The organism is Pseudomonas sp. Marseille-Q5117, from assembly GCF_946901175.1.
Lineage (GTDB): Bacteria > Pseudomonadota > Gammaproteobacteria > Pseudomonadales > Pseudomonadaceae > Aquipseudomonas > Aquipseudomonas iranensis.
In genome coordinates this window covers 1-56,329 of sequence record NZ_CAMPPP010000024.1, presented here as the reverse complement: position 1 = coordinate 56,329, position 56,329 = coordinate 1, and the positions used below count along the sequence as shown (strand labels likewise).

Here is a 56,329-nt window from a genome sequence, read left to right as displayed (position 1 = left end):
AACCCTCGAACGCGCCATCGCCATTGCCGCCACGGCCCACACCGGGCAGGTGGACAAGGGCGGGGCGCCGTACATTCTGCATCCGCTGAAAGTCATGTTGCGCATGAATACGCTGGAAGAGCGCATCGTCGCTGTGCTGCACGACGTGGTCGAAGATTGCGGGGTGAGTCTGGATGATTTGCGCGGGGAAGGTTTCTGCGAGGAGGTGCTGGCGGCGATTGCAGCGGTGACCAAAGTGCCCGGCGAGTCCTACGAGGATTTTGTCGACCGCGCCGCGCAAAACCCGATCGGGCGAGTGGTGAAGCTGGCGGATCTGGAGGAGAACAGCGATATCTCGCGGATTGCCTCGCCGGGTTGGGAGGATCTGGAGCGGATCGAGAAATATCGGCGGGCGATTGCACGCTTGCGTATGTAAGACGTATTGGATTCTCGTGGGAGCGAGCCTGCTCGCGAAGGCGATAGATCAGTTATTCTGATCGTTCCCACGCTCTGCGTGGGAATGCAGCCGGGGACGCTCTGCGTCCCAAAAGATCGCAGCCTTCGGTAGCTCCTACCAGGGAATGGTGGTGTCTCACAAAATAGCCAGGAAGGCGAACTATGAAATCCATTGTGTGCTTGTTGATTGCGGCCGGTTTCGGCGCGTTATTGCAGTTTGAAGGCGTACCCCACGGCTTGCTGCTGGGCTCGATTGTCGTTACCGCGTTGTTTGCCAGTAAAACCGGCATCGCCCCGGCAACTCCTTATGGCTTGGGCTACATCCAGGTCACGCTGGGCATCGCCACCGGGCTGATGTTCGAAGCATGGGACAGCGAAACGGCCGCGACGATGTTGCCCAGCCTTGGCGTGTTGCTGATCTGCCTGACCGTACAAATCGCACTCGCCGGATGGTGGCTGACACGCGGTGCCGGCTGGAACCGCACCGATGCACTGCTGGCGGTGTATCCCGGCGCATTGGCCGCAGTGTTCGATTTGCTTGAGTCGGAAAAGGCTTCGAGCAAAGTCATCATCGTGCATCTGATGCGGCTGCTGTTGATCACCGTGCTGGTGAGTTTGCTTATCCCCGGGCAAACAGCGGTGGCTGAAGTCGTCAGCGATCCGTTGACCACCGGCATGGCACTGACCGCACTCGCTGTCATCGCGCTGAGCGTATTGCTCGGCCGCTTGCTGTTGCTGATCGGCGTCCCGGCGCCGTTCATGCTCACTGCGATCATCATCACCGCCGCGTTTGTGAAGTCGGGATGGCTGCACGGCTTTCACATGCCGGAGTGGAGTTTGGACCTGGCCGCACTGATTCTTGGCGTGCGCATCGGCTCACGCTTTCAGGGACTCGGCATTGCAGAGCTGGCGCGACATGGGCGCACCGCTTTGGTCTCGGTGGGTTTGATGATCGTCGTCGCAGCGGTGTTTGCCGAGGTGGTCGCGCGCTGGCTGGGCAGTGATCCGCTGTCGCTGTGGCTGGCGTACATGCCGGGCGCGATCGAGACGATTGCGATTGTCGCGTTTGGCGGCGGGCTGAATGTGGTGTTTATCCTGACGCATCATCTGAGCCGGATGGTGCTGCTGCATTTTGCACCGGCGTTGTTGGTGCAGGTCAGGCGGGTGCGCCAGGAAACCTGAAGCAAGCCAGTGGTGGCTGGCGATTGCTGCGTGTCAGTCAGATCCATCCCCCTCACCCCAGCCCTCTCCCCCAGGGCGGCTGCGGCGCATAAACGGCTTCGTGAGCAATTGCTGGCCTCGGTTTGAGGCGCTGTCAGGCGTGGCCCAAGGCAATCGCGAACGACACGACAATCATGCAGGCGAAGGCGAAGTTGAGATTCATGGGCTGTTCATCCTGAGCTTTTGAGAGTCGGGCCATTGTGAACAGGCGCAGCGCAAAGAAAAAATTCGCCGTGTTGATTCCAATGATCGAAAGCATTGATAGCCGCTGCGTTTGTATTTGCCTGAGACTTTCGCTAGTGTCGCTGAAACCTGCAACTACAAGCACAAACAGGCATAACCATGCACGACCACTCCATCGCCGAATTGCCGTCCCTGCGCCGGCAGAAAATCCTTTTGCTTCTCGAACGTGACGGCAAGGTCATGGCCTCCGAGCTTAGCCAGCATTTCGCAGTGTCCGAAGACACGATCCGCCGCGACCTCGCCGAGCTGGACAGCGCCGGGCTGGTGCAGCGGGTGCATGGCGGGGCGCTGCCGCGACCGAAGGACTCGGGCAAGGATTACTTCACCCGTCTGGATGAGACCGACGAGGTCAAGGTGCGCCTGGCGCAATTGGCGGCGCAGCACATCGAGGACGGGCAGATTGTGCTGTTCGATTCCGGCTCGACCACGTTGCAGGTGGCGCGCGCGTTACCGTCCGACACCCGCATCACCGCCGTGACCGCTTCACCGCTGACGGCGATTGCCTTGTCCGAATATAAAGGCGTGAAAGTGATTCTGGCGGGTGGTGAATTGAATGCTCATTCGATGTCGGCCAGTGGTCAGGAAGCGCTGCGACTGCTGGCGGGGATCAAGGCGGATCTGGCGATTACCGGGGTGTGTGCGATTCATCCCGAGGTCGGGATCACCTCGCTGCATTTCGATGAAGTGCCGATCAAACAGGCGATGCTCGACAGCGCAAAGCGGGTGATTGCAGTGACTACGGCGGACAAGCTGGGCGCGGTGGAGCCGTTTGTGGTGGCGCCGTGTACGCGCCTGCATAGGTTGATTACCGAGCGGCATCCGGGGTCGGGGAGTGTGGAGGATTATCGGCGGTTGGGGATTGTCGTGGAGCAGTTGGCGGATTGAGTTTGTGTGGGGTTTGAGGGCCTCTTCGCGAGTAGGCTCGCTCCCACAGAGTGTTGTGTCGTGCACAAATCCAATGTGGGAGCGAGCCTGCTCGCGATAGGGCCGGTCCAGTCAGCGCAACCGCTCAAGCATCTGGTAATACCACATCCCCGCCGCCAGCAACGGGTTGCCCAGCAGGTCGCCCATTGGCACGCGAATGTGCTGGCACGCGGCGAACGTGTCGAACTGTTCCATTTGCCCGGTGATCGCCCGGCTCATGATCTCGCCCATGATGTGCGTGGTTGCAATGCCGTGGCCAGAATAGCCCTGGCAATACCAGACGTTGTCCGAGAGCTTGCCCAGTTGCGGGATGCGGTTGATGACGATGCCCATCGCGCAGCTCCACTGGTAATCGATCGGCACGCCTTTTAGCGCCGGGAACGTGCGCTCGATACACGGGCGCAGTTCCGCAGCGATGTCGCGCGAATCCTTGCCGCTGTAGTTGGCACCGCCGCCGAACAGCAAACGGCCGTCGGCGGTGAGCCGGTAGTAATCGAGGACGAAGCGGCAGTCGTACACGGCGAGGTCTTCGGGGTTGATCTGTTGCGCCAGATCACCCAGCGGCGCGGTGGTGACGATGCCGCCCATGGCCGGGAAGATCTTGCCCTTGAGCTGACCCGGTTCGAGCTTGTGATAGACGTCACCGGCGAGCATCACCTGATTGGCGTCGATCTGGCCGTGGGCGGTGCGCACGCCAGGTGTGTCGCCGTGAATGATCTCCAGCACTTCACTGTTTTCGAAGATCTGCGCGCCCAGGCTTTCGGCTGCGCGTGCTTCGCCAATGCACAGGTTGAGCGGGTGCAGGTGCATGTTGCGGGTGTTCTTGATGGCGCCGTGGTAGAGCTCGCTTTGCAGCAGGTCGCGAACCTGGCTGCGGTCGAGCAGGCTCACTTCATCGCCTAATCCGCGACGCACGGCTTCGTCGTAATCCTTGCGCAGATCGACCATGTGGCTCGGCTTGTACGCCGCGTGCAAATGGCCGTGTTTGAGGTCGCATTCAATGCCATATTTCTTGACGCGTTGCTGGATGATTTCATGCCCGCGCCAGCGCAGATGCCAGATGAAATCGTCCACGTCATCGCCAAGTTTCGCGCGCATCTGTTTGCGCATCGCGCCGTCGCCGGAAAGGCTGCCGGTGACTTGCCCGCCATTGCGCCCGGTGGCGCCCCAGCCGATCTTGTGGCTTTCGACGATGGCGACCTTCAGGCCTTTTTCCGCCAGCTCGACGGCAGTGGCGACGCCAGTGAAACCGCCGCCGATGATCACCACATCGACCTTGTGCCGACCTTGCAGGGTCGGGTAGTCGGTGTCGTGGTTGAGGGTGGCGGTGTAGTAGGAATTGCAGCGAATGGTCATGTTGGGGTCCACAAAAAATCCAGGTTCGAAGTGCATTCCCTGTGGGAGCGAGCCTGCTCGCGAAAGCGGTGTGTCAGTCACCCAAAATGTTGAATGTGATGACGCCTTCGCGAGCAGGCTCGCTCCCACAGGTTCGGTGTCGGATCGTTAAGCCTCGGTCAGGTACCACCGCCAATCCTGCTCACCCACTTCAGCCATGAACTGGCGATACTCGGCACGCTTCACCGCCAGATACACCCCAAGGAATTCCTGGCCCAACGCCTCCCGTGCCCACGCGGAATTTTCCAGCGCCTGCAACGACGTCAGCCAATCGGTCGGCAACAATTCTGTTGCCTGAGCGTAACCATTGCCCTCGACCGGTGCCCCGGGATCCAGCTCTTCACGAATGCCCCGGTGAATGCCGGCGAGGATCGCTGCTGCTGCCAGATACGGGTTGGCGTCGGCGCCGCAGATGCGGTGTTCGATGTGTCGTGTCGGCGCCGGGCCGCCGGGTACGCGCAGGCTGACGGTGCGGTTATCGACACCCCAAGTCGGCGCCAGTGGCGCGTAACTGTTGGCCTGGAAACGCCGGTAAGAGTTCGCGTTGGGGCAGAACAGCAGCAGCGAATCAAGCAGCGAGGCGAGCATGCCGCCAATCGCCGTGCGCAACAGCGGCGTGCCGGCCGGGTCTTCAGAAGCGAACAAATTACGCCCCTCGGCATTGGCGAGGCTGACGTGCATGTGCATGCCGGTGCCGGCCAGATCATCGAACGGCTTGGCCATGAACGTCGCCTGCATGCCGTGCTTGTGCGCAACGCCTTTGACCAGACGCTTGTAGCGCACCGCCTGATCCATCGCCTCCAGCGCATCGCCGTGTTCCAGAGTGATTTCCACTTGCCCCGGCGCGTATTCGGAAATCGCCGTGCGCGCCGGAATGCCGTGCAGTTTGCAGGCGCTGTAGAGGTCGGCGAGGAATGGCTCGATCTGCTCCAGCTCGCGCAAACCGTAGACTTGCGTGTGTCGCGGTCGCCCGCCGTCGGCGTCCAGCGCCGGTTGTGGGCGGCCGTTGTGATCGCGTTTGGCGTCGAGCAGATAGAACTCCAGCTCGCAGGCCATGACCGGGTGATAGCCCTCGGCCTTGAGCCCGTCGATGACCTTGATCAGCAGGTGCCGAGGGTCAGCGATACTCGCCGGCATGCCCTCGCTCGGGTGCATGCTGACCTGCACCGCAGCGGTCGGAATCTGCCGCCACGGCAGGCGCACCAGACTGCCTTGCAGCGGATAGGCGCGGCAGTCGATGTCGCCGACGTCCCAGACCAGTCCGGAGTTCTCAACGTCTTCGCCCTGTACGGTCAGGCCGAGGATGGTGCTCGGCAGCGGTCGGCCGCTTTCGTACACGGCGAGCAGTTCTTCACGGTGCAACAGCTTGCCGCGCGGCACGCCGTTGGCGTCGAGGATGAACAGTTCGATCATGTCGATATCGGGGTTCTGTTCGAGGAACAGGCGTGCGTCTTCGATGGCTGCGAATTTCATGGCAAATCACTCACGGTGGCGCCGCACAGGCGCGCAGATTCGGCCGGACACGACGCGACAAAAACGCGTAAGTGTCCCGGCAGGGATATCAGGAAAATCGGGAAATTGACTGTCGCGGTTTCAGCTCACGCGATCAGGCAGGAACGGCGATATCCGGCGGGCGTGCGGAGTGACGCAGCTTGGAACGGCGCAGGGCCATGGGCAGATTGACGATGCGGTTCATACGCGGCCCCTGTTGCAGTGGGCGCGTACAGCAGAGACGTGCAACCTTTGCGGTTGTTGTGGTGACGTACTCATAACGCGTGTTTCCGTTGGCGGAAAGCGTCGGCGGCAGGGGAGGCCCGGCGACCGGTGTGCCCGGATAGTAAGGGGGAATTTGCGCGCGTGTAAATGGAAGAATCGTCGGTGGCGCTTTCCGGCGTTTGGGCTGCTTGACCGAGTTGCCTTTTTCGCGAGCAGGCTCGCTCCCACAGGAGAGTGCATTTCAACTGTGGGAGCGAGCCTGCTCGCGAATGGCCGCACCTCGGTCCCGAGCGGACGCGCCGGGCCATCTCGTTACTTGCCGTTGTGTCATCAGCGCAGCACGTAATCGTCCGGTTCCGGCGCGGGCGGCAAAGGCGAGACGCCGAGTTCGTACAGCACATCGCGCTCCAGGGTACGCACCAGCGCATCGGTCGGCAGATCGTTCTCATCGCGGCCGAACGGGTCTTCGAGTTCATCGGCAATCGCGTCGAAGCCGAAGAAGGTGTAGCTGACAATTGCCGTGAACAGCGGCGTCAACCATCCCAGCGATTGCGCCATGGCGAAGGGCAGCAACAGGCAGAACAGGTAAATGGTGCGGTGCAGCAGCAGGGTGTAAGGGAAGGGCAGTGGCGTGTTCTTGATGCGGTCGCACACGGCCTGTGCCTGGCTCAGGCAGGTCAGGTGATTGGCCAGCAATTGATAACGCCATGGCGACAGCACACCGGCCGTTTCCAGCTCGGAACACTGGCGCCCGACCTGATGAAGAATCTGTCCGCAGTGATCCGGCGCCGCACCACCGATCGGCGGGCTGACCCAGTCGGCACTGGCCTGCTCCTCACTGTCTCCACGCAACCGCGCATTCAACGCGTGGGCGAAACCGCACAGGTTGCGCAACAGTTGTCCACGCAGGCGCGAGTCATCGATGCCTTGGGTTTCGCGCATCACCGAGCGCACCCGCAGCAGCACCTCGCCCCAGGCCTTGCGGCCCTCGTACCAACGGTCGTAACAGGCGTTGTTGCGAAAGCTCAGGAAGATCGACAGCGACAGACCGAGCAGGGTGAACGGCGTCGAATTGATCTGGGCGAAGTAGCTCGGCACCAGAAGTTCGATCAGCACAATCGCTGCCGCCAGCAGTGTCAGCATCAAGGTGCGCACGGCGATGCGTTTGGCGATCGAGCCTCTGAGGGTGAACAGCACGGCGAACTGATTGGGTCTCGGTCTGACGATCATCTCGCGGTCCCGGTTGCGCGGCGAATCAGCCGCCGGTCATGTTCATGAAACGCACCACTTGCACGTCGTCGTTGACTTCGAAGTTGTGTCGATACGGCTTGAGTTTCATCGCCTCGATGATCGCGTTCTCCAGACGTTCCGGGTGGCCCGGGTGGGCGCGCAGCACCGCTTTGAGGTCCATCGAATGCTCGTTGCCCAGGCACAGCAGCAAGCGACCTTCGACGGTCAGGCGCACGCGGTTGCAGGTACCGCAGAAGTTATGGCTGTGCGGTGAAATGAAGCCCAGGCGAATGTTCGGCGCTTCGGCCACACGCCAGTAGCGCGACGGCCCTTGCGTCGATTCGGTCGAGTCGATCAGGGTAAAACGTTCGGCGATGCGTTCGCGTACTTGCGCGCTGGAGTAGAAGGATTCGGCGCGGCTGTGTTCGGCGATCGCGCCCAGCGGCATCTCTTCGATGAAGGAAATATCCAGATCACGCTCGATGGCGAAACTGACCAGATCGTTGATCTCGTGATCGTTGCGGCCCTGCATCACCACGCAATTGAGCTTGGTACGGGTGAAACCGGCGGCACGCGCGGCATCGATGCCGTCGATGACCTGCGCCAGATCGCCAGTGCGGGTCAGCTCTTTGAAGCGCTGCGGATCGAGACTGTCGAGGCTGATGTTGAGGCGCTTGACCCCGGCGTCGAACAGTGGCTGAGCCAGTCGGCCCAATTGCGAGCCGTTGGTGGTCAAGCACAGTTCGCGCAGGCCGGGCAGGGCGGCGATCTGTTCGCAAAGTTGCACGACACCAGGCCGGATCAGCGGCTCGCCACCGGTGAGGCGGATCTTGCGCGTGCCGAGGGCAACGAAGCTTTGCGCTACCTGGAACAGCTCTTCGAGGGTGAGGATCTGCTGGCGCGGCAGGAACTGCATGTCCTCGGCCATGCAATAGACGCAGCGAAAATCGCAGCGGTCGGTGACCGACAGGCGCAGATAATCCACGCGGCGGTTGTGACCATCGATCAATTCACGCTGTGTCATGGGCTCGCCTCGTGGATGTGGAACGCCGTCAGCGGGCGCAGATCGCGCAGGGTAGGCTGCGCTCGCCATGCCGTCCAATCACTCTGGCTGACCGAGTGATTGACGGCGTCGATGATGCCTTACGGTGCGCCAAACATTGCCGTCCAGTAAATGCCGGCGTTGCTTTTCGGATCGGTCGCGTACGCGGCGCCCAGTTCCTGATATTGCGGGTTCATCAGGTTGGCGCAATGCCCGGGGCTGGCGAGCCAGCCGTCAACGACCTTGCCGACGGTGTCTTGCCCGGCGGCGATGTTCTCGCCGACCAGTTGCCCACTGTAACCGGACAGCTCGGCGCGGTCGCCTGGCGTGCGGCCGTCGCGGTCCTTGTGGTCGAGGTAATTGTTGTTGGCCATGTCGCGGCTGTGATCCTGAGCGACAGTGCCCAGCGTGGCATTCCACGCCAGCGGTGCTGCCGCCGCGAAGGACTGCCCGCCGCACTGGCGCGCCTGGCCGCGCGCGGTATTGAGTTGCGCCAGCAGCTTTTGCCCTTCGCTTTGTGCATCGCCGAGTTTCGCCGTCAGCAACGGCCGCGCGAGAACGATGCGCCAGTCGCGGTCGACACGGTTGACGCCGATATCGACGAACTGCGGATCGAGCACCACCTGACAGAAGCTTTCCTTGATCGCCTGCATCGCCGCCGCTGCATCGCGCGGGCCGTTGAGGGTGATTGCCTGCACGTTGACCATCGGGTACTGCGCGCTGGTCATGGCCTGCTGCAGATCGACCGCGCCGCTGGCGGGCAGGCGCAGACGTGGATCGGCCGACAGCGGTGGCAACTCGTTCGATGCCTGCGTGCCGCAACGCTGCGGCTGGCTGCGATAGCTGTTGATCGACTCGATCAATTGCAGTTCATCGGCAGCCAGCGCCGAGGTGGCGAACACCACGCCCAGCGACAGTGCGGCACAACGCAAAACGGACGGCATGAAGCGCATGGAAATCTCCCTTGAGCTGAATGCGCCCATGATGCGCGAAAGGCCCCCGGTGAGTGAATGTGTTTTTCTTTGCGGCGGATTTTTTTCTGCGCTGGTGTGCCCGCGCATTTGCTCGCTACACTCTGCGAAGACCCCGCAAACCGGGCGTCTCACCTACGTAACATCTTGCCCCGGGCGGGCGCTGACGGAAGAACCGACATGGGATTGAAAGGCTTGGCGGGCGGTTTGTTGTGGATCTTTTTGACCGGCGCGGCATGGGCCGGGGCGCAGGCGCCGATCGAGGCCAAGGCCGAACAGAAAGCCGAGGTGCTGGAGGAAAAAGCGGCAGATAAAGTCAGCGCCGCGCCGGCGCCGAAATCCGAAGCCATCACCCCGACCGAAGCGCAGGCGGTGGACCCGGCCGGCGCCGCGCCGCTGGACGATCCGCTGACCTGTCTGGCGCGCAGTATTTACTGGGAAGCCAAGGGCAAGGACACCCCGGAAATGGAAGCCGTCGCCAGCGTGGTGATGAATCGCCTCGGCCACGACGGCTTTCCCGACACAGTGTGCGCGGTGGTCAAGCAAGGATCGGAAAGCGGCAACTGCCAGTTTTCCTGGTGGTGCGATGGCAAGCCCGATCAGGTCAAGGAGGATTCCGAATACGCATTGGCCAAGGAAATCGCTGGCAAGGCGTTGAACCGTCAGCTCAAGGACCGCACGCGCGGCGCCCTGTATTTTCACGATCGCGGCGTGCACCCGAGCTGGGCCAAGGCCTATCGCAACACCGCGCAGACCGGCAGGTTCCTGTTCTACAAACCCGCCGGCGGCGACGCGCGTTAACTGGCGTGGGTGTTGAGAATGCTCGCCACCTGCTGCGGCTGGCAGTTCAGATACGGTGACTTTTGCAGCCAGCGCTGATCCGGATACCAGGAAAACATGAACTGGCCGTTCTTCAGGCGATCGATCACCTGTTTGGCGATCTGCGGCCGCACGGCGGGGCAACCCTGACTGCGGCCGATACGCCCCTGACGCTTGCTCCACAGCGGGTTCACGTAACTGGCGGCATGAATCACGATCGCGCGATCACGGGCCAGATCATTGAAACCGGGTTCCAGACCATCCATGCGCAGCGAATAGCCGTGAGTACCTTCGTAGCTTTCCTGAGTGCGGAACAGGCCGAGGCTGGACTGATAGCTGCCTTCGCGATTGGAAAACTGCGTGGCGAAGTTTTCCCCGGAGTTGGAACCGTGGGCAACCAGATCACGCAGCACCAGTTTCTTTTTGCTCAGGTCGAAGATCCACAGGCGGCGTTCGGTGGACGGTTGCGAATAATCGATGATCGCCAGATGCCGTGAGGGTTTCGCGCCGTTGTTGACCGCGCATTGCATGGCGTTCAATGCACCTTTGAGCGCCTGGGGATTGAGTTCCGGCGCGGCGTGGGCGAGGCTGTTGTAGAGAACCGGCGATGGCTTGCCGGCGGCAAATACTGGGCTGGTCACGGCGATAAGGGTCGCGGTGCTCAACAGAAGTCGGCGCAAAAACGTCAACATTTTATAAAGTGTCCTCAACTTGCTACATAAACGGCACTTTGGCTCCTGACTCCCAGTCAATACCCGCAGGCTCGTGGTTCGAGCCTGACTGTTCAGCGCACCTGATGTAAGGTTGACCGTCATCTGGACGGCCATGGATTGGAGTAAAGCAGTTGTTCAAAAAGTACGCATGCTACTTGAGCATTTGTTTGCTCGCAGCGCCGTTTGTCGCTTGCGCCGATGAGCCGCTGCCCCCGCTCGAAACCCTGCCGACGCCGGAAACGCAATTGCCGGTCGAGCCGCGCAGCCCGTTGCAGGCGGTTTTGATCAGCCTGGCGCAGTCGTGCCCGGCCATTGCTCCGCGCCTCAATGGCCCGGCGTTGAGCCAATTGCAGGCGTTTTATGAACAGCAGGACTGGATGCCGGTGTGGGCGAGTGAGTCGGCACGCTTGCCGGCATTGCGCGCGCAATTGCAGCTGTTGGCTGATGATGGGTTGAATCCGAATCGCTACGCCGTGGCCACTACGCCGCCGCAGGACGGCGAGTTGTGCGCCGACATCGACATCAGCCGCAACTACCTGCAAGCCTTGCAGGATCTGCATTACGGCCGTCTGTTGCAATCGCATTTCGAACCGCTGTGGCGTGTCGACGGCCCGCCGACCGACCGTCAGGCGCAATTGCTCAGCATTGCCGTGCCGGGCATGCACGATATTGCTGCGGCGTTCGACCTGGCGCGTCCGCATCTGCCGCAATATCAAAGCCTGCGTCAGCTGTACGCCGCGCAACGCTTGCAAGCCTTGCCCCAATGGCAGCCGGTGGGCAACGGCCCGTTGCTGCGTCCGGCGATGGAAGACCCGCGCGTGCCGGAACTGGCCCGACGCTTGTACAGCGAAGGTTATCTGGCACACGCACTGGTGACACCGGACAACGCCTACGATGACGTGCTGGTGGAAGCCGTGAAGCACTTTCAGGCCAGCCATTCGTTGCAGGCTGACGGCGTGGTCGGGCCGGGCACCATTGCCGAGCTGAACATCAGCCCGCTGACCCGCCGCGATCAGTTGCGCGTCAATCTCGAACGTTTCCGCTGGATTGCCCAGGACATGGAGCCCAGTGGCCTGGTGGTCAACGTGGCCGCCGCTGAGCTGACGCTGTATCAGAGCGGTCAACCGGTGTGGCAGACCCGCACCCAGGTCGGCCGCGCCGAACGCCAGACGCCGCTGCTCAAATCCCGCGTCACCCGCCTGACGCTGAACCCGACCTGGACTGTTCCGCCGACTATCTGGAAGGAAGACAAACTGCCGGAAATTCGCAAGGACCAGACCTTCCTCAGGCGCCAGAACCTGCAAGTGCTCGACGCCAACGGCCAGCCTCTGGCAGCGGCGGATATCGACTGGGACAACCCCGGCAACATCCTCCTGCGTCAGGACGCCGGCCCGCGCAATCCGCTGGGGCAAATGGTCATCCGTTTCCCCAACCCGTTTTCGGTGTACCTGCACGACACGCCGAGCAAGGCGCTGTTCGACAAAGGCCCACGGGCGTTCAGCTCCGGTTGTGTGCGCGTCGAGCACCCGCTGCAACTGCGCGATCTGCTGCTGTCCCCGGCAGAAAAAGCTCGCACCGAAACTTTGCTGGCAACCGGCACCACCCATGAATTTCGCCTGTCGGCGCCGGTGCCGATCCTGATGACCTACTGGACGGCGCAAGTCGACAGCAGCGGCCAGGTGCGTTATGCGCCGGACATCTACAGCCACGACAGCGCATTGCTGGCGGGGCTGGATCGGGCGCATTGAGTCCGGCACCAGCACGGCAGTCAAAGATCTGAGTTCGATGAGTGATTTCAGGTCGACGAATCCCGTACAAACACCTCGGTCAGTCCCCTCTCCCTCGGGAGAGGGCTAGGGTGAGGGGCCGATTTCAAGCCGAACCCATTACTCAAAATCTCACCGCCTCAGCTCCTCCACCAACCAAGGCAAAAGCTCCTCACACGAGCCTTCAATCTTCAAATCGAGCAGATCATCCGCCCGGGTCTTGCCCAGATTGATCGCCATCAACGGCTTGCCATGCTCGGCAATCACCCGACACAAGCGAAACGCCGAATACGCCATCAACGACGATCCCACCACCAGTAAACCCGCCGCATTCTCGGCGGCGGCCAGCGCCCGTGCGGCTGTCGGTTGCGCCACGTTCTCGCCGAAAAACACCACATCCGGTTTCATCCGCTCACCCGCGCAATGCGGGCACTGCGGTACCTGAAAGCGCGCTTCAAATGCCGGGTCGAGCAAGGTATCGCCATCCGGCGCCTGCACCGCATCAACACCACTCAGGTAGGGATTGTGTGCCTCCATCTGCTGCTGGATCGCGTCGCGCTCGCTGCGCTGCCCGCAATCCAGGCACAGCACTCGATGCAGGCTGCCGTGCAGTTCGATCACATCGTGGCTGCCGGCCTGATCGTGCAAGGTATCGACGTTCTGCGTGATCAAGTCGCTGATCCGGCCACGCTGCTGCAATGTCGCCAGCGCCTCATGCGCGGCATTCGGTCTGGCCTGACGCACGCGCGGCCAGCCGAGCATCGCTCGCGCCCAGTAGCGCCGGCGTGATTCCGGGGCGGCGAGAAACTCCTGATACATCATCGGCTGCCGCCCGCGACGCACGCCGTCACTGTCGCGATAGTCCGGAATGCCCGATGGCGTGCTGATGCCAGCGCCGGTCAATATCAGGAAGTTATCGTCGGCCATGGCCTGCAACAGCGTATCGAGATGTTCGCGGATCGGGCTATCGAGCATGCTCAGCACTCCAGAATGGGCAGTGCCGGCAGGTTAGCACGCGATCCGCACGGGTTACTTGCGCGCCTCCAGAATCAGATTGAACGGCGTTTGCGTGGCGCGGCGGAACTGCTTGAACCCGGCCTCGACAAAGACTTTGCGCAGGCGCATTTCCCCGGCCTGCGCACCGAGCCCGAGGCCGACTTCCTGGGACAGCGAATTGGGTGTGCAGATAAACGTCGAGGCTGCGTAGAACAGGCGCCCGACCGCGTTGAGATTGTCGTCCAGTTTGTCGTTGGCGAACGGTTCGACCAACAACACCGTGCCGTCGTCTTTCAGCGACTCATAAGCGTGGCGAGCGGCGCCGACCGGGTCGCCCATGTCGTGCAGGCAGTCGAAAAAGCAGATCAGGTCGTAGTCGCCGCCGGGATAGTTTTTCGCCGTGCCCTCGAAAAATCTGGCGCGATTGCCCACGCCACCTTCTTCGGCCCGTTGCGTGGCGACGGTGACTGACGGCGCGTGGAAGTCGAAGCCGACAAACTGCGATTTCGGAAACGCCTGGGCCATGATCACCGTCGAGGCGCCGTGGCCGCAGCCGATGTCGGCAACCTTGGCGCCGCGTTCCAGCTTGGCCACCACGCCTTCCAGGGCCGGAAGCCATTCGGCAATCAGGTGACCTTTGTAGCCGGGGCGGAAGAAGCGTTCAGTGCCGCTGAACATGCACGGATGGTGATCGCCCCAAGACAAGGCGCCATTGCCGCGCATGGCCTTGACCAGTTTGTCCTTGTCATGGAAAAACGACGCCACCACGCCGAGACCGCCAGCGACGTACACGGGGGATTCCTCCACGGCCAGCGCCAGTGCCTGTTCTTCCGGCAAGCGAAACTGACCGTCAACGTGTTCCATATAGCCCGATGCGGCATGGGCGCTGAGCCATTCGCGCACCAGGCGCGGATTGCAGGTGGTTTTGGCTGCGAGGGCTTCGGGGCTGATCGGTTGGCTGTCGGCCATTGCCCGGTACAGACCGAGTTCTTCGCCGACAATGACATTGGCCAGCATCGCCGCGCCGCCCATGTCGTTGACCAGTTTGCCCATGAATTCGTTGAGCTTCGCCTCATTCATCACGTGTGCTCCTGAAACAGGATCACCGTCCGGCGGCGTTGAATGTCGAGGCAGGCGCCACCGGGCGGTGGTCACGGATAGGGGCAGGGCACAGCAGACGTCCTGCGGCCCCCTCGACTGGGTAATGAATGAGTCTAGTCGGTGTTTTTCCTCAGCGCGGCAGCGGCAACTTCAGTTCAGCGCACAGCCCGCCGCCTTCACGATTGCTCAACAGCAGCGAGCCACCCAGCGCCATCGCCAATTGCTGGGCGATCGCCAATCCGAGCCCGGTACCGCCGGTGTCGCGATTGCGCGAGTTTTCCACGCGATAGAACGGTTCCAGCACCTGCGCCAGTTCGGCCTCGGCGATGCCCGGGCCGCGATCAAGGACTTTCACCGACAGGCTGTTGCCCTGCGCTTCGACCTGCAATTGCGCGGCGCCGGCGAATTTCAGGGCGTTGTCGGTCAGGTTCACCAGCACCCGGCGCAGGGCCTGCGGACGGGTTTCGATTACCGCTTTGCTTTTGCCGCCGAGCTGCACGTCCTTGCCCATGTCCTGATAGTCGAAGACCAGGCTGTCGAGGAACGAGTCGAGATCAGTACGCCGGCTTTCTTCGGTGGCGCCGTGAACGCTGCGGGCGTAGGCCACGCCTTCGCGCACCAGATGCTCGATTTCGCCCAGGTCGCTGCTCAGTTTGTCTTTCTCGACCGAGTCGTCCATGAATTCTGCGCGCAGTTTCATCCGGGTGATCGGCGTTTGCAGGTCGTGGGAAATCGCCGCGAGCAGTTGCATGCGTTCTTTCAAGTAGGCGGCGATGCGCGTTTGCATGGCGTTGAACGCCCGCGCGGCGTGAACCACTTCGGTCGGCCCTTGCTCGTCGAGCTTGATCGGGTGAGCGTTGGGGTCGAGGGTTTCCACCGCGTTGGCGAGGCGGGTGAGTGGCCGGATGGCGATGCGCACGGCGAGCCAGGTGCAGAGGATCAGCAACGCCAGTTGGCCGAGCAGCACCACCGGCAACCACGGTGACAGCGGCACCATCGCCGGACGGATATCGATGGTCACCGGGCTGCCGTCGCTCAGGCGCAGGTGGCCCTGGAAGTGTTGTCTCGGACCGCCGGGAACTTCGGTAAACACGATGGGATAAGTGTCGCCGATGGCCGCTGTAATCGAGGCAATCGCGACGGACTTTTCAGCCGAGGTCACCGGCATGCCCGGTTCGCCCTCGTTGAGCAGGTAGCCGTAGTTGCGCCGGGCCAGACGCGGCAACCACGCTTCGCGTTCGGCGGCGGGCAGACGATCGAGGATTGCCATCGAGGTCGAGACGTCGGTTTCGAGGTTGCCGAGCATGGTGCTTTTCGCGCTCTGGTAACGCTCGTAATATTGCGCGCCGAATGACAGACCCTGCGCCAGGATCAGCCCGATCAGGAAAATCAGCGACAGGCGCGAGGCGAGGGTGCGCGGCCATTGCAGCTTGAGTTTCATGCTGACGCCCCGAGCAGTTCGACCGGCAGCGAAAACACATAACCTTCACTGCGCACGGTCTTGATATAGGCCGGCTCCCGAGCATCGTCCAGCAGGCGTTGACGCAGACGACTGACCAGCAGATCGATGGAGCGATCGAACAGATCGGCCTCGCGGCCTTGGGTCAGGTTGAGCAGTTGATCGCGGCTGAGCACCCGTTGCGGATGGTCGAGGAACACCCGCAACAAGCGGTATTCGGCGCCGCTGAGGGCAACCATGGTGCCGTCGCTGTCGAGCAGGTGGCGGGCCGAGGTGTCCAGCTGCCAACGACCGAACGCCAGCAGGCGTCCGGCTTCGGTGACCACCAGATTCGGCGGCAACATACGCGTGCGGCGCAACACGGCGTTGATCCGCGCCAGCAGTTCGCGGGCAGCGAAGGGTTTGGTCAGGTAATCGTCGGCGCCCATTTCCAGACCGATGATGCGGTCGGTTTCATCGTTGCGCGCGGTGAGCATCAGCACCGGCGTTGCCTTGTGTTTGCCCACGCGCAATTCGCGGCACAGCTGCAGGCCATCGTCGCCGGGCATCATGATGTCGAGCACGATCAGGTCGACGGTGTTGGCATCAAGGAAGCTGCGCATCTGCCGGCCATCGGCAACCACTGTTGTGCGCAGGCCGTTCTTCTTCAGGTAGTTGCCTACCAGTTCACGGATCTCGCGGTCGTCGTCGACGATGAGAATGTGATCGACATGTTCCATCGGTTCAAGCCTCTGTCAAAGGGGGAATGCCGTGCAGTCTATAGCGCCGTAGACCGCACGCCTGCCTGCCTTTGTATTGCAGTGTATCTGCCGCAGCGGCGGATACACACCGACGCAAAATCACGATTTTTTCGGGGTTTTGTATCGCTCTGTATCTACACGCTGCATGGATACACAACGAGTGATTCTCGTCCTTTCCTGACACAGACGCGATACCTCGAAGGCCTCAAATAGGCTCCATCGAGGCACACACAGACCGCCTCGGCTCAAACCCACTGAAGCCTTGAGGACTACACCATGAACAACAAATCCGTATTCGCCGCCTGCCTGTTCGCCGCTCTGAACATCTGCACCCTGTCGGCCCACGCCGAAGCTGACGTCAGCCGGCAAACCTACACCTACGGCACCCATCTGGATATCCAGAAAGTGCTGTCGATGACCGAAGACACCTCGGTGACCTGCGGCATCACCGAGGCGCGCATGACCTACCTCGATTCCGCCGGCAAAACCCGCGAGCTGGATTACAGCAAATTCGCTGACGGCTGCAACAACCAGAACTGAGTCATCCCTACTTTTTCTGCAAGGAGTTTTGCCATGAACAACGTCTCGCGCTTTCTGACCGCAGCAGCCTTCGCCTTCACCGGTGCCGCCGCCCACGCCAACAGTGCTGTGGAGCAGAGCAGTTGCGCCAGCAGCACCTGCTTCCAGCTGACCACCGTGGCGAAGGAGGGCAGCGATGCCTTGATCGCCGCTGACGGCTCCAGCCGCACACCGCAGGGGCAGATGGTTGCCGCTGATGGTTCCAGCCGCACACCGCAGGGGCAGTTGGTTGCCGCTGATGGTTCCAGCCGCACACCGCAGGGGCAGTTGGTTGCCGCTGATGGTTCCAGCCGTACACCGCAAGGCCAACTGGTCGCGGAAAACGGTGCCAGTCGTACGCCTCAAGGACGGTTGCTCGACGGTCCGACTGCATGAGCCACGGTGTAAATAAAGCGAGCTAGCGAGGGGACGTTTCCCTCGCTGCCCGGTTGCGTGCCCAGCCCCCACTTCAAGGTGACCCCTTATGTACCTCATCGCATTTCTCGGCGGTCTGCTGACCGTTCTCAGTCCGTGCATCCTGCCGGTGGTGCCGTTTCTGTTCGCTGGCGCCAACCGTACCCGTTCCTCGATCTTCCTGACTCTCGCCGGCATGGCGCTGACCTTTGCGCTGATCTCCAGCCTTGCCGTGGTCAGCAGCGAGGGGGTGATTCAGGCGAGCAACACCGGCCGCCACGTTGCCTTGCTGGTCATGGCGCTGTTCGCTCTGTCGCTGATCTCGGCCCGCGTCGGTGACTGGCTGACCAGGCCGTTTGTCGCGCTGGGCAATCGTCTCGATCAGGACACGCGTAAACGTGCAGGACCGATGGGCTCGATCATGCTCGGTGTCGCCACCGGCCTGTTGTGGGCGCCGTGTGCCGGGCCGATCCTTGGGGTGATTCTGACCGGCGCGATGTTGCAAGGCGCCAATGCGCAGACCAGCCTGTTGCTGCTGGCTTACGGCGTCGGCAGTGCCTTGTCGCTGGGCACGTTGATCTTCGCCGGGCGCGGTCTGGTCAATCGGCTGAAACCGTCGATTCCGTTCAGCGGCTGGTTGCGCCGTGGTGCCGGGGTTGCGGTACTTGCTACGGTCGCGGTGATCTCGACGGGCGCCGACAAAACCCTGCTCGCCAATACCTCTTCCGAGGGCGTGGCCAGCGTCGAGAAAAACGTCCTGGAAAACGTGCCGAAAGTGGTCGACTACTTCGTCAGCAAGGTCCGCGCCGATTCGATGATGGACGAGGCCCGGGGCGCGATGCCGTCGCTGTCGGGCGCTGTGCAGTGGCTCAATTCACCAGAGCTCAGTGCCGAATCCCTGCGCGGCAAAGTCGTGCTGGTGGACTTCTGGACTTACGACTGCATCAACTGCCAGCACACCCTGCCGTACGTCAAAGACTGGGCGAAGAAATACGAGAAGGACGGCCTGGTAGTGATCGGCGTGCACACCCCCGAATACGGCTACGAACGCATCATCAACAACGTCAAGGATCAGGTGAAAAAACTCGGTATCACCTACCCGGTAGCGATCGACAACGACTATGCGATCTGGCGCAACTTCGACAATCAATACTGGCCGGCGCATTACCTGATCGACGCCAAGGGCCAGATGCGTTACAGCCACTTCGGTGAAGGTCGTTATGCCGAGCAGGAGCAGATGATCAAGCAGTTGCTGGAGGAGGCCAAGGCACCGGCTGCCTGATCAAGACAACGCAATGGCTCAGAGGTCGCGGACCATGAGCCATTGCGTTTTGCCCCACGCTTGAAACTGCTGCAGAACCTGCCAGCCGCGTTTGCCGTAGTAGTCGTGTTTGTCCTGCGTGTGCAGATACAGGCGCGCCACCCCTCGTTTTTTCGCCTCTTCGCATATTCCTTCAATCAACCGCTCGGCCAGGCCTTGACCCCGCGCTTCGGGATCCACGAAGACACAGGCCAGCCAGGGTCCGAGATCGGATCGATCAGTGAGGTCATCGCGCGCCAGTGCCGCACCGCCGAGCAGCCGCTCACCGTCCATGGCAATCAGGCATGACCAATCGCCATTGCTTTGGCCTTCGGCAAATTCTCGCTGCCATCGAGCCAAAGGTTGATCGGCGTATTCGTAATGAAATTGTTGGTGAATCCACCCCGCGTATCGATCGCTGTACTGCATGTGTGCGGCGAGCCAATCCAGTTGCAATGCCATCAGTCAGATCCGTTCCAGAGGCGAACCGGCATCAGAAACCAATCCCGCGACGCTGGCAATGCGCAAGGTGTATCAGGTGCTTGACAGATTTCCGCCACTCATCGGCAAAGTGCCTGGTTTACGGGGTTGCCGGACGATTGACAGGGACGCCGGGCAGCCTCGGCGCGATAGTGAGCAAGCACGGTCCGCGTCGCAGCCTGTGCTTTCTCTCTGCCACGGAGCTCGCTGTCATGAGTACCCCGATTGATCTCACTGCCCTGAAGGAACGTCAGAAAGTCGCTTGGGCCAGTGGCGACTACGCCGTTATCGGCACGACTTTGCAGATCGTCGGTGAAAGCCTCGCCGAGGCCTGCGATCTGCGCTGTGATGAACAGGTGCTGGATGTCGCCGCCGGTAACGGCAACGCCACCCTTGCAGCGGCGCGGCGCGGTTGTGTGGTGACCTCCACCGATTACGTCGCGGCACTGCTGGAGCGTGGTCAGGATCGCGCCCGGGCCGAGCATCTGGAGGTGATTTTTCAGGTGGCCGATGCCGAGGCTTTGCCTTTTCCCGATGAAAGCTACGACGCCGTGTTGTCGACGTTCGGCGTGATGTTCGCGCCTGACCAGATCACCGCTGCTGCTGAACTGGGGCGGGTCTGTCGGCGGGGCGGGCGGATCGGTATGGCGAACTGGACGCCGGAGGGCTTCGTCGGCCAGATGTTCAAGATACTCGGCCAGCATCTGCCACCGCCCGCAGTTGCTCAGCCGCCATCGAACTGGGGCTCGGATGCGTGGCTGCACAAGCATTTCGATGACCGCGATTTTGTCGTGCGCGTGACCCGCAGCCACTTCAACTTCCGCTACCGCTCGGCGGCGCATTTCATTGACATCTTTCGCCACTGGTACGGGCCGGTGCACAAGGCTTTTGCGGTGTTGTCGGCGGAGGCCGGGCAGGCGCTGGAGAATGAACTGACCGAGTTGCTCAACCGATCGAATCGCGCCGGGGAGGCGTCGCTGGTGGTGCCGAGTGAGTATCTGGAGGTGGTGATTACCAAGCGCTAGTCCAGATCGGATTTCCTGATCGATGAAGATCTCTGTGGGAGCGAGCCTGCTCGCGAAAGCGGTGTGCCAGACAACCTTGATGTTGATGGAACCACCGCATTCGCGAGCAGGCTCGCTCCCACAGGGGGATGTGCTTATTTCAAATGGCTGCGATCAAACCACTCCAGCGCCGTGCGCCAGATGCAGATCCCCAGGAAATAAGCCGACATCAACAACCACAAGCCCATCACCAGCGGATTGATCACCGGGTGATTGAGTACCAGCGACAGGCTGCACAACAGCCAGATCGCCGTCACCGCGATATTGATTGGCATGAAACGCCGCACGCGAAACGGGTGCAGGAACTTCATCCGCGTCACCGTCAGCAGCGCCAGCCCGATCACGGTGAGAAAGGTAATCCACGGCCCCGGGCCAATGATGTACAGGCACAGCGCAACCACGTTCCAGGCCGCCGGGAAGCCGACAAAATAGTTATCCTTGCTCTTCATGTTGACGTTGCAGAAGCAGAACAGCGACGACACCAGAATCACCGACACCGTCAGCAGCAGGGTGTAATCAGGCAAGGGAATGTAGCGGTAGATAAACAGTGCCGGGATAAATACATAAGTCAGGTAATCGATGACCAGATCAAGGATCGAACCGTCGAAACTCGGCAGCACCGATTGCACATTGACCTTGCGCGCCAGCGCGCCATCGAGGCCGTCAACGATCAGCGCCACGCCGAGCCACATCAGGCAATGAATCGGCTGGTTTTCCAGCAGGGCGAGGGTGGCGAGGAAGGCGGTGACCACGCCGGTCGCGGTAAAACCATGGGCGCCCCATGCTTTGAGCCTGGCGATGTGTACGGTGGATATCACGGGGGCGTTCTCCAGAAAGTGAAGCAAGCCGGGTATCGCCCATCGTCAGAAAGGGCGTCGGCAAACCGGGTCGGGTTGCAGCTATCGACCGGTTTGGCCGGGATAAGGTTCACCACCCATGAATCTTAGCTGGCTCGCGGAAAATTTCTCGGGTGCGATTTCATCGGTTACCCGGCGTCAGCCCAACGGTGCTGGCGCTATGGCTGCGTCGGTCTATCGTTGCCAGACGCAATCAGGCCGGAAAAGCCTTAGCGTCTGCACTCTGTTTAGCCAGCCCCAGCCAATTACTGGATGTGTCGTTACAAGCCCCGGCCGCTCCATCCGTCCGGGGCTTTTTTACCTCGATTGAATTTTTCCGCCGCCGTGTCGCTCTTCTGCATAACAGAACCCGTCTGCCATCGGTGTGCTCATGAACAGGAACCTCGACGATTACAACCGCATGCGTGATTTTTCCGCGACGTCGGAGCCGGCCGCAGTCAAGCGCTCGGGCCGAAAGGCGGCCAAGGATCATGCCTTGCAGTTCTGCATCCAGAAGCACGACGCTTCGCACCTGCATTACGACTTTCGCCTCGAGCTCGACGGCGCCCTGAAGAGCTGGGCGGTGCCGAAGGGGCCGTCGCTGGACCCGTCGGTCAAGCGTCTGGCGATTCATGTCGAGGATCATCCGCTCGATTACGCGACGTTCGAAGGCAGCATTCCCGAGGGGCATTACGGCGCCGGTGATGTGATCGTCTGGGATCGCGGCGTGTGGATTCCGCTGGAGGATCCGCACAAGGCCTATGCCAAGGGGCGGCTCAAGTTCGAGCTGCAGGGCGAGAAGCTCGGCGGCGTGTGGAATCTGGTGCGCACGCACATGCCGGGCAAGAAAGAACAATGGTTCCTGATCAAGCATCAGGACAACGCCGCGCGACCGCAGGATGATTTCGACGTGCTGGTCGCCGAGCCCGACAGCGTGCTCAGCGAGCGCACGATTGTTGGCAAATCGGCGGCTGCTGCCGATAAAGCCAAACCGGTAAAAAAGGCCCCGGCCAAGCCGCGCAAGCAGGCGTCCGGGCAGCTTACCGGCGCGCGCAAGGCCAAGTTGCCGGCACTGATCAAGCCGGAACTGGCGACGCTGGTCGACAGCGCACCCGAAGGGCAGTGGAGCTACGAGATCAAGTTCGACGGTTACCGGATCATGGCGCGGATCGATCACGATGAGGTGCAGCTGTTCACCCGCAATGGCCACGACTGGACGCACAAACTCCCGCAGCAGGCCAAGGCACTGGCGGCATTGGGTCTGGAATCGGCATGGCTGGACGGTGAAATGGTCGTGGCCAATGAGCAAGGCGTGCCGGACTTTCAGGCGTTGCAGAATGCCTTCGATGCCGGGCGCAGCGGCAACATTGTTTATTACCTGTTCGACGTGCCGTATCTGAATGGCGTCGACCTGCGCGATGTGCCGGTGGAAGAACGCCGCGCCGCGCTGAGCACCATCCTCGGCGCGCAGAAAGAATCCTCAACGCTGCGCTTCTCCGAAGCCTTCGAAGAAACCCCGGACGCGCTGCTCAACAGCGCTTGCCAGATGCAGATGGAAGGCCTGATCGGCAAACGCCTCGGTTCGCCATATGTATCGCGGCGCAGCGGCGACTGGATCAAGCTCAAATGCAAGCATCGCCAGGAATTCGTCATCGTCGGCTACACCGATCCGAAAGGTGCGCGCAGTGCTTTCGGTGCCTTGCTGCTCGGCCTGCACGACCGTGACAGCGGCGAGTTGCGCTATGCCGGCAAGGTCGGCACCGGGTTCAACGAAACCACATTGAAAAGCATCCTCGCCCAACTCAAGCCGTTGCAGACCAAAAGCGCCGCAGTGGTCAATCCACCCAGCGGTTTCGAGGCCAAAGGCGTGCACTGGCTCAAACCCAAACTGCTGGCCGAAGTGGCATTCGCCGAGATGACCAAGGACGGCTCGGTGCGCCACGCCGTGTTCCATGGTTTGCGCGATGACAAACCGGCCAAGGACATCACCGAGGAGCGAGCGAAGCCTGTGAAAGCTGCCAAGTCCGAAAAGACCGAAAAAAACGAAAAAACCAAAACCGCCGACAAGCAACCGGCAAAGAAAACCGCCGCCAGCAAAAAAGCCGAGACCGCACCGTCGCAATCAGGACTGGCCGGCGGCAAGGTACGCATTACCCACCCGGATCGGGTGATCGACGCCGTCAGCGGCACGACCAAAATGCAACTGGCGCAGTATTACGCCAGTGTCGCCGAATACATCCTGCCGCAACTCAAGGATCGCCCCGTGGCGTTGGTGCGTGCACCGGACGGCATTGCCGGCGAATTGTTCTTCCAAAAGAACGCCGAACGCCTGGCTATCCCGGGGATTACTGCACTAGACAAGGACATCACCGGCCAGCCAGTGATGATGATCAACAATCCCGAAGCGCTGGTCGGCGCGGTGCAGATGAGTACCGTCGAGCTGCACACCTGGAACGCTACAAAGGTGGATCTGGACAAGCCCGATCGTTTCGTCCTCGATCTCGACCCGGATCCGGCGCTGCCATGGAAAAGCATGGTTGAAGCCACCGCGCTGACCCTCACCGTGCTCGATGAGCTGGGCCTCAAAGCCTTCCTGAAAACCAGTGGCGGCAAAGGCATTCACTTGGTGGTGCCGTTGACGCGCAAGCATGGCTGGGACGAAGTGAAGGACTTCAGCCACGCCATCGTCAGCCATATGGCCAAGTTGCTGCCGGATCGTATTTCAGCGGTGTCCGGGCCGAAAAACCGCGTTGGGCGGATCTTCATCGATTACCTGCGCAACGGCCTCGGCGCCACCACCATTTGCGCCTACGCCGCACGCGCGCGGGAAGGCATGCCGGTGTCGGTGCCGCTGTACCGAGAGGAAGTCGCTGAAATCAAGGGCGGTAATCACTGGAACATCTACAACGTTCACGAGCGTCTGACCGAAGTCGGTGATGAGCCTTGGGCGGACATGAAGAAAACCCGTCAGACCATCACCGCCGAGATGCGCAAACGCGTCGGCATGAAAAAGTGATCAGGTGTCGCGCAGCAAGTCGTGGGCGTTGAGCAGTTCGAAGGCGATTTGCGGGTGGTTTTCCAAGCCCTTGCGAATCGCCGCCGGAATTGCCGCGCGAGTCTTGCGACACAGGCCTGGCAGCTCGTCGATCTGAATGGCGATACCGCGCATGGTGCGGACTTCGTTGAAACCGGGGGCGACGTCGACACGGATGCCGAGTTGCTCGTACATACGCTGTTGCAGGCGTTTGAGGTCGTCGAGGTCTTTGAGTTGTTCCAGGCGCGCCAGGAGGATTTTTTCCTCTGCGCGAGTCAGGCGCAGGATGCGCAGATCGGCGCCGGGGGTTTCCAGCAACGGATCGCGCCCGCAGATGCAGGCGCCGGGAGGGCAGGGTGAGCGCAAGGGCACGGTGGTCGTCATGGCCTCCATCATAGAGGCCGTCGGACATGTTTGCCTATGCGCACTCAGCGGCCGTCCATCGGCCGCTGCTTCCCTCGTGACTACTGCTGCACGCCTTCGTATTGCACCAGAATGGCGTTGGCCAGGTCTTCATCACTGGCGTTCAAGCCAGGGTTGGCTTGGCGCACCTGTTGCAGTACCGACTCAAGATAAACCCCACGAATGGCCCCGCCGCTGGCGACGAATGCAGACACGTCGTCACGGGCCGGAATCACCATTTTGTCGTCCTTGAAGGTCGAGTACAGCGACGCGGACACACCTGCCGAAGTGGCGACATCACCCGCGTCAACGCGGGCCAGCGCCGAACCGACCGGCAGGCAAAGCATAAGAGAAGAAATCAGGACTAACTTGCGCATGACGTGTTCCTCCACAAGCGCTAAGCAAAAAGGGAAGGGACTACATAACCTCAGAGGTGAACGGCGCGCGGGAGTTCCGTAGGCCGCAAAAACGTAGCGGCGAGGAACCGGGCAAAACCGGCAAGGGTCTACCGCTTGCCTGTATTGCCGAGAATCGACCCATGCTCGTCAGAGTCAGCGACAACGTTGCCCAACCGGCAGATACGCGAATCGAAGCGCTTTTGCTCGCTGGATTTATCTGCCTGACCATCGCGCTCGGCCTGTTCCCGCGCAGCCGCGTCGACTGGCTATTGGAAAATGTCCTGGCGTTGGCGCTGGTGTTGACCCTGCTGCTGGCGCATCGGCGTTTTCGCCTGTCGACGCTGTCGCTGGGGATGCTCTTCGCCTTCCTGTGCATTCATGAAGTCGGCGCGCATTACACCTATTCGCGGGTGCCTTACGATCAGTGGGGCACGCTGTTGGCCGGGGTGAGCGTCAACAAAGTGCTGGGTCTTGAACGCAATCACTATGATCGGCTGGTGCACCTTAGCTATGGATTGCTGCTGGTCTGGCCGATTCGCGAAGTGCTGCTGCGCCTGACGCCGTTGCGCGGCGCGTGGCTGGCGCTGTTGACCCTGAATGTAGTGCTGGCGACGTCGGCGTTGTACGAATTGATCGAATGGGTCGGCGGCGCTTACCTGGGCGACGACACTGGCCAGGCCTTCGTCGGTGCGCAGAATGATCCTTGGGATTCGCAGAAGGACATGGCCCTGGCGCTGTTCGGCGCCGGGCTGTCCTTGCTGGTATTGACGCGCTGGCGCCGAGCGCCGCGGTGAGGGATCAGATCACCCCACAGGCCATGCGATCACCGCCACCGCCCAGAGGCTTGGGCATGTCGGAATGGTTATCGCCGCCGGCGTGAATCATCAGGGCGTGGCCCTTGATCTCGGCGATCTTCTTCAGGCGCGGCGCCAGCACCGGGTAGTTGGCGACACCATCAGCCATCACATATACCGCCGGCAGATCGCCCAGATGCCCGTTGGCGTAAGGGCCAAGGTGCTTGCCGGTTTTCGCCGGATCGAAGTGTCCGCCAGCGGCCAGTGCTGCGCCTTTGACGCCATCCTTGGTGCCCGCTTCGCAGCTGCCGTTTTGATGGACATGGAAGCCGTGGATGCCGGCCGGCAACGATTTCAGGTCGGGGGTGAACAGCAGGCCATAAGGCGTCTCGCTGACGGTGACCGAGCCGATCGCCTGCGGCGCGCCGTCGGCGCTGACCAGGTTGATCGCGACTTTCTCCGTTGCCGCTTGTGCGGTGCCGATTGCCAGCGTGCCGAGCAGACCAAACCACAGTGCGCGTTTCATAAGCGTTTCCTTCAGCTGCATGAATGTTCGAAGCCATGGATTGATAGCCTGCCGGGGTTAACCGGCGATGAAGGCATTATCCAGCGGCGCTGCAAGGTGTGACCGGGTTCGCGTTTGAAAAGTTTTGCCGGATTCAAGTCGCCGCTGACATCAGCCGATACGCTCTGTGTCGGCAGTTCCCTGCACATAGGCTTAACTGAAATCCGACAAGCGCAATCCAGCGTGCCCACGGGAGATTCCACGGTGTCGATCAAACTGCGTTTGGTGTTGCTGATTGCGACCAGCCTGCTGACGGCGCTGATCGTGAGTCTGGTCAGTTACGTCGGCAACCTGCGGATGGCCACGGCGGTCGGCGATAACACGGTGAGCATGAGCGCGCTGCGCAATCACATGGAAGCGGACATGATGCACGACGCCCTGCGCGCCGATGTCTATTCGGCGATGCTGGTCGGCCTGGGCAAAAGCACCGCCACCGCCACCGACGTGCGCGATTCGCTCACCGAGCACGCCGGGCATTTTCGTGAAGTGCTGGATGACAACCTCAAGCTGCCGATCAACCCGGCATTGCGCACGGCGCTGGAGCAGATCAAGCCGAGCCTCGACACCTATATCAAATCCGCCGAGCAGATCGTCGGCGTGGCGCTGGACAATCCGGATGCCGCCCAACAGCAGCTCGGCACGTTCAATAGCGCCTTTACTCAGCTCGAAGAGCAGATGGGCGCGCTCAGCGAACTGATCGAAAACAACACCCTGCACACCAGCGAAGGCACCGAAGCGGCCATCCGCCACGCCAATCTTGCGCTGGCAGTGGTGCTGGTCGTCAGTCTGTTGCTGCTGCTGATTCAGGGGCGCTGGGTGATCCTGAGTATCATGGGGCCGCTCAAATCCGCCAGCCGCATCGCTGAAAGCATTGCCCATGGCAATCTCAGCGAACCAATTGTCGAGCCCGCCGGCAAGGACGAAGCCAGCGTTTTGATCCGCACATTGGCGACCATGCAGCGCGATTTGCGCAACATGATTGACGTGGTCCGGCGCAACGCTCACGGCGTCAGTGGCATGAGCGAGCAGCTCAGCCACGGCTGCCATCAGGTCGCCGACAGCAGCCAGCAGCAAAGCGTTGCCGCCGGCACCATGGCGGCCGCCGCCAGCCAGATGACTGCGAGCATCGAAGAGATCACCCGCCACGCCGAACGTGCCCTGAGCATGGCCAATCAGGCCGAAAACCTGGCCAAGGAGGGTGGCGGGGTGATTCATCAAGTGGTCAGCGACATGGACGACATCGCCCGCTCGGCACAGCAGTCGGCGCAGGTGATCCGCACGCTGGATCAGGAATCCGAGGCGATCTTCAACATCATTCAGGTGATCAAGAGCATCGCCGACCAGACCAACCTGCTGGCGCTCAACGCGGCGATCGAGGCAGCGCGGGCGGGTGAACAGGGCCGTGGTTTTGCCGTGGTCGCCGATGAAGTGCGCAGTCTGGCCGCACGCACCAGCGCTTCGACCCAGGAAATCGCCGCCATGGTCGCGCGCATCCAGAACAGCACGCGCGAGGCGGTCAGCAGCATGGAGGCGGGCGTGGCGCAGGTCGACAAGGGCATGGCGGTGACGGCGGAAGTCGAGCGGGCGATTCGCGAGATCCTCGACGCCACGCTGAACACCACGCAACTGGTCAACGACATCACCCGCACGATTGGCGAACAGAGCCAGGCCAGTAACGAGATCGCCCATCAGGTGGAAATGATTGCGGGAATGAGCGAGGGCAATAGCCGGGTGATCGGGCAGACGGCGACGACTACGGATGAGTTGTCGAATCTGGCGGGGCAGTTGGCGCGGTCGGTGGATCGGTTTCGGTTGTGATGTTGAGGTAGACCAGCGGGTTTTCCATTGCCTGAGCCAGCGCTTTCGCGAGCGGGCTCGCTCCCACAAGGTTCGCCAGTGTCGAGTCCTTTGTGGGAGCGAGCCTGCTCGCGAATAGGCCAGCTCGGGCAACACTGAATCAGGCCAATGTGCCCTCAATCAAAACCTGAACGCCTGCCGCCCAACCAACAACCATTTCCCACCCTGTTTCTGCCAGATCTGGAAACTCTCGATCTCGGTCGGAATCACCTCGGTCCCTTTCAACGCCTGTGCGGAGAAGTGGTGGCGCACTAATGCGGTATCGCCGGACATCGTGATGGTCTGCTTTTGCATCTCCAGGGTCTTGAATGCGCTGCGGCCGGTTTCGATGTCGGCGATGAATTCCTGCTTGTTCTGAATCTTGCCGCTGGAGTGGCCGTAGGTCAGGTTCGGCGCGGTCAGAGCGTTCAACTCGGCGATGTCTTTGTGCAGCATCGCCTGAGTCAGGTGATCAACTGCTTGGGCAACGTCCTTTTCCGCTGGGGCAGGGGCGGCCATGGCACAGGCGCTGAACGCGCAGAACAAGCCAATGAGGAGGCGGGATTTGGTCATGTTGTTTCCTTGTTGTTATTGGGTAGGGATGACTGGCTAGGTTCGTCAGTCATCGTACAACGTAGCAGGTTATTTTCTGCATGAACAACGAGCGGTTGGCACTGATTTATCAAGTTGCGATGCGCATCGCGCAAAAAACTTTGCAGGCCAATGCCTGATCGCAGTCATGTTTGATCGCCCATGGCCGATAAGCCCCTGAGCGGAAAAAGACTTTCAAGTCGGGAACAGACGCGCGGGTTCGCCCTGACGTGATATTCTCCGCGCCAAATTTGCTTTGACTTAATTCGGTTGGCTGGCCTTTCGGGCGGGCCGACGGGATCCCTGTCGCTCAAGCAGCTGAAGCCAATAACGATAAGAAGTCAGTTCAGAAGGGACATTAACTGAGGTCGATGCCACATGTCGGCCTTGTGTGCCCACCCGTCAATATTGAAGTGTGCCGGATTGCGCGACGCCAGCCTGAGCGTCAACACAGCGCAACGCAGACTGATAACAACGACGGGCGGAAGGCGTTTTATCATAGGTGCAACAGATGTTTAAGAAAGTGAACACAGCCTTGCTCGGTCTGGCTTTGGCGATGGGGATGTCGTCTGCCAATGCTGCCGAAGCCAAGAAAGTTGACGTCCTGCTGATCGGCGGCGGCATCATGAGCACCACCCTGGGTGTGTGGATCAATGAGCTGGAACCGACCTGGTCGATGGAAATGGTCGAGCGTCTCGATGGCGTCGCCCTGGAAAGCTCCAACGGCTGGAACAACGCCGGTACCGGTCACTCGGCCCTCGCCGAGCTGAACTACACCCCGGAAGACGACAAGGGCAACGTAACGATCCCGAAAGCTGTCGAGATCAACGAAGCGTTCCAGGTTTCCCGTCAATTCTGGGCCTGGCAGGTTCAGCAGGGCGTGCTGAAGAACCCTCGCTCGTTCATCAACACCACACCGCACATGAGCTTCGTGTGGGGCGATGACAACATCAAGTTCCTGAAAAAGCGCTACGAAGCCCTGCAGGCGAGCCCGCTGTTCGCCGGCATGCAGTACTCCGAAGACCCGGCGGTGATCAAGAAGTGGGTACCGCTGATGATGGAAGGGCGTGACCCGAACCAGAAAATCGCGGCCACCTGGAGCCCGCTGGGTACGGACATGAACTTCGGCGAAATCACCCGCCAGTTCGCCGCTCACCTGCAAACCAAACCCAACTTCGATCTGAAGCTGTCGAGCGAAGTCGAAGACATCACCAAGAACGCCGACGGCACCTGGCGTGTGAGCTACAAAAACCTCAAGGACGGCAGCAAGACCGAAACCGACGCCAAGTTCGTGTTCATCGGCGCTGGCGGCGGTGCCCTGCACCTGCTGCAGAAGTCGGGCATTCCGGAAGCCAAGGAATACGCAGGCTTCCCGGTTGGCGGTTCGTTCCTGGTGACCGAGAACCCGACGATTGCCGAGCAACACCTGGCCAAGGCCTACGGCAAGGCTTCGGTTGGCGCGCCACCGATGTCGGTTCCGCACCTGGACACCCGTGTTCTGGATGGCAAGCGCGTCATTCTGTTTGGCCCGTTCGCGACCTTCAGCACCAAGTTCCTCAAGGAAGGTTCGTACTTCGACCTGCTGACCAGCACCACCACCCACAACATCTGGCCAATGACCAAGGTCGGCATCAAGGAATACCCGCTGGTCGAGTACCTTGCCGGTCAGTTGATGCTGTCGGATGAAGACCGTCTGAACGCGCTGAAGGAGTACTTCCCGAACGCCAAAGCCGAAGACTGGCGTCTGTGGCAAGCCGGCCAGCGCGTGCAGATCATCAAGCGTGATGAAGCCGCTGGTGGCGTGCTGAAGCTGGGCACCGAGATCGTTGCTTCGCAAGACGGCTCGATCGCCGGCCTGCTGGGCGCATCGCCGGGCGCGTCGACCGCTGCACCGATCATGCTGAGCGTGCTGCAGAAAGTCTTCAAAGACAAAGTCGCATCCCCTGAGTGGCAGACCAAGCTGCACCAGATCGTGCCGAGCTACGGCACCCAGCTGAACAGCGATCCGGCCAAAGTGGCTGCCGAGTGGGCTTACACCGCGAAAATCCTCGAACTGCCGACGCCTCCAGCGATCGGTCAGGTAGCTGCTCCGGCGGCACCTGCGGCTGACAAAGCCGTAGCGCCGAAGGAAAACGCTGCACGTGACATGGCTCTGTAAGCAGAACCCTGACACACAAAACCCACTGAACCGGCGACGGTCAGTGGGTTTTTTTATGCAGGGCGGATTCAGGCTTTTGCGGACGCGAGATAGGCACCGAGGCGCCGACCCATTTCTTCGCCCAGTGCCTGCAACCCGCTCAGCGGCCGCACCATCACTTCGAACTCGACGATCTTGCCGTGCTCATCGAAGCGAATCATGTCGATGCCTTTCAACTCCTTCGCATCAACCCTGGCGCTGAATTCGAGAATCACATTCAGGCCATCCGCCGTCGCCAATTCGCGGTGATAGGCGAAATCTTCAAAGACTTCGAACACGGTGTTGAGGATCATCGCCACCACCGGCGCGCCGGGGTAGGGCGTGTGGGCCATGGGCGAGCGGAACACAGCTTGCGGATCGAGCAGTTCGGGCAGGGCTTTGAGATTGCCGCTGCGGATCATCTCGTGCCAGCGCTCGAGGGACGCGGCGACGTTGGGCTGCAAGGCGAGGTCGGGCATGGTCACTCCGGTTTTTCTTGTTGTCGGTCGGCAATGACTGTAGATCAACCGCGCCGAAAGTGGATCCTCAAGTCTCAGCCTGAATACCGCTTCATGCCCGAAGCGGATCAGATGCGCATCTGATCCGTATTTTTCTGTTTCATCTGCCTCTGTATTCGGTACAGCCACAGGCTCAGAATGCCCCGGCAGTGCGGCCAGTCACCCTCCGACCTCATCCCGCAGCGTCCGGTGCACCGCACACCCAGCCTCAAGGAGCGCAACATGTACAAGATGGCGATTTTTCTCGGCGGCTTTCTGACCTTGACCATTCTGATTGGCGTGCTGGCGACGATCTCTCCAGTCTGATCCGCACGCAGCTTTTTCGAACTCTGCCGATCTCCTGCTTTCAGTTGCAGAACAGGGCCAGCACGCGCCCGTCACTGACAGTTCGAGGAGTGAAACATGCGTACGACAACCTCACAGGGACGTTGGGTTCCTATCGGTTTGATGGTCGCCGCATTGACCGGTTGCGCCATGAGCAACACCGATTCGCCGGTGCAGACACCCGGCCAGGCCAAGGCGTCCGACACGGAAATGCTCGAAGTCGGCGCGCAGTGGTTGCAGGACAAGCCGCCAATTCGCGCGTTGAACATGTACCTTGATGGTTTCCATTTTTACAACGGTCATCCCGGCGCGCAGATGGAAGCGCATCACTACTGCTCGGCGCTCAACGAAGAAGTGTTCCAGTGTGTGATCTACGACGGCAACACCGCTGAAGCCAAACTGATGGGCGTCGAATACATCATCAGCCAGCGCCTGTTCACGCAATTGCCAGCGAAAGAAAAAGCCCTGTGGCACAGCCACGCTCACGAAGTCAGTTCTGGCCAGTTGGTCGCGCCGGGCATCCCGCAAGTGGCAGAAACGCGCTTGATGGAAAAACTCGCCAATACCTACGGCAAGACCTGGCACACCTGGCACACCGATCAGGACAAGCAACTGCCGCTGGGCGTGCCGCAGCTGATGATGGGCTTTACCGCTGACGGTCAGGCCGATGCGCAAATGATCCGCCAGCGCGATCGGCGTCTTGGCATTGATAGCGCCGAAAAGAAAAAGGCCCGCGCCGAGATCAAACCGGCGCCTGTCGCAACGGGGGCTGATGCGTGGCAGAAGGGTAATGTCATCCAGCTCAACGACCCGACCGGCCATCAACACGTCATGCCGCGCCCGGCCACGCCAAGCGATGAGAATGCCCGGAGTCAGCCGTGATTTACGGCGCGCCGAACAGCATCGTCCAGTAAACGCCGTCGTCGCTGCGCGCTTCGCTGGCGAAGCCGGCGCCGACCTGAGTGAACATCGGGTTCATCAGGTTGGCGCAGTGGCCCGGGCTGGCCAGCCAGCCGGCCATGGCTTTGCCTGGTGAGCTTTGTCCCGCAGCGATATTTTCCCCGACCTGGCGGCCGCGATAACCGGCAGCACGGGCGCGGTCGGCCGGCATGTCACCGTCGGGATCGCGGTGGGCGAAATAATTGCCGTAAGCCATGGCTTTGCTGTGGCCCTGAGCCGCTGCGCCGAGGGCGGCATTCCAGCTCAATGGCCGCGCGGCGGCAAAGCGCTGGCGGCCGCACATACGCGGCCGGGCGCGGGCAGCGTTGACCTCGGCGAGCAGCGCCTTGCCGACGCTGCGGTTGTCACCGACGCGGCTGTCGAGCACCGGTTGCGCCAGCACCACCTGCCATTGATTGCGCGAATGGCTGATGCCGATGTCGGCGTAGTTCGCATCCAGCAAGGCGCCGCAATAATCGCTCTGCAACTGATCGAAGGCCTCGTCGGCGTCTTCGGCTCCGATAATGCGGATGCTGCGCACCGTGATTGCTGAATAGCCGGAAGACTTCAACGCCTCGCGCATGCCGCCGCCGTAGCGATAGCCGATCGGCAAGGCCAGATTCGATTTCAAAGCCAAAGGCGCCAGACGCTGCGCAGGGCGACGGTCGCAGCGCTGCGGATGGGCGCGGTAATCATTGATGGCGGCCACCAGCTCGCGCTCCGCACTGGCGTGGGCGGATTCAGTGAACAAAGGAAACAGGATCAGCAGGCACAGAGAAACGAAGCGAGACGAACGAACGGCGTGGCGCATGGGACGGACAGCTCTGAAAGGGGACAGCGCTAGAGTGAGGGAGCCGTGTGTGGCGGCGCGGATAGGACTGGGTTTTTTGGACTTGGTTCAGTGGCGGCAATGCAATTGAATTGCTGTTGTTTGAACCGCTGCCTTCGCGAGCAGGCTCGCTCCCACATCGCGCTTACGGCGTACTCGGAACAACTGTGGGAGCGAGCCTGCTCGCGAAGACGCCGCCCCGGTCGACCCCTCTATCACTGGCAAACAACCACTAGCGATTCAACACATCCCCCATCCACCGCAAATACTCCCCCCGCTCGGAAATGGAGTTATGCCCCGAGTCCGGCACCACCTTCAGCGTCGCCACGCCCGCAGGAAAACTCTCGAACAAGCGCTGCGTGCTGCTGCGCCCAATCACGTCGTCATCGCTGGCCGCCAACAGCAATGTCGGCGTGCGGATATGCGCCGCGTACTTGCCCGATTCAAAACGATCCTTGAGCAACCATTTCACCGGCACCCATGGGTATTGCCGTGCGGCGATTTCCTCGAGGCTGTTGAACGGCGTCACCAGAATCAGATTCTGCACCGGCCGCTGACTGACCAGGCGCACCGCTACCCCCGAACCGAGGCTGCGTCCAATGACTGCAATCTGCGGGTGGCTGGCATAGACCTGATCGAACAGTGCCAGCGCATCTTCGGCAATCGCGGCTTCGGATGGCGAGCCGGTGCTGCCAGCAAAGCCTCGGTAATGCAGGAAATACAGCGCGTAGCCAGGAAACGCCTCAGTGAATTCCGGCAGATTGCGCGAGACGTCCTCGGCATTGCCGCCGAAATAGATCAGCGCGCGCGATCCGCTGCGCTCTCGAGTTGTCACCCAGACCTCGGCATCCGGCATCGACAGTTTCATTCGCGAGTCCGCTGCAACCACGGCGGCAGGCTGGGGAAACCAGATCAGCGAGCGCTGAAACACGAACAGCGCGGCGCACAGCACCAGGTACACGGCAATGATGAAAACGACGAGTGACATCAGGGTTCGGGACATTCGGCTACTTTTAACGGGGAGAAAGGTTGGCTGTGGCAGTGTAGTTCAGCGACTGCGCCTGACAGCCGGCGCACACACCGTGCAACAGATCCGCGCAGCAGGAGGACTCGCATGCGCCACACTGAGGGTTACTCACGTCGCCGCTTGCTCACGCTGGCTGCCCAAGCTGCGGCGCTGCTCACCATTGATCGGGCATTGGCCGGCAGCGTAGCGCCGACCGCCACTGCGCCGCCCACGGCAGGAGACCAGACCATGCAGACCCGCGCCATCCCTTCCAGCTCCGAGGCACTGCCCATGGTCGGGTTGGGCACCTATCGCGGTTTCGACGTCGCGCCGGGCGATCCGGTTTACCGGCAGTTGCCCGCCGTCCTCGAAGCGCTGTTCAGGAAGGGCGGCACGCTGATCGACAGCTCACCCATGTACGGCCGCGCCGAGCAGACCACCGGTGAATTGCTGTCGATCCACGAACCGCGCTCGCCGGCGTTTCTCGCCACCAAGGTGTGGACGCGCGGGCGCAAAGAGGGCATCGCGCAGATGGAGCAGTCGTTCAGACTGCTGCAAACCGAGCGCATCGACCTGATGCAGGTTCACAACCTGCTCGACTGGCAAACGCACTTGCCGACCCTGCGCGAATGGCAGGAGCAGGGGCGGATTCGCTACATCGGCATCACCCATTACACCTCGTCGGCCTATGACGAAGTCGAAGCGGTGCTGAAAGCCGAGAAGCTGGATTTTCTGCAGATCAACTACGCTCTGGATGATCGTGCGGTCGAGAAACGCATCCTGCCGCTGTGCCGCGAGCGTGGGGTGGCGGTGATTTGTAATCGGCCGTTTGGCGGCGGTGATTTGCTCGCCCGGCTCAAGGGCAAGCCGCTGCCGGCGTGGGTCTCGGATGTACAGGTCAACAGCTGGCCGCAACTGGCGCTGAAATTTCTCCTGGCGCATCCGGCGGTGACCTGTGTGATTCCGGGGACCAGCAATCCGCGCTACATGGCTGACAACGCCGGAGCCGGTTTTGGGCCGATGCTGACCGATGCGCAGCGGCATCAGTTGATTGCGTTGCTGGGCTGAGCCGGGTCAACCGCGATAGCGCAACGCCTCCAGCAACAACGCAAACGCTGGCGCTGCCTGGCGTCGGCTCGGGTAGTACAGGTGATAACCGGAAAATGCCGGGCACCAGTCTCCCAGCACCTGGACCAGGCGACCGTCCGCCAGAAACGGCGCGACGACGTTTTCCGGGATGTAGCTCAGCCCGAAACCATCCAGCGCGGCGTCGAGCAACGGGTATACGCCGTTCAGGGTGACCTGCCCGGCGACACGCACCTTCAGACTCTCGCCGTCCTTTTCGAACTCCCACGAATACAGCCCGCCATTGGTTGGCAAGCGCAGGTTGTTGCAGGCGTGATCGGTCAGGTCGCGCGGGGTCTGCGGCGCAGCGCGTCGGGCGAAGTAGGCGGGGGAGCCGACCACGGCCATGCGCATGTCCGGGCCAATGCGCGTGGCGATCATGCCTTGGGCGACGTCTTCGCCCAGGCGCACACCGGCATCGAAGCCCTGGCCGGCGATATCGACGAAACCATAGTCACAGCAAACCTCGACGGATACATCCGGGTACTGCGGCAGGAAATCCTGCAACACCGGACGCAGGATCCAGTTCAGCGAATGGTCGGTGGCGCTGAGGCGGATTTTGCCCGCCGGGGTTTCGCGCAGGTTGCTCAGGGCGGCCAGTTCCACCTCGATTTCCTCGAAGCGCGGGCCGATGGTTTGCAGCAAGTGTTCGCCGGCCTCGGTCGGCGACACGCTGCGCGTGGTGCGGGTCAGCAGGCGCAGGCCGAGTCGCGCCTCGAGGCTGCGAATGGTGTGACTGAGCGCCGATTGCGACACGCCGAGTTTGGCCGCAGCCTTGGTGAAACTGCGTTCACGGGCGACGGCGAGAAAGGCGAGCAGGTCGGTGGCGTTTTCACGAAGCATTGATGATCGTCCTGCATAAGTTTTTTCGGATTCTAGTCGATTATCCAAAGAGTGCTGATCGCTACAGTGGTTGCATCATTTACTGGAGGAAATGCCATGAACCCGATTGCTGCTTCTGCACTGACGCTCTCGCTGCTGGCTGGTGAGGTGCAGGCCACCGAAAATCCCCGTGTCACGGTCACACCGAATGGCTCGCAACCTTCGGCCAAAGGCCCGGCTGACTGGTTTACCGGCACGGTGCGGGTGGATGCGCCGTTCAAAGGCACCGACGAGGCGCGGGTCAGTGGCGCGACCGTAACGTTTGAGCCGGGCGCGCGCACTGCATGGCATACCCATCCGCTGGGGCAGACATTGATCGTCACCTCGGGGGCAGGCTTGGTGCAGGAGTGGGGCCAGCCGGTTCGTGAAATCCGCCCGGGCGATACCGTGTGGATTGCCCCGGGCGCCAAACATTGGCACGGGGCAGCACCGACGACGGCGATGAGTCATATCGCGATTGCCGAAGTGCTGGATGGCAAGGTGGTGGACTGGATGGAGCAGGTCAGTGATGAGCAATATCCAAAGATCGAGTGAAACCGCGCCCCTCACCCCAGCCCTCTCCCGAGGGAGAGGGAGCCGATTGGGGAATGCTCGAGACCTTCGGCATTCTGCAAGCGTGGTGGTGAATCCACTCGACCCCTAGCACTCCATGCAGGTGCGCTAACAGCATGCGACTCACCCCAGGCGTCTCCCGAGGGAGAGGGAGCCGACCGAGGTGTCTTGCGATGTGCATCGACCTGAACGTGCCGTTGCGATTATGGATACACAGAAAGACTTTCACGTCGCTGCACATCCTGAATATACCTGGATCGGTCCCCTCTCCCTTTGGGAGAGGGCTAGGCGGGCGGCGTTCCGATGAGGGGCTTTTCGCTTCAGATCATCTCCGGCAACGAATCAAGAATCTTGTCCAGCGTAATCGGATACTCCCGCACCCTCGCGCCGGTGGCGTTGTAGATCGCATTGGCCACCGCTGCACTCACGCCGCAAATCCCCAATTCACCCACGCCCTTGGCCTTCATCGGCGACGAAATCGGGTCGGTTTCTTCGAGGAAGATCACTTCCTGATGCGGAATGTCGGCGTGCACCGGCACTTCGTATCCGGCCAGGTCATGGTTGACGAAAAAGCCCAGACGCTTGTCCACCGCCAGTTCTTCCATCAATGCGGCGCCGACGCCCATGGTCATTGCGCCGATGACCTGACTGCGCGCCGACGTCGGGTTGAGAATTCGCCCCGCCGCGCAAACCGCCAACATGCGCCGTACGCGAACCTCGCCAGTGGCGGCATCGACGGCGACTTCGACGAAATGCGCGCCGAAGGTCGATTGCTGATATTTCTCGGCCAGATCACCGAACTCGATGCTGTCCTCGCCGACCAATGCGCCGCCTTCAGCCGCGTTGCGCAGCGGCAGGCTCTTGCTGCCGACGCGCACCTGACCATCGGCGAACTCCGCCTGATCCGCCGCCAGCCCCAGCTTGGCCGCCACCGCTTCGCGCAATTTCACGCACGCAGCGTAGACCCCGGCGGTCGAGCAGTTGCCGCCGAACTGGCCACCGGAACCGGCCGAGACCGGGAAGTCCGAATCGCCCAGACGCACCACCACATCATTGAGACCAACGCCCATCATCTCGGCGGCGGTCTGCGCAATGATCGTGTAGCTGCCGGTGCCGATATCGGTCATGTCCGTTTCTACAACGACCTTGCCATCACGCTCCAGGCGCACGCGGGCGCCGGACTTGACCAGCAGGTTGTTGCGAAACGCCGCCGCCACGCCCATGCCGATCAGCCAGCGGCCCTCACGGCGTGTGCCCGGCTGCGCCTTGCGCTGATCCCAACCGAATTTCTCGGCGCCGATCTGCAGGCATTTGACCAGTTGACGCTGGGAGAACGGCCGCTCGGTTTTCACCGGGTCGACTTGAGTGTCGTTAGCGATGCGGAACAGCCCCGGGTCCATCTTCAGTTGTTCTGCCTTTCCGTCCATGGCAATTTCCAGCACCATCAGCCCCGGCGCTTCACCCGGCGCACGCATGGCATTGCCTTCGGGCAGGTCGAGCGGGGCGAGGCGCATGCTGACGCGGCGGTTTTCTGCGGCGTAGAGCAACTGGCTCGGTTGCGCGGCCAGTTCGACCTTGCCGTCAGCAAGGTTGCCTGACCAGCCTTCATGGGCAATGGCGGTCAGCTTGCCGTCCGCATTGGCACCCATGCGGATGCGCTGGATGGTTGCCGGGCGATGGGTGGTGTTGTTGGCCATTTGCGGGCGGGCGAGGGCGACTTTCACCGGCCGCCCCGCCATGCGCGCGCCGAGAGCGGCGAGAATCACGTCGGCGCGGATGAACAGTTTGCCGCCGAAACCACCGCCGATGTACGGCGAGACCAATCGGACTTTTTCCTTCGGCAGGCCGAGGGTTTTCGCGATGTCACCGACACTCCAGGCGACCATCTGGTTCGAGGTCCACACGGTCAGCTGATCGCCTTTCCATGCGGCCAGTGTGGCGTGCGGTTCCATCATCGCGTGGGACTGGTCTGGCGTGGTGTAGGTCTGATCGAACTGCACCGGGGCGGCGGTGAAGGCCTTGTCGAAGTCGCCATGATTGACGTCCGGCAGCTCGTCTTTCGGCTCGACGCCGAGGTCTTTGACGCTGGCCAGATCGAACTTGCCTTCGCTGGTTTGGTAATCGACCTTGACCAGTTGCGCGGCGGCGCGGGCCTGTTCGAAGGTCTCGGCAACCACCAATGCAACGGCTTGCTGGTAATGCTGCACTTCGGGACCGGCGAGCAGATGCGCGGCGTTGTAATCACCTTTGTCGAGCTTGCCGGCGTTCTCGGCAGTGACGATTGCGAGTACGCCGGGCGCGGCTTTGGCTTCGTCGAGATGAATGGCTTTGATCCGCCCTTTGGCGATCGCCGAATCGACCATGAAACCGTAGGCCTGATTGGCCGCCGCTTCATGTTGTTCGTAGGCGTAAGTGGCCTGGCCGCTGGTTTTCAACGGGCCTTCGATGCGCTCGGTGGGCTGGCCGACGACCCTCAGGCGGTCGATGGGATTGGTGGTGGCGGGCGTGTCGAATTTCATGCGGTTTCCCTCGCTTGCGCCAACACCGAAGCCAGCGTGCGCTCGACCAGTGGCAGTTTGAATTGGTTGTCCTCGGTGGGCGTCGCGCCTTCAAGCAGGCGTTCGCTGACTGCTTTGGCACCCTTGGGCAGCAGCGCTTCAGCGGCTTCGACCCGCCACGGTTTCGGCGCAATGCCGCCCACGGCGACGCGGCCGGTGCCGTCCTTTTGCAGGATCAAACCGACCGAGACCAGAGCAAACGCATAAGACGAGCGATCGCGAACCTTGTGATAAATGTGCGTACCGCCGACCGGTGCGGGCAGGGTCACGGCGGTGATGAACTCGCCGGGCGTCAGGCTGGTTTCGATGTGCGGCGTGTTGCCTGGCAACTGATGGAAATCGGCCACTGGGATGCTGCGGGTGCTGCCGTCAGGCTTTACTGTTTCGATCTGCGCATCCAGCGCGCGCATGGCGATGGCCATGTCGCTCGGGTGGGTGGCGATGCAAGCATTGCTGACGCCGATGATCCCCAGCTGCCGGGTGACGCCGCCGATCGCCGCGCAACCGCTGCCGGGGTTGCGTTTGTTGCAGGCCTGGTGGGTGTCGTAAAAGTAGGGGCAACGGGTGCGTTGCAGCAGGTTGCCAGCGGTGGTCGCCATGTTGCGCAGCTGCCCGGAAGCCCCGGCGAGCAAGGCGCGGGAGAGCAGGGCGTAGTCCTTGCGCACCTGCGCGTCGGCGGCCAGATCGGTATTGCGTACCAGCGCGCCGATGCGCAGTCCGCCCTCGGGTGTTGCTTCGATCTGGTCCAGGCCGAGGTGGTTGATATCGATCAGGTGCACCGGGGTTTCGATGTCGAGTTTCATCAGGTCAAGCAGGTTGGTGCCGCCGGCGATGAACTTGGCGCCCTCGACTTGCGCAGCCTGGGAAGCGGCTGCGGCAGGCGAGTCGGCGCGGCTGTAATTGAAGGCTCTCATGCCGGCACCTCCGCGACTTCAGTGATGGCTTCGATGATGTTCGAGTAAGCGCCGCAGCGGCAGATATTGCCGCTCATGCGCTCCTGCAGTTCGGCGGCGATCAGCTTCGGCGGCTCGGTCAGGCTTGGGCTGACGTGGCTGGGAATGCCGTCGCGGATTTCCTTGAGCACCGCGACCGCCGAGCAGATCTGCCCAGGGGTGCAATAGCCGCACTGGTAACCGTCGTGCTTGATGAAGGCGGCCTGCATCGGGTGCAGCTTGTCCGGCATGCCGAGGCCTTCGATGGTGGTCACCTCACTGCCGTCGTGCATCACCGCCAGGGTCAGGCAGGAGTTGATCCGCCGACCGTCGGCGATCACCGTGCAGGCGCCGCACTGGCCGTGATCGCAGCCTTTCTTGGTGCCGGTCAGGTGCAGGTGTTCGCGCAGGGCGTCGAGCAGGGTAGTGCGGGTGTCTACTTCGAGGGTTTGCGGTTTACCGTTGACTTGCAGGGTCACTTGACTCATGGCCGGTTGCTCCAGACTGGCCGCGTAGGCCTTGAGGCTGATAAAGGGGGGCATGGCGAACGCCGTCGCGGTTACGGCGCCGAGGATCATGAAATTGCGTCGGGAAATCGGCATGGTTCGATTCCTTTTCTCTCATCGGGCGGCAGGATTGCAAAAGGCCCAAACGGGCGCGCCGGCATGCATGCCAGTCTCGTAAAAGGAGTGACCGCAGCGGGAGGGAAAAGGTTTTGTCGGATTTGCGCTAAAGAGTTATGTGCGCAGCTCATCAATTGACCCGTGGGAGCGAGCCTGCTCGCGAAAGCGTCGGGCCAGACCCAGCCGCTGCTGGATGTGCCGACCTCTTCGCGAGCAGGCTTGCTCCCACAGTGGAGATGTGTTTTTCAGTTATGGCCCACCCACCACCATCGAGGTAAACGGTGCGACGTACGCCTGCAACGTCACCAGCCCGCCGACCAGAATCGCCAGCACGATCGAGTGGAAGAACACGTAACGCAGAATCTCGCCCTCATGCCCGTACCAACGGGTCGCGGTGGAGGCGACGACGATCGACTGCGCGTCGACCATCTTGCCCATCACCCCACCGGAACTGTTCGCTGCCGCCATCAGCACCGGACTGATACCCAGCTGTTCCGAGGTCACCCGTTGCAAGCCGCCAAACAGCACGTTCGAAGCCGTGTCGGAACCGGTCAGCGCCACCCCCAGCCAGCCGAGCAGCGTGCCGAACATCGGATAGAAAATCCCCGTGGCCGCAAACGCCAGGCCCATGGTCGCATCCAGCCCCGAATAGCGCGTGAGGAAGCCCAGCGCGAGCATCGCCGCAATCGTGATCAACGAAAATCGCACCACCCACAACGTGCGCAGGTACTGCTTGATCAGTTGCGGGATCGAATACCCCATCAGCAGACCGCCAACAATCGCCGCCAGCAAAATCCCGCTGCCGGTCGCGGTCAGCCAGGTGAACTTGTAAATCGCTTCCTCGGCTTTCGGCGCCGCGACAACCGGCGGCACTTTTTCTATTTGCAGATGCAGACCGGTGAAGGTCACCGCCGGGGCGAAGATCGGATTGGCCTCGCGTACCGGTTTGCCTTGCGGGTCGAGCTTGGCCGATTGCGTGACCGGGTCGATCACTGGGCGCGTATCGAACATGTTCTTGAAGCCCTGCGTGCCCCAGGCAAACACGAACACCGTGAGGATGATCCACGGCATCCACGCACGCATCACTGCCGGACGCGCCTGATCGCTGAACGCAGCGCTGGCGGTGACTGTTTCTTCGTCGACCTTGGAGTTGTCGACGCGCCCGGACAGCGCTGCCGAGGTGTGGATGGTTGCCGGTTTCCACACCTTGAGGAACAGCGTCAGGCAGGCCATGGAAATCAGCGCGGCGATGACGTCCACCAGCATCGGCCCGTGATAGTTCGAGACGAGAAATTGCGGGATGGCGAAACTCACTCCAGCCACCAGAATCGCCGGCCACACCTCGAGCATCTTGCGCCACCCGGCAAATGCCCAGATCAACCAGAACGGCACCAGCACCGAGAAGAACGGCAGCTGTCGACCGACCATCATCGACAGCTCCATCTCGTCCAGCCCGGTGACTTTGGCCAGGGTGATGATCGGCGTGCCCAGCGCACCGAAAGCCACGGGCGCAGTGTTGGCGATCAGCGCCAGACCCGATGCGGCCAGTGGCGAAAAACCCAGGCCGATCAGAATCGCCCCGGTCACCGCTACCGGCGTGCCAAAGCCTGCCGCACCTTCGAAGAACGCACCGAAACAGAAGGCGATCAGCAGCAATTGCAAACGTCGGTCATCGGTGATCCGCGCGAGGGAATCCTGCAGCACTTTGAACGAACCGTTTTCGGTGGTCAGGCGATGCAGAAAGATGATGTTGAGCACAATCCAGCCGATCGGCAGCAAGCCATTCGCCGCGCCGAACAACGCCGCCGAACCGGCCATGCCCGCCGGCATGTCGAAGGCGAAAATCGAGATCAGCAGGGCCGACGCCAGCGCCAACAGCGCCGCCAGATGCGCCTTGACGTGAAAGAACGCCAGCGCCGCGAGCATCACCACCACCGGCACTGCGGCCATCAGCGTGGAGAGTACCGGGTTGCCGAACGGGTCGTAGATTTGCTGCCAGACCATGATCCACCTCTGCTTATTGTTATTGAGGGCGCAGATCCATTGCATGGGGGTAGGTTGCAAGCAGTATAGGTGGCGTTACGCCGCTGTTCGGCTGCGACGAACGAGCCGACAAACGGTCGATAGTGGCCACTGAATCAACGCGCTTTTGCCCGGTCGTATCTGCGGCTGCGCGCACTGCGTCCCGAAGACGCGGGCAGCGTGGCGATTTCCGTCGTCAAGACCTTGGGTTTTAGGGAAGTGTTGAATGAAGCAAGCGACAACCATGCTGCTCACTGTGACCGCCGCCGTATTGCTCAGCGGCTGTATTGCGGATTTTGATGATGACCATCGCCATGGCCGGCACTACGACCGCGACCACGGCCGCTATTACGACCATGACCGGCGCTGGGACGACCGCGATGACGACCGCCGCGATGGCCGTCGTTATCACCGTGATCGCGATGATGACTGATTGAATGAAGAGGGCGTTCCCATCAAAGGAACGCCCTCTGTGCATCAGCCTTCAGTTGAAAAAACGAGCGTTCGCCTGGACGCGGGATCGCGCAGGCACCGAGGCCTCGTGATCGAGCAAATGGGTGGCGAGTATGTCGCTCAGAAAACGGAACTGATCGTTGAGGCCGACCACTTCATTGCTGAAATGGTTGCTGGCGGCGGGCATCAGCAGATCGTCGAAATCTTCGTTGAACACCAGCGTCTGCGCCTTGCGCGGCACGACGTGCTGTTGGTAGTAGTTGCTGCCGAACACCGGGAAACTCACGGAGAGGGTGACTTGGGTGTGGATCATGGTGTGAACGCCTCGTTGTGTTTCGGATGAGTCAATCGTGCCTTTCATCATGGGAGGGCGGAAGGCAATCGTGGCGATGGTGGATATCGATGGTGGTGATGGTTGAGCATTTGCAGTGGGGCTGAGGGCGCCTTCGCGAGCAGGCCGGAACCTTCAGCATCGAAATCGACTGACCTGCCTATACTCAAACCTGCACCTCCCCAAGCCAAAGGACACCACCACCGTGAACCCACGCGCGCTGGTCGTCGCCGCACTGCTTTTGCTGGCCGGCTGCGCCTCCTCGGCTCGGGCGCCGGTGAGTGCGCCGCAGGCGGTGGTGGTGTCGGCGCAAACCTGGCAGCAGATCGACCGCGAGATCCTCAGCGCATCGCAGCAGGCCACCGAGCAGGTCAAGCTGTTCGCCCGTGGCTCGATGGAACATTGGCGCACTCGGGTCTATCAGCAAACTGAAGAAAATTTCATCCCCTGGTTCAGCAGCTACTGGACCCAGGAATGGCTGTCGATGAAGGTCAGTTGGTACACGATCAGCGCCGGCGGCGAGCAGGACGCTTCGGCGAAACGGCTGGCGGCGTATCTGCTTGAGCAATATCAGGAAAAAGTCCTCGCGCCGGTCGCCGTGGAGATCGATCCGGATGCGATCCTGGCGCAGGCCACGGCGTTCTATGCGCAGTTGATGGCGCAGCAGATGCCGCTCATCGCCCAGCGTCATGGTGTGCCGATTGCGCAGCTCAACGGGCGCTTGCAGAAGGTCCCGGCCATCGCCCTGGGACCGCCGCCGGCGCGGGATGCTTCGCTGTTCAAAGTCATCAGCACCGAGCCGCTCAACACCCTCCCGGCGTACGCCGCGCTGATCGACAAGATCCACACCGACGGCGGCGCCAAGGGCATCTCTTCCACCGAAGCAGCCATGGCCCCGGTGGCCAAGCGCGCCAGCCAACGCATCGAGGCAGAAATGGCCCCGCGCGGCGCCGCCAGTGCGGTGGCGGCAGCGGCGGGTAAACTCGCCGGGGCGATGATTTCGGTCGGCGTGGCCGGCATTCGCGCCATCATCCAGGCCAACGACCGCCCCGACAGCGAAGCGCTGATTCGCAGCAGCCTCGGCAATACCTTCGACAAAGCCTGGCAGAAGCTGCTGCAGAATCCGACCACGGGGGTGATGGCCGGCACGTTGCACATGGCCGGGCAGGTTGAAGGTAATTTGGGCGTGAATGAGCTAATGCCTATCGGTGTGAACGCTGTGCCATAGCGCCTGCACCTGCGAAGTTTTGTTGGCGGCGGTCGCGCCCGGATCAGAGCGGATGCTAGTCTTGCGCAACGCTGTTGTCAGGGAGCCCACATGGGCAATCACAAGATCGAGATTCGCCGCAGTAACGTCGAGAAAATCCTGCTGGCGGCGGAAAAGGTTTTCGCCGAAAAAGGCTTCGGCAGCACCGCCATGGCGGACATCGCTGCCGAAGTGCAGTTGCCGCGTTCCAATCTGCATTACTACTTCAGCACCAAGAGCGAGCTGTACAGCGCGGTGCTGTTCGATCTGCTGGAAGTGTGGAAGCAGGACGCGCTGTGCTTCGAGATGTTCGACGACCCGCGCGTGGTGCTGAGCAGTTACATCCGCGCCAAGATGAACCACTCACGCAGCCGGCCCTATGGCTCGAAAGTCTGGGCCAACGAGATCATCCACGGCGCGCCGACTCTGGGCGAGGCGCTGGATGCGAGCCTGTATGACTGGGCGAAGATGAAGGAAGCGAAGATTCGCCAGTGGGTCGAGGACAAGCGGATTCTGCCGGTGGAGCCCTCGGGTTTGCTGTACATGATCTGGGCGTCGACCCAGCACTACGCCGACTTTGATCATCAGGTGAACATTCTCAATGATCATCAGCCGTTGTCGGATATGCAGTTCGAGCGGGCGGTGCAGACAGTGACGGGGGTGATTTTGCGCGGGATCGGGCTGGAGCCTTGAAGAGCACCATCAAGGGCTTACCCTCACCCCAGCCCTCTCCCAGAGGGAGAGGGGGCCGACCGAGGTGTATTGAGAGGTACATCGACCTGAAAGACCGTGTCGATTATGGATTCACAACAACTCTTTCAGGTCGGCGAAGTTTGTCAGCATCCCCCAATCAGTCCCCTCTCCCTTGGGGAGAGGGCTAGGGTGAGGGGGTTTTTCAGACTGCAACGTGGTAGGGGTTGCGCGGATCATGATTCCAGTCCAGAAACGGCTTGCCCGTGTCCATCGGCACCATCTCGATGCAGTCGGCCACGGGGCAGGTGATCTGGCACAGGTTGCAGCCCACACATTCCTCATCGATCACTTCATATTTATGCGTACCGTCGGCCTGTTTCAGACTGCCGATCGCCTGGTGTGAGGTGTCTTCACAAGCGATGTGGCAACGCCCGCAACCAATGCACGCCTCCTGGTCGATCTTTGCGATGACCTGGTAGTTGATATCGAGGTACTTCCAATCCGTGGTGTTACCCACGGCGCGCCCGGAGAACTCGGCGATATTGGCGTAGCCCTGGCTGTCCATCCACCGCGACAGGCCGTCCTTCATCTCTTCGACAATGCGGAAACCATGCAGCATCGCCGCCGTGCACACCTGCACCGCGCCGCTGCCCAGCGCCATGAACTCCGCGGCGTCGCGCCAGCTGCCGATGCCGCCAATGCCGCAGATCGGCAAGCCTTGGGTCTGCGGGTCACGGGCAATTTCCGCGACCATGTTCAGCGCAATCGGCTTGACCGCCGAACCGCAATAGCCGCCGTGGGTGCTTTTGCTGCCGACGGTGGGCAGGGCGACCATATGGTCCAGGTCGACGCTGGTGATCGAGTTGATCGTGTTGATCAGCGACACCGCATCGGCGCCACCACGATGCGCCGCCCGGGCGGCGACGCGAATGTCGGTGATGTTCGGGGTGAGTTTGACGATCACCGGCAGCGAGCAGTACGTCTTGCACCAGCGCGTCACCTGTTCGACATATTCCGGCACCTGGCCGACCGCTGCGCCCATGCCGCGTTCGGGCATGCCGTGGGGGCAGCCGAAGTTCAGTTCGATGCCGTCGGCGCCAGTGGCCTCGACCAGCGGCAGGATGTGTTTCCACGACTCCTCGACACACGGCACCATCAGCGACACGATCAGCGCGCGATCCGGCCAATCCTTCTTCACTTGGGTGATTTCGCGCAGGTTGATTTCCAGCGAGCGGTCGGTGATCAGTTCGATGTTGTTGATGCCCAGCACTTCGCGATTGGCGCCGTAATGCGCCGAATAACGCGAGGAAACGTTGACCGCCGCCGGATCCTCACCCAGGGTTTTCCAGACCACGCCACCCCAGCCCGCTTCGAAGGCGCGGACCACGTTGTAGGCCTTGTCGGTGGGCGGCGCGGAAGCCAGCCAGAACGGGTTGGGCGCTTTGATACCGGCGAAGACTATCGAGAGATCGGCCATTTACGCAGCCTCCACGTTGAGCATCAGTTGAGCGTTGATCGCCTCGGCGGCGCGTTTGCCGTGCTGTACCGCTTGCACGGTGAGGTCCTGATCGAGGCTGGTGCAGTCGCCGCCGGCATACACACCGGGGACGCTGGTGCGCAGGTGTTCATCGACCTCGATGCGTTCGCCCTGACGCTTGAGTTCGCGCGCCAGCGGATCGCTGAGGGCGTTGTCATCGAAGCTCTGGCCGATGGCTTTGAAGATCGCATCGGCAGCCAGCTCGAAGGTTTCTCCGGTGGTTTGCAGACGCCCTTCAACCAGATCGGTGCGGGCGAAACGCATGCCGCGCACGCGGCCCTGATCATCGAGCAACACTTGCTCCGGCTGGGCCCAGGTCAGCAATCGCACCTGATTGGCTTTGGCGATGTCCTGCTCATGGTGGGTGGCGCCCATGTCTGCGGCACCACGGCGATACACCAGATTGACGTCGCGCGCGCCGAGGCGGGCCATTTGCACGGCCATGTCGATCGCGGTGTTGCCGGCGCCGAGAACGATGCAGCGTTCGGCCAAGGGCAGTTGCGTGAGGTCATCGGCCTGGCGCAGTTCGCGGATGTAATCGGTGGCGGCGAGCAGGCCCGGCGCGTCTTCGTGGGCCAGACCGAGTTGCTTGCTGGCATTCAGGCCGAGGCCGAGGAATACCGCGTCAAACTGTTGATGCAGTTCGCTGAGAGTAAGATTTGCACCGAGTTTCTGGCCGTGGCGGATTTCTATCCCGCCAATCTGCAGAAGGAAGTCCAGCTCCTTCTGCGCGTAATCGTCGACCAGTTTGTACTTGGCAATGCCGTACTCGTTAAGCCCGCCGGCCTTTTCCCGTGCTTCGAAAATCACCACATCATGCCCGTGCATTGCGCTGCGATGAGCGCAAGACAACCCGGCCGGCCCGGCGCCGACCACGGCGATACGTTTGCCTGTGGCCGGGGCGCGCTGGAACGGATGTTCGGCGAAATGTGCGTTGTCTACGGCATAACGTTGCAGCAGACCAATCAGCACGGGCGCGCATTCCTGCGCGTTGTTGCGCACGCAGGCTTGCTGGCAGAGGATTTCCGTCGGACAGACCCGCGCGCAACTGCCGCCGAGGATGTTTGCCGACAGGATTTTCTGCGCCGCGCCCTGGACGTTGTCCTGATGGATGTTGCGGATGAATGACGGGATGTCGATTTCGCTGGGGCATGCATTGACGCAAGGCGCGTCGTAGCAATACAGGCAGCGCGAGGCTTCCAGATGCGCCTGACGGGCATTGAGCGGCGGCGCCAGATCAGTGAAATGGCCGGCGAGGGCGGCCGCGCTTTCGTGCGGGTTGGGAAGGTGGTTCAGGGTCTCGATCACGGTTTATGGCCTCATGGCTAATTGAGGTGCTGCCTCTGGTGGGCAGTGGTTGATCGTTCCCACGCTCTGGGTGGGAATGCCTCAAGGGACGCTATGCGTTCCAATGGGACGCAGAGCGTCCCGGGCTGCATTCCCACGCAGAGCATGGGAACGATCACTAGGGGTCAGCGTTTAACGGCAGTCGGCTTGTGCAACTCCGCCCGCTTGCTCAACAGATCAAACACCGCCGGGTAGGCCGGCCGTTCGATGTAGCGTCCGGCGCCGCGTTCGGCGCGCAGGTCGCCATCGGCCCAGACCACGCGGCCCTGGCTGACGGTGTGGCTCGGCACGCCGCGCACGGTCTTGCCTTCGAAGATGTTGAAGTCCACCTGCTGATGGTGGGTCTTGGCGGAAATGGTCCGAGTGCCTTGCGGATCCCACAGCACCAGATCGGCATCGGCGCCCACGCGGATCGCACCTTTGCGTGGATAGAGATTGAAAATCTTCGCGGTGTTGGTAGAGGTCAGCGCAACGAAATCCTGCATCGACAATCGTCCGGAGTTGACGCCTTCATCCCACAACACCGCCATACGGTCTTCGATACCGGCGGTGCCGTTGGGGATCTTGCTGAAGTCGTCGCGGCCGGCGGCTTTCTGCTCGGCGCAGAAGCAGCAGTGGTCGGTGGCGGTGGTGTGCAGATTGCCGTTCTGCAGCCCGTGCCACAGCGCCTCCTGATGGCCGCGCGGACGGAACGGCGGGCTCATCACGTAGCCGGCGGCGGTCTGCCAGTCCGGGTGTTGATAGACGCTGTCGTCAAGCAGCAAGTGCCCGGCCAGCACCTCACCGTAAACCGGCTGGCCCTTGCTGCGGGCATAGGTGATTTCGTCCAGAGCTTCCTTGGTGGAAACGTGCACCAGGTACAACGGCGTTCCGATGGTTTCGGCGATACGGATCGCCCGGCTCGCGGCTTCACCTTCGACCTGCGAAGGCCGTGACAGCGGATGCGCTTCCGGCCCGGTAATGCCCTGAGCCATCAGCTTGCGTTGCAGGTGATAGACCAGCTCGCCATTTTCCGCGTGCACGGTCGGCACCGCACCGAGTTCCAGACAGCGCTCGAAACTCGCCACCAGAGTGTCGTCGGCGGCCATGATCGCGTTCTTGTAGGCCATGAAATGCTTGAAGCTGTTGATGCCGTGGTGGCTGACCAGCTCGGCCATTTCCTCGCGCACCTGCTCGCTCCACCAAGTGATCGCGACGTGGAAGCCATAGTCCGACGCGGACTTTTGCGCCCAGCCGCGCCACTGATGAAACGCGTCCATCAGCGATTGCTGCGGATTGGGAATGACGAAGTCGATGATCGAGGTAGTGCCGCCGGCCAGACCGGCAGCGGTGCCGCTGTAGAAATCCTCGCTGGCAACGGTGCCCATGAACGGCAGTTGCATATGCGTATGCGGATCGATGCCGCCGGGCATCAGGTACTGGCCACTGCCGTCGAGCATTTCTGCGCCGGCGGGAATGTCGAGGTTTTCACCAATGGCTTTGATCACGCCGTCAGCGCAATAGACGTCGGCGCGGTAACTTTCATCATGGGTAACAACGGTGGCGCCACGGATCAACAGAGACATTCCGGATTCCTCGCAGGCATGACCGACTTGTGCCGGTTCTAAATGTTTTATTGAGGTACAGCGGCGAAGTTCGTATTCCTGTCATCGCTGTCAGGAATAGAAACTAGTCGCGATTTCAAGAATGATCAAGAATATTTTTTATAAGCTTATAGCTGTTTCAAGCTATTGATAAATAAATATAAAAACGATAAATCACCAAAATGGTGAGGCCGTTCACCATTTTGACGCACTTGACAGGATGGAAATATGAGCAAGATTTCCTATGTGAAATCAGCCGCTTGAAGTTGTGCTGCGGTTGCGGGTTCACCGACAAAAATAAATGCAGTGCACCAGTTTGAGTCCTGACACTTCGGACAACTTGCCCGACGTTTAGCCTGAGCGTTCAGACAAGTTTTCCCGGACTCATCGAATATTCAATTAAAACTGATAAATATCAGAAAGTTGCAAAGCATCCAGTGCACCGCCCAAGCGTTAAGCGCGAGAACCGGCACGTTTATTGATGCCGCCGCTGACACCATGGCCGGTGCATGAAAGTTGTCAGTTCCTCCGGCCATCGTCCGGCTGGCGTCGTATGCGCCAGCCGCCTGATGAGCAAAAAATAATCAGAAGAACAGTGGAGCGGCCATGCAACAGACCAGATCACAAGTGACCGAGCGCGACGGCTTGTACGAGCTCGAAGCCGGCAGCGACGTCCTCGACAGTCCCCGTTACAACCACGACATGGCACCGACCAAGGTGCGCGAACGCACTTGGAACAAATGGCACATCACCGCGCTGTGGGTCGGCATGTCGATTTGCGTGCCGACCTACACTCTCGGCGGCGTGCTCACCGCTTATTTCGGCTTGAGCGTCGGCGAAGCGCTGTTGGCGATTCTGTTTGCCAACGTCATCGTGTTGATTCCACTGACCCTCAATGCTTTCCCCGGCACCAAGTACGGCATTCCGTTTCCGGTGCTGCTGCGCTCGTCGTTCGGCATTCTCGGTTCCAACGTGCCGTGCCTGATCCGCGCGTTGGTGGCGTGTGGCTGGTTCGGCATCCAGACCATGTTCGGCGGACTGGCGATTCACCTGTTTCTCGGCTCGGTGTTCGAGGGCTGGAAATCCCTCGGCGGCACCGGCGAGGTGATCGGTTTCATGGTGTTCTGGGCGCTGAATCTGTGGGTGGTGATTCGCGGTGCCGAGTCGATCAAATGGCTGGAAACCTTGTCGGCGCCGTTGCTGGTGGCGGTGGGCATTGGCCTGCTGGTGTGGGCGATGCCCAATGTGTCGATGACTGAGTTGCTGGCGATCCCGCCCAAGCGTCCGGAAGGCGCCAGCGTGGTGAGTTACTTCGCGGCAGGGCTGACGGCAATGGTCGGGTTCTGGGCCACGCTGTCGCTGAACATTCCCGACTTCAGTCGCTACGCCAAGAGCCAGAAGGATCAGATCCTCGGGCAGATTTTCGGCCTGCCGCTGACCATGTTCCTCTTCGCCGCGCTGGGCGTGGTGATGACCGCCGCATCGGTGAAAATGGTCGGCGTCACCGTGTCCGACCCGGTCACGCTGATCGGCCATATCCAGAGCCCAGTGTGGGTCGCTGTGGCCATGGCGCTGATCATCGTTGCCACACTGTCGACCAACACCGCCGCCAATATCGTCTCGCCAACCAATGACTTCCAGAACATCGCACCGAAGGTGATCAACCGCACCAAAGCGGTGTTGCTCACCGGTCTGGTCGGGCTGGTGCTGATGGGCCATGAACTGCTGAAAAAGCTTGGCCTGATCGTTTCCGACATCAGCCTGGAAACCGTGTATTCGAACTGGCTGCTGGGCTACTCAAGCCTGCTCGGGCCGATCGCCGGGATCATGGTGGTGGATTATTTCCTGATCAAGAAACAGCGACTGGACCTCGCCGGGCTGTACCGCGATGACGTGTATCCGGCTTGGAACTGGGCGGGTTTTCTCGCCTTTGGCGTGCCGGTGGCGCTGACCTTGCTGTCGCTGGGCAGCGACGCGTTCAGCTGGTTCTACAGCTATGGCTGGTTCACCGGCTCGGCGTTGGGCGGAGTGATTTATTACGGGTTGTGTGTAATGCGGGCGCAGCCTTCTGCCGTGAAAACAGCGGTGTAACACATGATCGTTCCCACGCTCTGCGTGGGAATGCAGCCCGGGACGCTCTGCGTCCCAACAGCGGACGCAGAGCGTCCATGGATGAATGCCCACGCAGAGCATGGGCACTATCGGCATCAGCATTGAGGAGATCCCCATGAACGCAGCCGTAGACGTTCTGCAGTCCACCCATCAGCACATCAACCGCGATCGCCTCTGGGCCTCGCTCATGGAACTGGCGAAACTCGGCGCCACGGTAAAGGGCGGGGTCTGTCGCCTGGCCCTGACCGACCTTGACCGCCAGGCCCGCGACCTGTTCGTGCAGTGGTGCAAGGACGCCGGTTGCAGCGTCACGGTCGATGCCGTCGGCAACATTTTCGCCCGCCGCGCCGGGCGCAACCCGAACCTGCCGCCAGTGATGACCGGCAGCCACATCGACACTCAGCCCACCGGTGGCAAGTTTGACGGTTGCTTCGGTGTGCTCGCCGGCGTCGAAGTGCTGCGTACCCTCAACGACCTCGGCGTGGAAACCGAAGCGCCGCTGGAAGTGGTGGTCTGGAGTAACGAAGAGGGCTCACGCTTCGCCCCGTGCATGATGGGCTCCGGGGTCTTCGCCGAGAAATTCACCCTCGAAGAAACCCTCGCCAAGGTCGATGCCGACGGCGTCACCGTTGGGGAGGCGCTGAACGCCATCGGCTACGCCGGTCCGCGCCAGGTCAGCGGGCACGCGGTCGGCGCGTATTTCGAAGCGCACATCGAGCAAGGCCCGATCCTCGAGGACGAAGAGAAAACCATCGGTGTGGTACTCGGCGCGCTCGGGCAAAAGTGGTTCGACCTGAAATTGCGCGGCGTCGAAGCCCACGCCGGCCCGACGCCGATGCACCTGCGCAAGGATGCCCTGGTCGGCGCCTCGGTGATCGTCGGCGCCGTCAACCGCGCCGCCCTCGGCCATCAGCCCCACGCCTGCGGCACGGTCGGCTGCCTGCAAGCCTATCCCGGCTCGCGCAACGTGATCCCCGGCGAAGTGCGCATGACCCTCGACTTCCGGCATCTGGAGCCGGCGCGGCTGGATTCGATGATTGCCGAAGTGAAACAAGTCATCGATGCGACCTGCGAAGAGCACGGCCTCACCTATGAACTGACCCCGACCGCCGACTTCCCGCCGCTGTACTTCGAAAAGGGCTGTGTAGAGGCGGTGCGCGGTGCCGCGAAAGGACTGGGTCTGTCGCACATGGACATTGTCAGTGGCGCCGGGCATGACGCGATCTTCCTCGCTGAGTTAGGCCCGGCGGGAATGATCTTTGTGCCATGCGAGGGTGGGATCAGCCACAACGAAATCGAGAATGCCGCACCGGATGATCTCGCGGCAGGGTGTGCGGTGTTACTAAGGGCGATGCTCGCGGCTTCGGCGATGGTGGCGGACAGCGAGCGTGCCGCCTAAGGTAAACACACCCAGTAAACCTGTGGGAGCGAGCCTGCTCGCGAATGCGCCGGGTCAGTCACCGAATGGCCTGTCTGACCCAGCGCTTTCGCGAGCAGGCTCGCTCCCACAGGGGATTTCTGGCGATTTTGAGGCCGTGGCACGATCCCGAACCGCTGCGGTCGTACTCTTCACCTAGCCGCATCACAGTGTGGAGATCCAATGAGCCAGGAAGTCCTGACCACCGAAACCAACCGTCGCCAGTTGCAGCAGATCATCGCCGGGCTGTCGGACGGGGTGATTCTGCTGGAACTCGACAAAAGCATTCTCTGGGCCAACGAAGCGGCGCTGACCATGCACGGTGTCAGCACCATCGGTGATCTGGGCAGCAACGCCGACGAGTATGCCAAACGCTTCACGCTGCGCTATCGCAACAATCATGTCTTGCCACCGGAGAGTTACCCGATCAGCCGCGTCGCGCGCTGCGAGGCGTTCAATGATGTGCTGATTGAAGTTTCGTCCGTGGACGACCCGGAGCGGGTCTGGGTGCACAGCGTGCGCAGCATGGTGCTGACCGACCGCGTCGGCCAGCCCGAGTCGCTGGTGCTGATCATGAGCGACGTCACCGATTGGGCCAACGCCGAGCTGCGCTTCGAAAAAACCTTCAACGCCAACCCCGCGCCGGCAGTGATTTGTCGTCTCAGCGATTTGCGTTACATCAAGGTCAACCCGGGCTTTCTGGAAATGACCGGCTATACCCGCGATCAGGTGATCGGCACCTCGGCGTATGAAATCGATATTTTCGAACAGGCCGATCAGCGCGATCTGGCCGTTCAGCGCTTGCGCGATGTCGCGACCATTCCGCAGATGCAGGCGGAACTGCGCCTCCCGGACGGTGGCAGTAAACAGGTGATCGTTGCCGGTCAGCCGCTGCTGCTCAATGACGAGAATTGCATGCTGTTCTCCTTCGTCGACATGGAGCCCCGGCGCCGGGTCGAAGTGGCCTTGCGTCAGAGCGAGGAGCGCTTTGCCAAGGCTTTTCGTCTGACTCCGGTACCGATTCTGATCTGCACCGCTGACAAGCAGGAGGTCATCGACGTCAATCAGGCATTTCTCGATACCCTCGCCTATGACAGCGATGACGTACTCGGGAAAACCGTGACGCAGTTGAGCTTCATCCACGATGACGGGGCGCGCACCCGGTTATTGTCGGCGTTGGCGAAGAACGGTCGGGTCGATCGGGTAGATGTGCCGGTGCGCAAGAAGGACGAGGAGTTGCTGGAATGTGCGGTCTCGGCCGACACCGTGAACATTCACGACACGTCCTGCTATTTGCTGGTGCTGATGGACATGACCGAGCGCAAGCGCACTGAACTTGAGCTGGTCGCGGCGATTGAAGAGGTGATGAAGGATGCGTCGTGGTTCAGCCGGACGCTGATCGAAAAGCTGGCCAACGTGAAGAAGATCAACTCGCCGCAGCTGCCAAGTGCCTCTTTCACTGACCTGACGGCCCGTGAGCGCGATGTGCTGGGCTTGATCTGTGAAGGACTGGCGGACAAAGAGATCGCCGCGCGGTTGAAACTGGCGCCCAATACCGTGCGCAATCATGTTGCCACTGTGTACTCGAAAATCGATGTGCATAGCCGCAGCGAGGCGATCGTCTGGGCTCGCGAGCGCGGTTTGTTTTCGGGAGAGTGGGGCACCAAGGGCCAGCGTTGAGGGGTGCAAATGCACTAGTTACAAGGGTGCAAATTCATGTATTGGCCAAGGCGTTGTGTTCTTAGGCTGGTGGGGTGCGGTGTAGACCATTTCGGGTTTGCGATCGTGCCCCTTTTGAAACAGTCATAGGAACAACGTCAATGATGAATCTTGCGCAGTTGCGCGCTCGGCTCGAGCACAGTTTTGCGCCGCTGGCTTGTGAGTGTTCGGTGGATGGTGATCATTCGCTGACGGTCAAGTTGTATCACCGGGATTCGGGGCAGGTGGATCTGGTGATCAGCGGGCTGGATCTGGCTTCGCTGCGTACGCCTGGGGCGGTCGAGGCGTTGGTGGATGAGTTGCGGTATGAGCTTGAGAGCAATTCCTTGCGTTCTTCGCGGGATCCGGATTTGGCTTAAGCG

52 protein-coding genes and 2 pseudogenes (1 of these 54 cut by a window edge) are annotated in these 56,329 nt (G+C 61.4%); 25 read left to right on the top strand and 29 right to left on the bottom strand.

Annotated elements, in window-relative coordinates:
- Both OC605_RS26650 and OC605_RS26645 read left to right on the top strand, forming a co-directional pair.
- On the top strand, positions 1 to 415 hold the 3' portion of the coding sequence (locus tag OC605_RS26650) for an HD domain-containing protein (RefSeq protein WP_262140354.1). Its footprint begins 8 nt before the window's first position; only the last 415 of its 423 coding nucleotides appear in the window; its start codon lies off the left edge, out of view; it ends in the stop codon at positions 413 to 415.
- Positions 416 to 597: 182 nt separating this feature from the next.
- On the top strand, positions 598 to 1,617 hold the full coding sequence (locus OC605_RS26645; RefSeq protein ID WP_262140353.1) for an AbrB family transcriptional regulator: 1,020 nt from the start codon (positions 598 to 600) through the stop codon (positions 1,615 to 1,617).
- 133 nt (positions 1,618 to 1,750) lie between these two features.
- Here the strand turns inward: OC605_RS26645 and OC605_RS26640 are convergent, their stop codons facing one another.
- On the bottom strand, positions 1,751 to 1,915 hold the full coding sequence (locus OC605_RS26640) for a hypothetical protein (RefSeq protein WP_262140352.1): 165 nt from the start codon (positions 1,913 to 1,915) through the stop codon (positions 1,751 to 1,753).
- Between the two features lie 83 nt (positions 1,916 to 1,998).
- Here OC605_RS26640 and OC605_RS26635 point away from each other — a divergent pair, with 83 nt between their 5' ends.
- A complete protein-coding gene (locus OC605_RS26635; protein WP_262140351.1) occupies positions 1,999 to 2,784 on the top strand; it encodes a DeoR/GlpR family DNA-binding transcription regulator in 786 nt (261 codons plus the stop codon).
- A 111-nt stretch (positions 2,785 to 2,895) separates the two neighbouring features.
- Here OC605_RS26635 and OC605_RS26630 read toward each other — a convergent pair whose 3' ends face one another.
- The 5 genes from OC605_RS26630 to OC605_RS26610 form a co-directional block, all read right to left on the bottom strand.
- Positions 2,896 to 4,179: an NAD(P)/FAD-dependent oxidoreductase gene (locus tag OC605_RS26630; RefSeq protein WP_262140350.1), complete on the bottom strand. Its 1,284-nt coding sequence runs from the start codon at positions 4,177 to 4,179 to the stop codon at positions 2,896 to 2,898.
- A gap of 147 nt (positions 4,180 to 4,326) precedes the next feature.
- Entirely contained in the window at positions 4,327 to 5,691 is a 1,365-nt protein-coding gene (locus OC605_RS26625; protein ID WP_262140349.1) for a glutamine synthetase family protein, read from the bottom strand.
- A gap of 573 nt (positions 5,692 to 6,264) precedes the next feature.
- Positions 6,265 to 7,164, bottom strand: a complete 900-nt coding sequence (locus OC605_RS26620) for a bestrophin family protein (protein WP_186566540.1) — start codon at positions 7,162 to 7,164, stop codon at positions 6,265 to 6,267.
- Between the two features lie 25 nt (positions 7,165 to 7,189).
- Positions 7,190 to 8,188 carry a GTP 3',8-cyclase MoaA gene (gene moaA / locus OC605_RS26615; protein ID WP_016775169.1) on the bottom strand — a complete coding sequence of 333 codons (999 nt, stop codon included), beginning with the start codon at positions 8,186 to 8,188 and terminating at the stop codon, positions 7,190 to 7,192.
- A gap of 119 nt (positions 8,189 to 8,307) precedes the next feature.
- Positions 8,308 to 9,159 (bottom strand): CAP domain-containing protein, encoded by an 852-nt coding sequence (locus tag OC605_RS26610; RefSeq protein ID WP_262140348.1) that lies wholly within the window; start codon positions 9,157 to 9,159, stop codon positions 8,308 to 8,310.
- Between the two features lie 198 nt (positions 9,160 to 9,357).
- Here OC605_RS26610 and OC605_RS26605 point away from each other — a divergent pair, with 198 nt between their 5' ends.
- Positions 9,358 to 9,978, top strand: coding sequence for a cell wall hydrolase (locus OC605_RS26605; RefSeq protein WP_262140347.1), 621 nt, complete (start codon positions 9,358 to 9,360; stop codon positions 9,976 to 9,978).
- Here the strand turns inward: OC605_RS26605 and OC605_RS26600 are convergent.
- Positions 9,975 to 10,688, bottom strand: a complete 714-nt coding sequence (locus tag OC605_RS26600; RefSeq protein WP_262140346.1) for a murein L,D-transpeptidase catalytic domain family protein — start codon at positions 10,686 to 10,688, stop codon at positions 9,975 to 9,977. The two genes, OC605_RS26605 and OC605_RS26600, sit on opposite strands and share 4 nt — an antisense overlap.
- 152 nt (positions 10,689 to 10,840) lie before the next feature.
- On the opposite strand from OC605_RS26600, the gene OC605_RS26595 reads away from it, so the two are divergent.
- Complete coding sequence (locus OC605_RS26595) at positions 10,841 to 12,457, top strand: murein L,D-transpeptidase (protein ID WP_262140345.1); 1,617 nt, start codon at positions 10,841 to 10,843, stop codon at positions 12,455 to 12,457.
- A 150-nt stretch (positions 12,458 to 12,607) separates the two neighbouring features.
- On the opposite strand, the gene OC605_RS26590 is transcribed toward OC605_RS26595, so the two are convergent.
- The 4 genes from OC605_RS26590 to OC605_RS26575 all read right to left on the bottom strand — a co-directional run bounded on the left by OC605_RS26590 (position 12,608) and on the right by OC605_RS26575 (position 16,750).
- A complete protein-coding gene (locus OC605_RS26590; protein WP_262140344.1) occupies positions 12,608 to 13,450 on the bottom strand; it encodes an NAD-dependent protein deacetylase in 843 nt (280 codons plus the stop codon).
- Positions 13,451 to 13,504: 54 nt separating this feature from the next.
- On the bottom strand, positions 13,505 to 14,551 hold the full coding sequence (locus OC605_RS26585; protein ID WP_186566552.1) for a class I SAM-dependent methyltransferase: 1,047 nt from the start codon (positions 14,549 to 14,551) through the stop codon (positions 13,505 to 13,507).
- 151 nt (positions 14,552 to 14,702) lie between these two features.
- Complete coding sequence (locus OC605_RS26580; RefSeq protein ID WP_110645568.1) at positions 14,703 to 16,013, bottom strand: ATP-binding protein; 1,311 nt, start codon at positions 16,011 to 16,013, stop codon at positions 14,703 to 14,705.
- Positions 16,010 to 16,750: a response regulator gene (locus OC605_RS26575; protein ID WP_039762337.1), complete on the bottom strand. Its 741-nt coding sequence runs from the start codon at positions 16,748 to 16,750 to the stop codon at positions 16,010 to 16,012. Before OC605_RS26575 ends, OC605_RS26580 begins: the two co-directional genes overlap by 4 nt.
- Positions 16,751 to 17,047: 297 nt before the next feature.
- On the opposite strand from OC605_RS26575, the gene OC605_RS26570 reads away from it, so the two are divergent.
- The 3 genes and pseudogenes from OC605_RS26570 (at position 17,048) to OC605_RS26560 (ending at position 19,025) form a co-directional block, all read left to right on the top strand.
- On the top strand, positions 17,048 to 17,311 hold the full coding sequence (locus OC605_RS26570) for a DUF2790 domain-containing protein (RefSeq protein ID WP_016775158.1): 264 nt from the start codon (positions 17,048 to 17,050) through the stop codon (positions 17,309 to 17,311).
- A gap of 33 nt (positions 17,312 to 17,344) precedes the next feature.
- A pseudogene (locus tag OC605_RS28300) lies at positions 17,345 to 17,581 on the top strand (hypothetical protein); the annotation flags it as partial.
- A 232-nt stretch (positions 17,582 to 17,813) separates the two neighbouring features.
- Complete coding sequence (locus OC605_RS26560) at positions 17,814 to 19,025, top strand: cytochrome c biogenesis protein DipZ (RefSeq protein ID WP_262140342.1); 1,212 nt, start codon at positions 17,814 to 17,816, stop codon at positions 19,023 to 19,025.
- An 18-nt stretch (positions 19,026 to 19,043) separates the two neighbouring features.
- On the opposite strand, the gene OC605_RS26555 is transcribed toward OC605_RS26560, so the two are convergent.
- The gene (locus tag OC605_RS26555; protein ID WP_262140341.1) at positions 19,044 to 19,505 is read right to left on the bottom strand and encodes a GNAT family N-acetyltransferase; all 462 of its coding nucleotides are present in this window, start codon (positions 19,503 to 19,505) and stop codon (positions 19,044 to 19,046) included.
- Between the two features lie 230 nt (positions 19,506 to 19,735).
- Here OC605_RS26555 and OC605_RS26550 point away from each other — a divergent pair, with 230 nt between their 5' ends.
- Positions 19,736 to 20,548: a class I SAM-dependent methyltransferase gene (locus tag OC605_RS26550; RefSeq protein WP_262140340.1), complete on the top strand. Its 813-nt coding sequence runs from the start codon at positions 19,736 to 19,738 to the stop codon at positions 20,546 to 20,548.
- A 134-nt stretch (positions 20,549 to 20,682) separates the two neighbouring features.
- Here the strand turns inward: OC605_RS26550 and pcsA are convergent, their stop codons facing one another.
- Positions 20,683 to 21,405: a phosphatidylcholine synthase gene (gene pcsA, locus OC605_RS26545; RefSeq protein WP_016775154.1), complete on the bottom strand. Its 723-nt coding sequence runs from the start codon at positions 21,403 to 21,405 to the stop codon at positions 20,683 to 20,685.
- 409 nt (positions 21,406 to 21,814) lie between these two features.
- On the opposite strand from pcsA, the gene ligD reads away from it, so the two are divergent.
- Positions 21,815 to 24,439 (top strand): DNA ligase D, encoded by a 2,625-nt coding sequence (ligD, locus tag OC605_RS26540; RefSeq protein ID WP_262140339.1) that lies wholly within the window; start codon positions 21,815 to 21,817, stop codon positions 24,437 to 24,439.
- On the opposite strand, the gene OC605_RS26535 is transcribed toward ligD, so the two are convergent.
- Positions 24,440 to 24,841 (bottom strand): hypothetical protein, encoded by a 402-nt coding sequence (locus OC605_RS26535; RefSeq protein ID WP_038861845.1) that lies wholly within the window; start codon positions 24,839 to 24,841, stop codon positions 24,440 to 24,442.
- 80 nt (positions 24,842 to 24,921) lie between these two features.
- Entirely contained in the window at positions 24,922 to 25,236 is a 315-nt protein-coding gene (locus OC605_RS26530) for a DUF2388 domain-containing protein (protein ID WP_016775151.1), read from the bottom strand.
- A 161-nt stretch (positions 25,237 to 25,397) separates the two neighbouring features.
- On the opposite strand from OC605_RS26530, the gene OC605_RS26525 reads away from it, so the two are divergent.
- Complete coding sequence (locus tag OC605_RS26525) at positions 25,398 to 26,051, top strand: DUF2238 domain-containing protein (protein WP_130902463.1); 654 nt, start codon at positions 25,398 to 25,400, stop codon at positions 26,049 to 26,051.
- Positions 26,052 to 26,055: 4 nt separating this feature from the next.
- On the opposite strand, the gene sodC is transcribed toward OC605_RS26525, so the two are convergent.
- Positions 26,056 to 26,577: a superoxide dismutase [Cu-Zn] SodC gene (gene sodC / locus OC605_RS26520; RefSeq protein ID WP_262140338.1), complete on the bottom strand. Its 522-nt coding sequence runs from the start codon at positions 26,575 to 26,577 to the stop codon at positions 26,056 to 26,058.
- A 336-nt stretch (positions 26,578 to 26,913) separates the two neighbouring features.
- Here sodC and OC605_RS28295 point away from each other — a divergent pair.
- Positions 26,914 to 27,576 (top strand): annotated as a pseudogene (locus OC605_RS28295) (HAMP domain-containing protein); the annotation flags it as partial.
- Complete coding sequence (locus tag OC605_RS28290) at positions 27,571 to 28,434, top strand: methyl-accepting chemotaxis protein (RefSeq protein WP_374190771.1); 864 nt, start codon at positions 27,571 to 27,573, stop codon at positions 28,432 to 28,434. The pseudogene OC605_RS28295 and the gene OC605_RS28290, both read left to right, overlap by 6 nt.
- Positions 28,435 to 28,593: 159 nt before the next feature.
- On the opposite strand, the gene OC605_RS26510 is transcribed toward OC605_RS28290, so the two are convergent.
- Positions 28,594 to 29,025, bottom strand: coding sequence for a nuclear transport factor 2 family protein (locus tag OC605_RS26510; protein ID WP_262140336.1), 432 nt, complete (start codon positions 29,023 to 29,025; stop codon positions 28,594 to 28,596).
- A gap of 529 nt (positions 29,026 to 29,554) precedes the next feature.
- Here OC605_RS26510 and mqo point away from each other — a divergent pair.
- Positions 29,555 to 31,201, top strand: a complete 1,647-nt coding sequence (mqo, locus tag OC605_RS26505) for a malate dehydrogenase (quinone) (protein WP_024013303.1) — start codon at positions 29,555 to 29,557, stop codon at positions 31,199 to 31,201.
- A gap of 68 nt (positions 31,202 to 31,269) precedes the next feature.
- On the opposite strand, the gene OC605_RS26500 is transcribed toward mqo, so the two are convergent.
- Entirely contained in the window at positions 31,270 to 31,698 is a 429-nt protein-coding gene (locus OC605_RS26500; RefSeq protein WP_262140335.1) for a nuclear transport factor 2 family protein, read from the bottom strand.
- 177 nt (positions 31,699 to 31,875) lie between these two features.
- Between OC605_RS26500 and OC605_RS26495 the strand changes: the two genes are divergently transcribed.
- Both OC605_RS26495 and OC605_RS26490 read left to right on the top strand, forming a co-directional pair.
- A complete protein-coding gene (locus tag OC605_RS26495) occupies positions 31,876 to 32,043 on the top strand; it encodes a hypothetical protein (RefSeq protein WP_024013301.1) in 168 nt (55 codons plus the stop codon).
- Positions 32,044 to 32,139: 96 nt separating this feature from the next.
- Positions 32,140 to 32,943 carry an OBAP family protein gene (locus OC605_RS26490; RefSeq protein ID WP_038861835.1) on the top strand — a complete coding sequence of 268 codons (804 nt, stop codon included), beginning with the start codon at positions 32,140 to 32,142 and terminating at the stop codon, positions 32,941 to 32,943.
- Between the two features lies 1 nt (position 32,944).
- Here the strand turns inward: OC605_RS26490 and OC605_RS26485 are convergent, their stop codons facing one another.
- Entirely contained in the window at positions 32,945 to 33,811 is an 867-nt protein-coding gene (locus OC605_RS26485; protein WP_125926928.1) for a CAP domain-containing protein, read from the bottom strand.
- A 250-nt stretch (positions 33,812 to 34,061) separates the two neighbouring features.
- Complete coding sequence (locus OC605_RS26480) at positions 34,062 to 34,832, bottom strand: alpha/beta hydrolase (protein WP_125926929.1); 771 nt, start codon at positions 34,830 to 34,832, stop codon at positions 34,062 to 34,064.
- A 111-nt stretch (positions 34,833 to 34,943) separates the two neighbouring features.
- Here OC605_RS26480 and OC605_RS26475 point away from each other — a divergent pair, with 111 nt between their 5' ends.
- Positions 34,944 to 35,903, top strand: coding sequence for an aldo/keto reductase (locus tag OC605_RS26475; RefSeq protein ID WP_262140334.1), 960 nt, complete (start codon positions 34,944 to 34,946; stop codon positions 35,901 to 35,903).
- A 6-nt stretch (positions 35,904 to 35,909) separates the two neighbouring features.
- Here the strand turns inward: OC605_RS26475 and OC605_RS26470 are convergent, their stop codons facing one another.
- Positions 35,910 to 36,803, bottom strand: a complete 894-nt coding sequence (locus tag OC605_RS26470; protein WP_262140333.1) for a LysR family transcriptional regulator — start codon at positions 36,801 to 36,803, stop codon at positions 35,910 to 35,912.
- 96 nt (positions 36,804 to 36,899) lie between these two features.
- On the opposite strand from OC605_RS26470, the gene OC605_RS26465 reads away from it, so the two are divergent.
- Positions 36,900 to 37,376 carry a cupin domain-containing protein gene (locus OC605_RS26465; RefSeq protein WP_262140332.1) on the top strand — a complete coding sequence of 159 codons (477 nt, stop codon included), beginning with the start codon at positions 36,900 to 36,902 and terminating at the stop codon, positions 37,374 to 37,376.
- 338 nt (positions 37,377 to 37,714) lie between these two features.
- Here the strand turns inward: OC605_RS26465 and paoC are convergent, their stop codons facing one another.
- The 4 genes from paoC to OC605_RS26445 all read right to left on the bottom strand — a co-directional run bounded on the left by paoC (position 37,715) and on the right by OC605_RS26445 (position 43,511).
- Positions 37,715 to 39,913 carry an aldehyde oxidoreductase molybdenum-binding subunit PaoC gene (gene paoC / locus OC605_RS26460; RefSeq protein ID WP_262140331.1) on the bottom strand — a complete coding sequence of 733 codons (2,199 nt, stop codon included), beginning with the start codon at positions 39,911 to 39,913 and terminating at the stop codon, positions 37,715 to 37,717.
- Positions 39,910 to 40,866: an FAD binding domain-containing protein gene (locus tag OC605_RS26455; RefSeq protein ID WP_262140330.1), complete on the bottom strand. Its 957-nt coding sequence runs from the start codon at positions 40,864 to 40,866 to the stop codon at positions 39,910 to 39,912. The genes paoC and OC605_RS26455 overlap by 4 nt, the downstream gene beginning before the upstream one ends.
- The gene (gene paoA / locus OC605_RS26450) at positions 40,863 to 41,486 is read right to left on the bottom strand and encodes an aldehyde dehydrogenase iron-sulfur subunit PaoA (protein ID WP_041480864.1); all 624 of its coding nucleotides are present in this window, start codon (positions 41,484 to 41,486) and stop codon (positions 40,863 to 40,865) included. Before paoA ends, OC605_RS26455 begins: the two co-directional genes overlap by 4 nt.
- 270 nt (positions 41,487 to 41,756) lie before the next feature.
- Complete coding sequence (locus tag OC605_RS26445) at positions 41,757 to 43,511, bottom strand: L-lactate permease (protein WP_056789178.1); 1,755 nt, start codon at positions 43,509 to 43,511, stop codon at positions 41,757 to 41,759.
- Positions 43,512 to 43,755: 244 nt separating this feature from the next.
- Between OC605_RS26445 and OC605_RS26440 the strand changes: the two genes are divergently transcribed.
- Entirely contained in the window at positions 43,756 to 43,962 is a 207-nt protein-coding gene (locus OC605_RS26440) for a hypothetical protein (protein WP_016775135.1), read from the top strand.
- Between the two features lie 51 nt (positions 43,963 to 44,013).
- Here the strand turns inward: OC605_RS26440 and OC605_RS26435 are convergent, their stop codons facing one another.
- Positions 44,014 to 44,295 (bottom strand): hypothetical protein, encoded by a 282-nt coding sequence (locus tag OC605_RS26435; protein ID WP_041480860.1) that lies wholly within the window; start codon positions 44,293 to 44,295, stop codon positions 44,014 to 44,016.
- Positions 44,296 to 44,518: 223 nt separating this feature from the next.
- Between OC605_RS26435 and OC605_RS26430 the strand changes: the two genes are divergently transcribed.
- Both OC605_RS26430 and OC605_RS26425 read left to right on the top strand, forming a co-directional pair.
- Positions 44,519 to 45,541, top strand: coding sequence for a hypothetical protein (locus tag OC605_RS26430; RefSeq protein ID WP_262140329.1), 1,023 nt, complete (start codon positions 44,519 to 44,521; stop codon positions 45,539 to 45,541).
- A gap of 90 nt (positions 45,542 to 45,631) precedes the next feature.
- Entirely contained in the window at positions 45,632 to 46,252 is a 621-nt protein-coding gene (locus tag OC605_RS26425) for a TetR/AcrR family transcriptional regulator (protein ID WP_024013291.1), read from the top strand.
- A gap of 202 nt (positions 46,253 to 46,454) precedes the next feature.
- On the opposite strand, the gene preA is transcribed toward OC605_RS26425, so the two are convergent.
- The 3 genes from preA to hydA form a co-directional block, all read right to left on the bottom strand.
- Positions 46,455 to 47,729, bottom strand: a complete 1,275-nt coding sequence (preA, locus tag OC605_RS26420; protein ID WP_071172797.1) for an NAD-dependent dihydropyrimidine dehydrogenase subunit PreA — start codon at positions 47,727 to 47,729, stop codon at positions 46,455 to 46,457.
- Entirely contained in the window at positions 47,730 to 49,097 is a 1,368-nt protein-coding gene (locus OC605_RS26415; RefSeq protein WP_262140328.1) for an NAD(P)-dependent oxidoreductase, read from the bottom strand.
- Positions 49,098 to 49,261: 164 nt separating this feature from the next.
- On the bottom strand, positions 49,262 to 50,701 hold the full coding sequence (hydA, locus tag OC605_RS26410; RefSeq protein WP_262140327.1) for a dihydropyrimidinase: 1,440 nt from the start codon (positions 50,699 to 50,701) through the stop codon (positions 49,262 to 49,264).
- Positions 50,702 to 51,325: 624 nt separating this feature from the next.
- Between hydA and OC605_RS26405 the strand changes: the two genes are divergently transcribed.
- From OC605_RS26405 to OC605_RS26390, 4 genes are all read left to right on the top strand, one after another.
- Positions 51,326 to 52,810, top strand: a complete 1,485-nt coding sequence (locus tag OC605_RS26405) for an NCS1 family nucleobase:cation symporter-1 (protein ID WP_125926938.1) — start codon at positions 51,326 to 51,328, stop codon at positions 52,808 to 52,810.
- 136 nt (positions 52,811 to 52,946) lie between these two features.
- Complete coding sequence (locus OC605_RS26400; protein ID WP_262140326.1) at positions 52,947 to 54,230, top strand: Zn-dependent hydrolase; 1,284 nt, start codon at positions 52,947 to 52,949, stop codon at positions 54,228 to 54,230.
- A 201-nt stretch (positions 54,231 to 54,431) separates the two neighbouring features.
- Positions 54,432 to 55,928 carry a helix-turn-helix transcriptional regulator gene (locus OC605_RS26395; RefSeq protein ID WP_262140324.1) on the top strand — a complete coding sequence of 499 codons (1,497 nt, stop codon included), beginning with the start codon at positions 54,432 to 54,434 and terminating at the stop codon, positions 55,926 to 55,928.
- Positions 55,929 to 56,068: 140 nt separating this feature from the next.
- Positions 56,069 to 56,326 carry a DUF1652 domain-containing protein gene (locus OC605_RS26390; RefSeq protein WP_024013284.1) on the top strand — a complete coding sequence of 86 codons (258 nt, stop codon included), beginning with the start codon at positions 56,069 to 56,071 and terminating at the stop codon, positions 56,324 to 56,326.
- Positions 56,327 to 56,329: the final 3 nt, after the last annotated feature.

Coding starts and splice junctions, on each gene's coding strand:
- OC605_RS26530 (WP_016775151.1), bottom strand. CDS start 25,236: ATGCGCAAGTTAGTCCTGATTTCTTCTCTTATGCTTTGCCTGCCGGTC.
- OC605_RS26440 (WP_016775135.1), top strand. CDS start 43,756: ATGAAGCAAGCGACAACCATGCTGCTCACTGTGACCGCCGCCGTATTG.
- paoC (WP_262140331.1), bottom strand. CDS start 39,913: ATGAAATTCGACACGCCCGCCACCACCAATCCCATCGACCGCCTGAGG.
- OC605_RS26625 (WP_262140349.1), bottom strand. CDS start 5,691: ATGAAATTCGCAGCCATCGAAGACGCACGCCTGTTCCTCGAACAGAAC.
- OC605_RS26455 (WP_262140330.1), bottom strand. CDS start 40,866: ATGAGAGCCTTCAATTACAGCCGCGCCGACTCGCCTGCCGCAGCCGCT.
- OC605_RS26550 (WP_262140340.1), top strand. CDS start 19,736: ATGAGTACCCCGATTGATCTCACTGCCCTGAAGGAACGTCAGAAAGTC.
- OC605_RS26585 (WP_186566552.1), bottom strand. CDS start 14,551: ATGAATGAGGCGAAGCTCAACGAATTCATGGGCAAACTGGTCAACGAC.
- OC605_RS26610 (WP_262140348.1), bottom strand. CDS start 9,159: ATGCGCTTCATGCCGTCCGTTTTGCGTTGTGCCGCACTGTCGCTGGGC.
- mqo (WP_024013303.1), top strand. CDS start 29,555: ATGTTTAAGAAAGTGAACACAGCCTTGCTCGGTCTGGCTTTGGCGATG.
- OC605_RS26570 (WP_016775158.1), top strand. CDS start 17,048: ATGAACAACAAATCCGTATTCGCCGCCTGCCTGTTCGCCGCTCTGAAC.
- OC605_RS28290 (WP_374190771.1), top strand. CDS start 27,571: ATGCAGCGCGATTTGCGCAACATGATTGACGTGGTCCGGCGCAACGCT.
- ligD (WP_262140339.1), top strand. CDS start 21,815: ATGAACAGGAACCTCGACGATTACAACCGCATGCGTGATTTTTCCGCG.
- OC605_RS26495 (WP_024013301.1), top strand. CDS start 31,876: ATGCCCCGGCAGTGCGGCCAGTCACCCTCCGACCTCATCCCGCAGCGT.
- OC605_RS26435 (WP_041480860.1), bottom strand. CDS start 44,295: ATGATCCACACCCAAGTCACCCTCTCCGTGAGTTTCCCGGTGTTCGGC.
- OC605_RS26600 (WP_262140346.1), bottom strand. CDS start 10,688: ATGTTGACGTTTTTGCGCCGACTTCTGTTGAGCACCGCGACCCTTATC.
- preA (WP_071172797.1), bottom strand. CDS start 47,729: ATGGCCGATCTCTCGATAGTCTTCGCCGGTATCAAAGCGCCCAACCCG.
- OC605_RS26580 (WP_110645568.1), bottom strand. CDS start 16,013: ATGAAACTCAAGCTGCAATGGCCGCGCACCCTCGCCTCGCGCCTGTCG.
- OC605_RS26445 (WP_056789178.1), bottom strand. CDS start 43,511: ATGGTCTGGCAGCAAATCTACGACCCGTTCGGCAACCCGGTACTCTCC.
- OC605_RS26485 (WP_125926928.1), bottom strand. CDS start 33,811: ATGCGCCACGCCGTTCGTTCGTCTCGCTTCGTTTCTCTGTGCCTGCTG.
- OC605_RS26535 (WP_038861845.1), bottom strand. CDS start 24,841: ATGACGACCACCGTGCCCTTGCGCTCACCCTGCCCTCCCGGCGCCTGC.
- OC605_RS26620 (WP_186566540.1), bottom strand. CDS start 7,164: ATGATCGTCAGACCGAGACCCAATCAGTTCGCCGTGCTGTTCACCCTC.
- OC605_RS26510 (WP_262140336.1), bottom strand. CDS start 29,025: ATGACCAAATCCCGCCTCCTCATTGGCTTGTTCTGCGCGTTCAGCGCC.
- OC605_RS26395 (WP_262140324.1), top strand. CDS start 54,432: ATGAGCCAGGAAGTCCTGACCACCGAAACCAACCGTCGCCAGTTGCAG.
- OC605_RS26560 (WP_262140342.1), top strand. CDS start 17,814: ATGTACCTCATCGCATTTCTCGGCGGTCTGCTGACCGTTCTCAGTCCG.
- OC605_RS26490 (WP_038861835.1), top strand. CDS start 32,140: ATGCGTACGACAACCTCACAGGGACGTTGGGTTCCTATCGGTTTGATG.
- OC605_RS26605 (WP_262140347.1), top strand. CDS start 9,358: ATGGGATTGAAAGGCTTGGCGGGCGGTTTGTTGTGGATCTTTTTGACC.
- OC605_RS26590 (WP_262140344.1), bottom strand. CDS start 13,450: ATGCTCGATAGCCCGATCCGCGAACATCTCGATACGCTGTTGCAGGCC.
- OC605_RS26400 (WP_262140326.1), top strand. CDS start 52,947: ATGAACGCAGCCGTAGACGTTCTGCAGTCCACCCATCAGCACATCAAC.
- OC605_RS26405 (WP_125926938.1), top strand. CDS start 51,326: ATGCAACAGACCAGATCACAAGTGACCGAGCGCGACGGCTTGTACGAG.
- moaA (WP_016775169.1), bottom strand. CDS start 8,188: ATGACACAGCGTGAATTGATCGATGGTCACAACCGCCGCGTGGATTAT.
- OC605_RS26575 (WP_039762337.1), bottom strand. CDS start 16,750: ATGGAACATGTCGATCACATTCTCATCGTCGACGACGACCGCGAGATC.
- sodC (WP_262140338.1), bottom strand. CDS start 26,577: ATGAAACGCGCACTGTGGTTTGGTCTGCTCGGCACGCTGGCAATCGGC.
- OC605_RS26470 (WP_262140333.1), bottom strand. CDS start 36,803: ATGCTTCGTGAAAACGCCACCGACCTGCTCGCCTTTCTCGCCGTCGCC.
- OC605_RS26525 (WP_130902463.1), top strand. CDS start 25,398: ATGCTCGTCAGAGTCAGCGACAACGTTGCCCAACCGGCAGATACGCGA.
- OC605_RS26630 (WP_262140350.1), bottom strand. CDS start 4,179: ATGACCATTCGCTGCAATTCCTACTACACCGCCACCCTCAACCACGAC.
- OC605_RS26635 (WP_262140351.1), top strand. CDS start 1,999: ATGCACGACCACTCCATCGCCGAATTGCCGTCCCTGCGCCGGCAGAAA.
- OC605_RS26640 (WP_262140352.1), bottom strand. CDS start 1,915: ATGCTTTCGATCATTGGAATCAACACGGCGAATTTTTTCTTTGCGCTG.
- OC605_RS26645 (WP_262140353.1), top strand. CDS start 598: ATGAAATCCATTGTGTGCTTGTTGATTGCGGCCGGTTTCGGCGCGTTA.
- OC605_RS26480 (WP_125926929.1), bottom strand. CDS start 34,832: ATGTCCCGAACCCTGATGTCACTCGTCGTTTTCATCATTGCCGTGTAC.
- hydA (WP_262140327.1), bottom strand. CDS start 50,701: ATGTCTCTGTTGATCCGTGGCGCCACCGTTGTTACCCATGATGAAAGT.
- OC605_RS26465 (WP_262140332.1), top strand. CDS start 36,900: ATGAACCCGATTGCTGCTTCTGCACTGACGCTCTCGCTGCTGGCTGGT.
- OC605_RS26555 (WP_262140341.1), bottom strand. CDS start 19,505: ATGGCATTGCAACTGGATTGGCTCGCCGCACACATGCAGTACAGCGAT.
- OC605_RS26500 (WP_262140335.1), bottom strand. CDS start 31,698: ATGCCCGACCTCGCCTTGCAGCCCAACGTCGCCGCGTCCCTCGAGCGC.
- OC605_RS26425 (WP_024013291.1), top strand. CDS start 45,632: ATGGGCAATCACAAGATCGAGATTCGCCGCAGTAACGTCGAGAAAATC.
- OC605_RS26475 (WP_262140334.1), top strand. CDS start 34,944: ATGCGCCACACTGAGGGTTACTCACGTCGCCGCTTGCTCACGCTGGCT.
- paoA (WP_041480864.1), bottom strand. CDS start 41,486: ATGCCGATTTCCCGACGCAATTTCATGATCCTCGGCGCCGTAACCGCG.
- OC605_RS26390 (WP_024013284.1), top strand. CDS start 56,069: ATGATGAATCTTGCGCAGTTGCGCGCTCGGCTCGAGCACAGTTTTGCG.